This is a genomic window from Nitrospinaceae bacterium, assembly GCA_018669005.1.
Lineage (GTDB): Bacteria > UBA8248 > UBA8248 > UBA8248 > UBA8248 > UBA8248.
The window spans coordinates 1-41,871 of sequence record JABJAL010000124.1; the positions used below are offsets into that span (position 1 = coordinate 1).

The 41,871-nt window shown below is 54.0% G+C and carries 39 protein-coding genes, 1 tRNA gene and 1 pseudogene; 30 read left to right on the top strand and 11 right to left on the bottom strand.

Annotated features, from left to right (window positions below):
* Positions 1 to 1,369: B12-binding domain-containing radical SAM protein (locus HOJ95_18370; GenBank protein MBT6396660.1), on the top strand; the 1,369-nt coding region annotated here is incomplete at its 5' end.
* Positions 1,370 to 2,037: 668 nt separating this feature from the next.
* Here the strand turns inward: HOJ95_18370 and HOJ95_18375 are convergent.
* Together HOJ95_18375 and HOJ95_18380 are read right to left on the bottom strand one after the other, a co-directional pair.
* Positions 2,038 to 3,003 (bottom strand): NAD-dependent epimerase/dehydratase family protein, encoded by a 966-nt coding sequence (locus HOJ95_18375; GenBank protein ID MBT6396661.1) that lies wholly within the window; start codon positions 3,001 to 3,003, stop codon positions 2,038 to 2,040.
* Positions 3,004 to 3,159: 156 nt separating this feature from the next.
* The gene (locus HOJ95_18380; protein MBT6396662.1) at positions 3,160 to 4,119 is read right to left on the bottom strand and encodes a GDP-mannose 4,6-dehydratase; all 960 of its coding nucleotides are present in this window, start codon (positions 4,117 to 4,119) and stop codon (positions 3,160 to 3,162) included.
* A 187-nt stretch (positions 4,120 to 4,306) separates the two neighbouring features.
* Between HOJ95_18380 and lpdA the strand changes: the two genes are divergently transcribed.
* The gene (gene lpdA, locus HOJ95_18385; protein MBT6396663.1) at positions 4,307 to 5,707 is read left to right on the top strand and encodes a dihydrolipoyl dehydrogenase; all 1,401 of its coding nucleotides are present in this window, start codon (positions 4,307 to 4,309) and stop codon (positions 5,705 to 5,707) included.
* A gap of 60 nt (positions 5,708 to 5,767) precedes the next feature.
* Here the strand turns inward: lpdA and HOJ95_18390 are convergent.
* The 4 genes and pseudogenes from HOJ95_18390 to HOJ95_18405 all read right to left on the bottom strand — a co-directional run bounded on the left by HOJ95_18390 (position 5,768) and on the right by HOJ95_18405 (position 11,765).
* Positions 5,768 to 7,111, bottom strand: a pseudogene (locus tag HOJ95_18390) (lysine 2,3-aminomutase).
* Positions 7,112 to 7,623: 512 nt separating this feature from the next.
* Positions 7,624 to 8,604: a D-amino-acid transaminase gene (locus HOJ95_18395; protein ID MBT6396664.1), complete on the bottom strand. Its 981-nt coding sequence runs from the start codon at positions 8,602 to 8,604 to the stop codon at positions 7,624 to 7,626.
* Positions 8,605 to 8,698: 94 nt separating this feature from the next.
* Entirely contained in the window at positions 8,699 to 9,355 is a 657-nt protein-coding gene (locus tag HOJ95_18400) for a c-type cytochrome (protein ID MBT6396665.1), read from the bottom strand.
* Positions 9,356 to 9,482: 127 nt separating this feature from the next.
* Positions 9,483 to 11,765 carry a 4Fe-4S dicluster domain-containing protein gene (locus HOJ95_18405; protein ID MBT6396666.1) on the bottom strand — a complete coding sequence of 761 codons (2,283 nt, stop codon included), beginning with the start codon at positions 11,763 to 11,765 and terminating at the stop codon, positions 9,483 to 9,485.
* Positions 11,766 to 12,092: 327 nt separating this feature from the next.
* Here HOJ95_18405 and HOJ95_18410 point away from each other — a divergent pair, with 327 nt between their 5' ends.
* From HOJ95_18410 to HOJ95_18435, 6 genes are all read left to right on the top strand, one after another.
* On the top strand, positions 12,093 to 12,560 hold the full coding sequence (locus HOJ95_18410) for a Rieske (2Fe-2S) protein (GenBank protein ID MBT6396667.1): 468 nt from the start codon (positions 12,093 to 12,095) through the stop codon (positions 12,558 to 12,560).
* A gap of 4 nt (positions 12,561 to 12,564) precedes the next feature.
* Positions 12,565 to 13,707: a cytochrome bc complex cytochrome b subunit gene (locus HOJ95_18415; protein ID MBT6396668.1), complete on the top strand. Its 1,143-nt coding sequence runs from the start codon at positions 12,565 to 12,567 to the stop codon at positions 13,705 to 13,707.
* A gap of 16 nt (positions 13,708 to 13,723) precedes the next feature.
* Positions 13,724 to 14,932: a hypothetical protein gene (locus HOJ95_18420; protein MBT6396669.1), complete on the top strand. Its 1,209-nt coding sequence runs from the start codon at positions 13,724 to 13,726 to the stop codon at positions 14,930 to 14,932.
* 209 nt (positions 14,933 to 15,141) lie between these two features.
* Positions 15,142 to 15,567, top strand: a complete 426-nt coding sequence (locus HOJ95_18425) for a cobalamin B12-binding domain-containing protein (protein MBT6396670.1) — start codon at positions 15,142 to 15,144, stop codon at positions 15,565 to 15,567.
* A 1-nt stretch (position 15,568) separates the two neighbouring features.
* Entirely contained in the window at positions 15,569 to 16,396 is an 828-nt protein-coding gene (locus HOJ95_18430; GenBank protein ID MBT6396671.1) for a tetratricopeptide repeat protein, read from the top strand.
* Positions 16,397 to 16,516: 120 nt separating this feature from the next.
* Positions 16,517 to 16,945: a hypothetical protein gene (locus HOJ95_18435; protein ID MBT6396672.1), complete on the top strand. Its 429-nt coding sequence runs from the start codon at positions 16,517 to 16,519 to the stop codon at positions 16,943 to 16,945.
* Here the strand turns inward: HOJ95_18435 and HOJ95_18440 are convergent.
* The 3 genes from HOJ95_18440 to HOJ95_18450 are packed head-to-tail and all read right to left on the bottom strand — an operon-like array spanning position 16,933 to position 20,291.
* On the bottom strand, positions 16,933 to 17,742 hold the full coding sequence (locus HOJ95_18440) for an ABC transporter permease (protein ID MBT6396673.1): 810 nt from the start codon (positions 17,740 to 17,742) through the stop codon (positions 16,933 to 16,935). The two genes, HOJ95_18435 and HOJ95_18440, sit on opposite strands and share 13 nt — an antisense overlap.
* Before the next feature lies 1 nt (position 17,743).
* On the bottom strand, positions 17,744 to 18,664 hold the full coding sequence (locus tag HOJ95_18445; protein ID MBT6396674.1) for an ABC transporter permease: 921 nt from the start codon (positions 18,662 to 18,664) through the stop codon (positions 17,744 to 17,746).
* A 1-nt stretch (position 18,665) separates the two neighbouring features.
* The gene (locus tag HOJ95_18450) at positions 18,666 to 20,291 is read right to left on the bottom strand and encodes an ABC transporter substrate-binding protein (GenBank protein ID MBT6396675.1); all 1,626 of its coding nucleotides are present in this window, start codon (positions 20,289 to 20,291) and stop codon (positions 18,666 to 18,668) included.
* Positions 20,292 to 20,466: 175 nt separating this feature from the next.
* Between HOJ95_18450 and HOJ95_18455 the strand changes: the two genes are divergently transcribed.
* The 4 genes from HOJ95_18455 to recJ are packed head-to-tail and all read left to right on the top strand — an operon-like array spanning position 20,467 to position 24,578.
* Positions 20,467 to 20,691, top strand: a complete 225-nt coding sequence (locus HOJ95_18455) for a hypothetical protein (GenBank protein ID MBT6396676.1) — start codon at positions 20,467 to 20,469, stop codon at positions 20,689 to 20,691.
* Between the two features lie 18 nt (positions 20,692 to 20,709).
* Complete coding sequence (locus tag HOJ95_18460) at positions 20,710 to 21,018, top strand: peroxiredoxin family protein (GenBank protein ID MBT6396677.1); 309 nt, start codon at positions 20,710 to 20,712, stop codon at positions 21,016 to 21,018.
* Between the two features lie 52 nt (positions 21,019 to 21,070).
* Positions 21,071 to 22,708 (top strand): D-alanyl-D-alanine carboxypeptidase/D-alanyl-D-alanine-endopeptidase, encoded by a 1,638-nt coding sequence (gene dacB, locus HOJ95_18465; protein MBT6396678.1) that lies wholly within the window; start codon positions 21,071 to 21,073, stop codon positions 22,706 to 22,708.
* Between the two features lie 40 nt (positions 22,709 to 22,748).
* Entirely contained in the window at positions 22,749 to 24,578 is a 1,830-nt protein-coding gene (gene recJ / locus HOJ95_18470) for a single-stranded-DNA-specific exonuclease RecJ (protein ID MBT6396679.1), read from the top strand.
* Here the strand turns inward: recJ and HOJ95_18475 are convergent.
* The gene (locus tag HOJ95_18475; protein MBT6396680.1) at positions 24,575 to 25,765 is read right to left on the bottom strand and encodes a hypothetical protein; all 1,191 of its coding nucleotides are present in this window, start codon (positions 25,763 to 25,765) and stop codon (positions 24,575 to 24,577) included. The genes recJ and HOJ95_18475 overlap by 4 nt on opposite strands.
* 142 nt (positions 25,766 to 25,907) lie before the next feature.
* Here HOJ95_18475 and moaD point away from each other — a divergent pair, with 142 nt between their 5' ends.
* The 18 genes from moaD (at position 25,908) to HOJ95_18565 (ending at position 41,310) form a co-directional block, all read left to right on the top strand.
* A complete protein-coding gene (moaD, locus tag HOJ95_18480) occupies positions 25,908 to 26,159 on the top strand; it encodes a molybdopterin converting factor subunit 1 (GenBank protein MBT6396681.1) in 252 nt (83 codons plus the stop codon).
* Positions 26,156 to 26,587: a molybdenum cofactor biosynthesis protein MoaE gene (locus HOJ95_18485; GenBank protein ID MBT6396682.1), complete on the top strand. Its 432-nt coding sequence runs from the start codon at positions 26,156 to 26,158 to the stop codon at positions 26,585 to 26,587. The genes moaD and HOJ95_18485 overlap by 4 nt, the downstream gene beginning before the upstream one ends.
* A 264-nt stretch (positions 26,588 to 26,851) precedes the next feature.
* Positions 26,852 to 28,039, top strand: coding sequence for an amino acid ABC transporter substrate-binding protein (locus tag HOJ95_18490; GenBank protein MBT6396683.1), 1,188 nt, complete (start codon positions 26,852 to 26,854; stop codon positions 28,037 to 28,039).
* Positions 28,040 to 28,191: 152 nt separating this feature from the next.
* Positions 28,192 to 29,181, top strand: a complete 990-nt coding sequence (locus HOJ95_18495) for a branched-chain amino acid ABC transporter permease (protein ID MBT6396684.1) — start codon at positions 28,192 to 28,194, stop codon at positions 29,179 to 29,181.
* A gap of 12 nt (positions 29,182 to 29,193) precedes the next feature.
* Positions 29,194 to 30,132, top strand: a complete 939-nt coding sequence (locus HOJ95_18500; protein MBT6396685.1) for a branched-chain amino acid ABC transporter permease — start codon at positions 29,194 to 29,196, stop codon at positions 30,130 to 30,132.
* A 17-nt stretch (positions 30,133 to 30,149) separates the two neighbouring features.
* Positions 30,150 to 30,878 (top strand): ABC transporter ATP-binding protein, encoded by a 729-nt coding sequence (locus HOJ95_18505; protein ID MBT6396686.1) that lies wholly within the window; start codon positions 30,150 to 30,152, stop codon positions 30,876 to 30,878.
* Entirely contained in the window at positions 30,879 to 31,589 is a 711-nt protein-coding gene (locus HOJ95_18510; GenBank protein ID MBT6396687.1) for an ABC transporter ATP-binding protein, read from the top strand.
* Positions 31,590 to 31,725: 136 nt separating this feature from the next.
* Positions 31,726 to 32,355: a phosphoribosylanthranilate isomerase gene (locus tag HOJ95_18515; GenBank protein MBT6396688.1), complete on the top strand. Its 630-nt coding sequence runs from the start codon at positions 31,726 to 31,728 to the stop codon at positions 32,353 to 32,355.
* Positions 32,356 to 32,376: 21 nt separating this feature from the next.
* Positions 32,377 to 33,594 carry a tryptophan synthase subunit beta gene (trpB, locus tag HOJ95_18520; GenBank protein MBT6396689.1) on the top strand — a complete coding sequence of 406 codons (1,218 nt, stop codon included), beginning with the start codon at positions 32,377 to 32,379 and terminating at the stop codon, positions 33,592 to 33,594.
* Positions 33,594 to 34,418, top strand: coding sequence for a tryptophan synthase subunit alpha (locus tag HOJ95_18525; protein MBT6396690.1), 825 nt, complete (start codon positions 33,594 to 33,596; stop codon positions 34,416 to 34,418). Before trpB ends, HOJ95_18525 begins: the two co-directional genes overlap by 1 nt.
* A gap of 42 nt (positions 34,419 to 34,460) precedes the next feature.
* On the top strand, positions 34,461 to 35,870 hold the full coding sequence (gene leuC, locus HOJ95_18530; protein MBT6396691.1) for a 3-isopropylmalate dehydratase large subunit: 1,410 nt from the start codon (positions 34,461 to 34,463) through the stop codon (positions 35,868 to 35,870).
* Between the two features lies 1 nt (position 35,871).
* Positions 35,872 to 36,468, top strand: a complete 597-nt coding sequence (locus tag HOJ95_18535; GenBank protein ID MBT6396692.1) for an isopropylmalate isomerase — start codon at positions 35,872 to 35,874, stop codon at positions 36,466 to 36,468.
* A gap of 61 nt (positions 36,469 to 36,529) precedes the next feature.
* A complete protein-coding gene (leuB, locus tag HOJ95_18540) occupies positions 36,530 to 37,588 on the top strand; it encodes a 3-isopropylmalate dehydrogenase (protein MBT6396693.1) in 1,059 nt (352 codons plus the stop codon).
* A 2-nt stretch (positions 37,589 to 37,590) separates the two neighbouring features.
* Positions 37,591 to 38,607, top strand: a complete 1,017-nt coding sequence (locus tag HOJ95_18545; GenBank protein ID MBT6396694.1) for an aspartate-semialdehyde dehydrogenase — start codon at positions 37,591 to 37,593, stop codon at positions 38,605 to 38,607.
* A gap of 39 nt (positions 38,608 to 38,646) precedes the next feature.
* On the top strand, positions 38,647 to 39,504 hold the full coding sequence (gene mtnP, locus HOJ95_18550; protein MBT6396695.1) for an S-methyl-5'-thioadenosine phosphorylase: 858 nt from the start codon (positions 38,647 to 38,649) through the stop codon (positions 39,502 to 39,504).
* Positions 39,501 to 40,787 (top strand): glutamate-1-semialdehyde 2,1-aminomutase, encoded by a 1,287-nt coding sequence (gene hemL, locus HOJ95_18555; GenBank protein MBT6396696.1) that lies wholly within the window; start codon positions 39,501 to 39,503, stop codon positions 40,785 to 40,787. The genes mtnP and hemL overlap by 4 nt, the downstream gene beginning before the upstream one ends.
* 53 nt (positions 40,788 to 40,840) lie before the next feature.
* Positions 40,841 to 41,179, top strand: coding sequence for a hypothetical protein (locus HOJ95_18560; GenBank protein MBT6396697.1), 339 nt, complete (start codon positions 40,841 to 40,843; stop codon positions 41,177 to 41,179).
* 55 nt (positions 41,180 to 41,234) lie between these two features.
* Positions 41,235 to 41,310, top strand: a tRNA-Met gene (locus HOJ95_18565).
* Positions 41,311 to 41,392: 82 nt separating this feature from the next.
* Here HOJ95_18565 and HOJ95_18570 read toward each other — a convergent pair.
* Positions 41,393 to 41,871: tyrosine-type recombinase/integrase (locus tag HOJ95_18570; protein ID MBT6396698.1), on the bottom strand; the 479-nt coding region annotated here is incomplete at its 5' end.

The following is a 41,871-nucleotide window of genomic DNA, read 5'->3' on the forward strand; positions in this document are numbered from 1 at the left end:
CATGAACCTGGGAATTCTCAAGGTCGCCGCATCGCTGGAGCAATCCGGCCATGCGGTAGAATTTCTCGATCTATCGGGTATCTCGAATTACGGGGACGCCCTGGATACGTATCTCGCCCAAACCGAATGCACGACATTCGGTCTGACCGCCACGACCCCCCAGCTACCCTCGGCTTTCAAAATCCTATCGCATATTCGCGAGAACACCCCCGGCGCGAAGGTCATACTCGGAGGCCCCCACGCCACCCTTGTTAACGCCGCCTACAAGCGCGAGCAAAAACTGGGGATAGACGGCCGGGCCGCGAAATCCTTTCACCAGCTCATCGAAGCGTTCGACGTTATTGTCACCGGGGACGGCGAGGACGCCATTTTCAAGGCGCTAGAGCCCTTCTCCCCCAAGGTCGTGGATGCCGACGATCCCGCCTCTCCCCTGTGGCTCACAAACGGAAAATTCACGGAATCCCCGTTTCCGGCGCGCCATCTGGTCGAGGTGGACAGCTACAAGTATCACATCGACGGAGAAAGAGCGCTCAGCCTGATCGCTCAGTTAGGGTGCCCCTTCAACTGCGGATTTTGCGGTGGCCGGGAGTCTTCGGCCTTCAGGAAAATCCGGCAGCGATCCTCGCAAAACATCGTCGATGAAATCGTCCACCTGCACAAAGAATACGGCATCAAGGGATTCATGATGTACGACGACGAACTGAATGTGAATCCCAACATGATCGAGTTGATGAACCTGATTTCCGACGCGCAGGAACGTCTAGGTACGGAATTCCGTCTCAGAGGCTTCCTCAAATCCCAGCTTCTCACCGACGAGCAGGCCGAGGCCATGCACCGGGCCGGTTTTCGCTGGATCCTCGTCGGGTTCGAGTCCGGCTCTCCGAGAATTCTCAAGAACATCAACAAGCGCGCGACCCGGGAGGAAAATACCCGGTGCATGGAAATCGCCCGGCGTCACGATCTAAAGGTCAAGGCCCTGATGTCGATCGGACACCCTGGCGAATCGGAGGAAACCATCAAGGACACCCATGACTGGCTCCTCGAGGCCGAGCCGGACGATTTCGACGTCACCATCATCACCTCCTATCCCGGTACCCCTTATTTCGATCACGCCGTTCCCCACGAGACCGAAAAAAACGTATGGACCTACACCTACAATGGGGATGCCCTGCACGAAGTCGAACTCGACTTTTCTTCGGTCGCGGATTATTACAAAGGCGACCCGGAGGGGGGGGGGGTACAAGTCCTACGTATACACCGATTACCTGAGTCAGGGAGGATTGGTCGAACTGCGGGATTGGGTCGAAAGAGACGTGCGCCGGAGGCTGGACATCCCATTCAATCCCTCGGCCCCGACCGTCCGCTATGAACATTCCATGGGACAAGTAGGGCCCCTTCCGGAAAACATCCTCCGGGCATCGGGCGCAATCCCGAAATCCTGAACCTTGAGCGCGGTTGACGTTCTGGGTTCATTCTGCTGTAAAACAACAAACCAAAAGGTCGAAACTTTGATCGATATCACAGATGGACTCCCTTCTTGGTTCGATTGACTTTCGAACATCTGCGACACGAAAACTGCCTACCAGATAGTTGTAGCACTGCCTACGAGGGTGTGGATGGCGAAAACTAATTCACCGTTACATGACACCCGAATTTTCAGGTCTGAAATCCCCGCCAAATCCATAAATTTACCTGTTAATTCCCTGTACTTTCCCTGTTAAACAGGGAATTTGAGGGTGGAGAGGTCCGAAGGATTCCATTCACTGTTCATCCGAAATGTAGAATATGCCCTCATTCATCTCAAGGAATGCATTAGAGGCCAGATAGGAAAAGGAAAGCGAGGGGGCCACGGCACGTAAGGGTCAAGGCCGAGAAAAATACGGGGAAAAGTATGAAGCAGGGGGCTGCTTGAGAGCGAATTAAATTATTTCTAGAAAAAAAACTAAGATCAGGACGAAGCTAAAAAATCTATGAGACTGGGGAACTGAATCTTTTCTTGAGAACAAAGATCCAGGGGAAAACGCATCGAAGAATTTTTCAGATTCTGCCTTCCTCAGCGAGTTTTTCGCATATCCAGCCGTAGGTTTTATCGAGGCCATCTTCGAGGGATATTCCAGGCTCCCAGCCCAGGACTTTTCGCAGCTTGTCGTTGTCGCTGTTTCTCCCCCGTACGCCTTGTGGCTTCGTTAAATCGTAATCTTTGCCGATTTTTTTTCCGGCAATATTAGCGACAATATCGACAAGTTCGTTGATGGTGAGCATGCGATCCTGGCCCAGGTTCAAGGGTTCGTGAAAGTCGGATTGCATCAGGCGATGAATCCCTTCGATGCAGTCGTCAACAAAGCAATAGGACCTTGTCTGCTCGCCGTCGCCCCAAACCTCGATGGTGTCCTCATCTTTTGCGAGTGCGACCTTTCGGCAAATCGCGGCGGGGGATTTTTCCCGGCCACCGTCGTAGGATCCTAGTGGGCCGAAGATGTTGTGGAACCGCACGACGTAGGTGTTCAGTCCGTGATCCTCGTAGTAATGTCGGCAGGATCTTTCGGCGTAGAGTTTCTCCCAGCCATAGCCGTCCTCTGCGTCGGCAGGATAGGCGTCCTCTTCTTTGAGGGGGGTGACGTTGGCATCGTTTTGCATGTAGCCCGGATAAACACAGGCCGAGGAGGTGTAGAGGTATTTTTGGACGCCGCGTTCCCTGGCAGCGTCCAGCATATGAATGTTGATTAAGGTGTTGTCGTGGACGATTTCGGCCTTGTGGGTTTCGATGAATCCGATGCCGCCCATGTTCGCTGCCAGGTTGTATACGTGGTCCGCGCCCTTTGCAGCCTCAAGGCAGTTTTCCCATCTCCTGAGATCCAAGAGCTTGAACTCGTCAGCCTGGGTGTCTTCGTATTCGGGCTCTTTGATGTCAACGCCGCGAATCCAATAGCCTTTCGCTTTTAGATACTTAACAAAATGATGCCCGATAAAACCGCCCGCACCCGTTACAACGATCTTTTCCATGAAATGAAGCTCCATTTCAAATTTTGCGTTAAAATGAGAAAAACACCCTCTTCATATATATGAAATATCTAGTCGGGCTCAACCCCATTCAATAAAGGTTTTGCTCTCCTTTTACGCTATCCTACCAGATCGTGGCGCTACCCATAGTCAGGGCTTTCATAAACGCTCTCGCCAGTAATCTAGAATATCTTGCAGGGTTTGCTCGAAGGGTATTTCGGGTTTCCAGCCCGTGGTATTTTGGAATTTCGACACATCGCCGAGAAGTATTTGCACATCCGAGGGGCGCATCCGGGCCGGATCCTCTTTGACGGCGATCTCGATGTTCGCCCTGGCAATCAGCATGTCGAGCACCTGTTGAATAGTCCATGTCGTGCCCGAGGCGATGTTGTAGACCTCGCCCGGCTCGCCGTGCACAAGAGAGAGCCAGTAGGCTTTTACGATGTCGCGCACATCCGTGAAATCGCGCTTCGCCTCCAGGTTGCCGACATGAATAACGGGCTCTCGTTGTTTTTTCTCGGCGGCAACAATCTGTTTGGCGAAATTGCTACAAACGAAAACGTCGCCGCGCCGGGGGCCGGTGTGGTTGAAGGCGCGGGTGCGCACGAGTTTCATTCCATAGCTTTGGTGGTATTGGTAGGCGAGCAGGTCTGTGCCCACCTTGCTGACCGCGTAGGGCGATAGCGGCCTGAGCGGATTCGTCTCCCGGATGGGGACCTCATCGGGAAGGACCAGGCCGTACTCCTCGCTGCTGCCCGCGATCTGGATCAAAGGGTCGATCTCGGCCTGGCGGATGCCCTCGAGCAAGTGAAGCGTTCCGATGATGTTGGTGTGCAGGCTCTCCTCGGGCGCACTCCAGGAGGTGGGGACAAAGCTCTGGGCCGCCAGATGAAAAATCTTTTGGGGCCGGATTTCTAACAATACTTTGCTGACGGAGCTCTGGTCCCGCAGGTCGCATTCAATGATATTGACGCGGTCGCTCAGGTGGTCAATGTGCTCGGTTCGGCTGCGCCACCGGCGCATGCCGTACACTTCGACGTCGTCCAGGGTCAGGAGGTAGTCAACCAGATGGCTGCCAACGAACCCTGTGATTCCGGTGATTAATACGCGCTCTGACATCAAGTTTCCTCTCAAAAGGATTTAAAATAGCGGGGGAATCCTATCGGGTGCGGTATTGATCGGTCAATGAAGTTAAAGGGAATAGGAAGAAATCTAGGGTGGTTGGTGTTACTGAACTATTCGTGTAAAGGAATGGGGTGTGTTTTCCCTGCCATTTTTATGAACTTTTCAGGCTCCTGGGGGTGTCATGTCGGATACGAATTATGATTTTGCGGTGATTGGTGGAGGTCCTGCGGGATATGTTGCAGGGGTCAGGGCGGCCCAGCGGGGCGCCAAGTGTGTCGTTATCGAGCGGGGTGCGCTGGGTGGCACATGTTTAAACTGGGGGTGTATTCCCAGCAAGAGCCTGATTCGCGCCGCCGATGTCTATCGAAGTATCAAGCACGCCTCCAATTATGGAATAGAGATCACGGGTGAGGTTCAAGCTGATCTGGCCCGCATGATTGAGCAAAAAGATAAGATCGTGACAGGTCTGGTGAAGGGGATTGGCGGACTTTTCAAAGTGCACAAGGTTGAGCATGTCGAGGGAGAGGCTTCCATCGAGGGCGCGGGACGGATTCGCGTAAAGAGCGGCGGCGGCGAATCGGAGATTAGCGCCGAAAAAATACTTATCTCAACTGGGGCACGCCCCGCCCAGATACCCGTATTTCCCATCGACGGGAAAAGAATCATTTCTAGCGACCAGGCGGTGCATCTCAAAGAGTTGCCAGAGCGCCTGCTTATTATCGGGGCAGGTGTAATCGGCTGTGAATTTGCATGCTTCTACCGCGAGATGGGGGTGGATGTCACCGTGGTGGAATTGCTGGATCGTGCCCTGCCGCTGGGAGATGAAGATGTCTCGAAATTGATCGAGCGTGAACTGAAGAAACAAAAAATAAAGCTTTTAACAGGAAAGAAAATTCTCAAGGTCGAGCAAATTGGAAACGATATGGTCGCCCATATTGAAGATGGCGAAGATATCAGCGCGGATCTGGTGTTGGTCTCGATCGGGAGGACATTCAATACCGATAATCTTGGCCTGGAAAAAATCGGTGTCGAACTTGGCCAGCGGGGCGATATCCCGGTGAATGAGAAGATGGAGACAAATGTTCCGGGTGTTTATGCCGCTGGAGATGTGGTAGGCGGCATGATGCTTGCCCATGTGGCATCGGCAGAAGGCATCGTCGCGGTTGAAAATGCGACCGGGGGAGATGTTGCTATGAACTACAAAGGGATTCCGGCGGGAATTTTCACATACCCCGAAGTTGGTGTCGTAGGCCTCACCGAGCAGCAGGCAAGAGACGCTGGCCACGAGGTGAGTATTGGGCGATTCCAGATGAGGGGATTGGGAAAGGCCCATGCCGAACGGGAGATTTCAGGTGAAGTGAAAGTGATTGCCGATGCGGGTGATGACGCTATTTTAGGTGTTCATATCGTGGGCGCGCACGCAGCAGATTTGATTCATGAAGCCGCCGTGGCCATGCGCAATAATTTAACGTCCTCGCAACTTGGAGATACTATTCACTCGCATCCCACGCTCTCGGAAGCGATTATGGAGGCCGCCCATGATGTACATGGCAACGCTATTCATAATCCACCGAAAAAGTAAGGTTTAAGGGGTAGCAGCATTCAAACGATGTAGCATTAGGAGATGTGGTGTGCCGTAGGTCTATGAGATCGATTGGCTGAAGGTGGCTTCGGTTTTTTCCTGCTTCATGGCTTGAAATTCATCTTCGAAGAAAAACTTTTCTTCACCGAATGCAGGGACGAGATGGTTCAGCCATGTGGCTTTTTCATCAAATTTCGCAAAGAATGGACGTTGAACCCAATCTGCGTTTCGGCCCTGTATAAATCTTAGAACAAAAACTTTTTCCCCGTTGATTTCGGTTACGCCTTGAATTTCGACCTTCCCGGGCTCTGCGCTCATGCTCGGGCCGCGTGCTGTCCGCGCCAGACCGGAAACCTGTTTCATCGCATCTCTATAAATTTCCCATGCCTTCACCAGCGGGATCTCAAAGTAGCGACGCGCTCCGGTATCTCTTTCCACAAACATATAGTAGGGAATTATTCCCAACTTGACCTGGGTTCTCCAGGTCTTTGCCCAAGTGTCCGCATCATCGTTGATGTTGGCGAGTACGGGACCTTGGCTGCGAATAACGACCCCCGTCTCCCGCACCCGGCGAATGGCCTCGCGGGCGATATCGGTGTCCATCTCACGCCAATGGTTGTAGTGGGCCATTAGAGACACATGTTTGCCAGCCTTTACCATACGCTCCAGCAACCGAAGCATATCGTCCGCATCGTCGTCAGTGACGAAACGATGGGGCCAAAAGGTCATGGATTTAGTGCCGATTCTTATTGTCTGTACGTGAGCAAGGCGGCTGTCTCTGGCGAGCGGATCCAGGTAATCGGCCAGGTTCCGTGTTTTCATAACCATCGGATCGCCGCCGGTGAGGAGCAGGTCGGTTACGTCTGGATGTTCCGCTAGATAGTCGTGCAGATTTTTTGCCTCGCTTGAGGCAAATCGAAGCTCCTTATCTCCTACGAACTGAGCCCATCTAAAACAGAAGGTGCAATAGGAGTGGCATGTCTGCCCCTGGCTTGGGAAGAAGAGTACGATTTCCCGGTATTTATGCTGCATCCCTTCTAGTTCTTCATTGCCCAGGGTAGGTACGTTGAGTTGTTGTTGTCCGGCTGGGTGGGGGTTGAGCTCAACCCGTACTTCGGATACGGCCGAATCTATTTCGCTTCTCGATGCCTCTTTCTTGAAAAGATCGCCTATTCGCTCGAAGTGCTCTGGGGCGAGCATTCCGGGTTGCGGAAATGTCAGCTGGAATATGGGGTCCTCAGGGACATTGTTCCAATCGATGAGACTGTCGATGACATACTGATTTACCCGGAACGGGAGAACACTGGAGACCACTTTCATGGCAAAGCGTTGCTCTGCGGTGAGGAGTTTAAGTTGAGGGATGTTATCTAACTGGCGGGCGGTGAACACACGAAATGGCCTGGCCGGAAATACATGATGCGGCCCAGAATTAAGATGGCTGAGGTGCCTTCTGGCTTGCCCTGATTTGTGATCGGGTATAGGAATAACAGGAGAATAATCAAAGCTCTCTGATGTAGTCGATGGTCTGCTCATAATGCTTTACCTCAAGCCACCCGGTTTTGACGACAACTAACCCGAGCTGGAATGAATGTTCATTTCCCGCGTTTTTAATGCCTGTAAACTCGTTGCGATTTTTTTGCACGCGGTGAAACTAACCCGCGGGAAACGAGGACAGGCAACCCTATAGGGAAGACCTTAAAACGTAGCCTCATCTGTATAATGCTTATTATACATAAGATCAGTCTGCTCGGCTAGCGTCATGATTTAAGGTGGTTTTTTACTTAATAGTTATAAGGAAAACCTAATGGGCAACTTCAACTAGATTATTTTCAAGGGGATCAAACCGAGGACAAATATTCAATAGGTTACCAGTTAATTCGCTTCGCGAAAATTTTAAAATTGGCCTTAGAAGAAAACTAATAAGGCACGTCGATTAATTTTCCCTCCCCAGCTCTCATATCCTGTTCAAGAAGTAGACGCATGGCTTTTGCGACGGGTCCGGGTTTACCGTTGCCGATCGTTTTTCCGTCCCATTCCACAACCGGCGCAACGTATATTGAGCTCCCTATCAGCATCATTTCGGCGGCATTTTTTGCCTCCTCGACCGGGATATCACCTATCTTGATTCCCTTGATGACGCCCTGATCGACCAAAACGGGAGCAAGCTCGAGCAGGCGAAGAACGGTGCAGCCAGACAGAATGTTGTCGAAACGGGGGTGTCTCAAAATCCCGTCCTTGGTGACGAATGCCATGTTCATATTCGACCCCTCACCGACGTTGCCATCGGTATCGGTGAAAACGCCGTTGTCGAACCCTTTTTCCTTGGCTTCTAATTGCATCAGAACGTTGGGTAAATAGTTTGTGCTTTTTGTTTTCGCGTAAAGGGGCGGTTTTATCGGGAAAGTCGTGGTCATCACCCGCATGCCGTCGGTGTAGTAGGAATCATCGTAGGCGAGGCCCGGAAAAATCATAACGAAAAACCCGGACTCAGCATCGGCGGCGGGAACAAGACCCAAGTTGCCGGTCCCTGATGACATCCAGTAGCGAATCGAGCCATTTTTCTGGCCAGAGGCGGCTGTTGTCTGGATAATGATTTCGCGCATCTCCTTGCGCTCGCAGGGAAGTGTTAATTTCGAGGCCGCAGCCGAGCGGTGAAACCGGTCAAGATGCGCCTCAAGGTCGTAAATTTTTCCGTCCACAATTGCCGCCGTGTCGAAAATTCCGTGTCCGCGATGAACCATGTGATCGTCAAAAGGAATTACCATCAATGCAGGGTCGGTGACGACGCCGCCGATATGGCTTGAATAGAAGGCCGAGAATTTAACGGGCTGTTTCTCGCGCAGTCCCTTTAGGCGAGAAAGAACTTCCTCGGGGCCGAGAATTTGAAGCGAGGACATGAAGGCTACCTCCGTGGCATTTGATGATGTTCGGAAGAACCTGTTCATCATGCCCCTAGGGGAGGTCTCCAGCAAGGGGATGAGGAGAAATGCGCTAAAACCGCCTCACAAATGGGAGGGACTTAAGATAGGCGAAGATACTCGATATCTGGTGGCCGTTGAGGCGGGGCCACGCTAATCCCTCGGCCTTGGCCCGCTTAATCATCAGCGGCGCATGGCGAAGCATTCGGGTGGAGAATTCATTCACATTATTAATTTGCCGTGCTGCCCTTCCAAGATCCGGCCCATAATGACCCCCATCGAAAGGCTTCCCGTGGCATCTTTGGCAACCAATTTCCTCGAAAAAAGATTTGCCATGCGCCGTGTTCGCCCGAAAGGCGATTGCGCCGCCATCCCTTTGGCTCAAGGAGTTGAGGTAGGTGAAGATATCGGTGACCTCCTCGCCTTGAAATCCTGGCCATCTGACCCCGTTACTTTTGAGGGTTTCTGCCATTAAAGGCACGTGGTTCCACATGACGGCCGCCCCCAGGACGGGGGAGGTCCAGACGGTGATTCGCGACAGATTCGGCCCGACAGTTGGCCCCCCTTTTTTCTGGAGGGAATGGCAATTCGAGCAACCCTTCATATGAAAAAGGGTGTGCCCGGAATCAACCCTTTCTTTGAGGGGACGCGCTAAATCTTGTGTAAGGACATTCGCAGGCGAGAGCAGCAAAAGAGCGGTGGCGATGGAGAGCGTTATGAGGTGGCGCATCCTCGTATCCTCCAAAAATGGAGAGAAAGTGCAGGGAGGGCATAAAGGTAAATATGGGTTGACCCGTTAACTAACGCAAGGAGAGGGGGGGATTCCCTTTATAAACAAGGAAGTATTTGAGTGCAGGTTAATCCTCAAGCGCCTCGGCGACGAGTTCTGCGATATCGGCGGCCCGTATAGTTTTTTCCGGGTCCAGCGCCTTAAGCGCGTCGTCGAACATCTGCATACAGAACGGGCATGAGACGGCAGCCGTTTTGGCGCCGCAAGCTTTTACGTCCTCAAGCCGCGTGTGGTTGATTCGTTTCGTCGGGTCGTCGTCCATCCAGGCGTAGCCGCCGCCCGAGCCGCAGCACAGCGCCCTGTCCTTGCTCCGCTCAAGGTCTTTGAATTCTCCTTTGCCCGCGATCTGAAGAAGAATTTCTCGGGGCTCATCCACAACGCCGTTATGGCGAGCCAGGTAGCAAGGATCATGGTAGGTGAGTGACTCAAGCGATTTTTTAAGCTTCAGCTTGCCATCTTTTATCAGCTCGCTAATCAGTTGGGTGTGGTGGATGACCTCGTAGTTGCCGCCAAAGTCGGGGTATTCATTTTTGTAGGTGTTAAAGCAGTGCGGGCAGGTCGTGATGATTTTCTTCACCCCGTAGCCGTCGAGGGTCGCAATGTTTTGCTTGGCGCACATTTGAAAGGTGAACTCTCCGCCCGCCCGCCGCGCCGGGTCGCCCGTGCAAACCTCCTCGGGGCCGAGGATACCAAAATCCACCCCGCCAGCCTGGAGGACTTTTACCATGGCGCGGCTGACCAAAATATTTCGGTCGATCATCGAGCCCGTGCACCCAACCCAAAAAAGATATTCGGCCTTCTCGCCATTGCCGAGGACTTTGACGTCTAGATCCTCGTACCACTCCTCGCGGTTGTGCTGGGCGCCTGCCCAGGGATGCATCTTCTCATCCATGTTCTTGAGGAATTGTTGCGCGTTATCGCTCATCTTCGATTCCATCATCACCAGATAGCGGCGCATATCCACCATCTTGGGGATATGTTCGATGAAAACCGGGCATTCGCGCTGGCAGGCGCCGCAGGTGCGGCAGCCCCAGAGGACTTCCTCTAAGATAGCTGGCTGAAGGCCCTCCTCTTGCGCCTCCCCGAAGAGCGGCGCTGTATCAGGTGGCGTGGCCTCGCCGCCATTTTCTCCAGCCTCAGCTTGGGCGGCACGATGTTTTAAGATAATCGGGCCTGTTTGAGTCAGGTGGTCCTTCAGGTCGCGGATGAGCTTGCGCGGGCTTAAGGGGACGCCCGAGCCATAGGCCGGACAAACGCTTTCGCAACGACCGCAGTTTGTGCAGGCATCTAAATCAAGCAGGTTTTTCCAAGAATATTGTTCAATTCTTTCGGTTCCGAGCGTCTCTAAGGCCTCAGGATCGGTTTCCATCATGCCTTCAATATCGAAGTAGGAAAGCTTGCCGCTAGAGTCTAGGTTGCGGAAAAAGATATTAGCGATGCCGTACCAGACGTGATTGACTTTCCCGAAGCCCAGATAGCCCAGGAAAGTGAATGCCGTTGCCGCATGAAACCACCACTGAACACGATGGAAGACTCCCAGGAAATCAGGCCCCCAGTTTTTCATGAACAGCGCCACCACATAGCCAACCGGCGACCATACAGCGACCGAAGGGTTTTGGCTCAACTCCGTGGCGGCAATTCGCGCGCCCTCGACAACGAAGCCTTGAATAAAGATAAGAGCCAGCAGCGATATCGCGATCCAATCGTCCAAAACCGAATTGATGCGATCTGGGCGAATGACAGCGCGCCGCCATATAGCCATTCCAATTCCGATAAGGCCAATTAAGCCGAATGTGTCGGTTAATAGAGAGAACCAAAGATAAGTATTGCCCACAAGGAAATGAATGCCGGACCATTCCTGAAAAGCGAGAAGACCGGTGGCGAGCAACTCGACGAGAAACCCGTAGAAAATAAATAGGTGCATGAAGCCCGGATAGGCATCCCGCAGCAGGCGCCGGTAGCCGAATATCTCTACAAATATGCCGCATATGCGCTCGGGTATGCGGTCCAGGCGGTTTTCCGCACCGCCCAGACGCCATAGCCGGTATCTCGACCAGATTCCGTGAAACATGAAAATCAGGGGAACCACGGCCAGGAGATACATCGGGAATATGTGAGTGGCGAAGTTTTCGACCTGCTCGGTGTGACAACTTTGGCACTTGGCGGTAGCCGCGAATTTCGGGAATTCGTGCGGATTATGGCAGGTAGTGCACTCGAATATTTTTTCCGGGCTGGTTTTGACGACGGTTTGTGCTTCGCTGCCTGTTGAAAACGCCATAGCGAAAAAAACCAGGAAGGTAACAACTAATGCGCCAGAGAAGCCTCGGCATATGTTTTTACGCGGAAACATTCATTTTCCTTCCTCGTGAATCGCAAACCAATACGAAATTATTCATATATAGACTTTTCTTAAGAGCAGTAGCATACAAGTTATCAGCTACACGAGTGATTTCGCAACGGCTTGAGGATAAATTACAGGAATTGAAAATACCGTTTTCGAGAAATTGTCGAAGCAAGTGGGCTTATTTTCTGCCCAAGTCCATGATTTGACTTTGGCATGTTAATCGTTCGAGGTTTAGGGCGTCGATTAGTTGATTTGCAAGAGTGATTGATACTATTCTAGAGAAATTGATTTCAGCAACTACGCTCCACTCAGATTATTTAAGGGATTGCCAGAGTGTCTTCTTCTGAATCCTCGCCTCCGCAGGAACAAAATATCGAGCGCCGCGGCGCAATGATTGCTTTAAGCATGATTGCAGGTCTAGTGGTTAGCTACGGTACGGCGGCGATTTATGGATTGCGGTATCTGTTTGGAAGGCAGAGCCCGCCCCGACAAGTTCAGGTCCTTGTGGCGTCCGTTGCTGATGTTCCCGAAGGGGGGAGTATTGTGCGCGCCGACCTGGCCGGGCAGAAATTTCTGCTCGTTAAGGCCGGCGGTGATATTCGGGCATTTTCCACATCGTGCACCCACCTAGGCTGCCAGGTTCACTGGAAGCCGGGCGATAAGACTTTCTTTTGTCCCTGTCACGATGGCGTGTTCGATGCTGACGGTAACCCTGTGTCCGGGCCGCCGCCTACGCCATTGGCCCAAAATCCTGTGGAAATTCGTGGCTCCAGCATTTTCGTCACAATGAGAGAGGCCTGAGCCCTTGTCTGAGAAAATCACCACCTGGATAAACGAGCGCATTCCGTTTGATTGGGGCTCTCTTAAGCACGCCCTTGATGAGCCCATTCCGCGTCACATGCACAAATGGTGGTTTTGCCTTGGCGGAACGCCGCTTTATCTTTTCATGATTCAGATGCTCTCGGGCATCGCGCTCACTTTTTATTTTGTTCCCGACCCGGATAAGGCGTATGAGTCGGTTCGCTATATCACCCAGGAGGCGCCGTTTGGCTGGTGGGTTCGCGGCGTTCATCGCTGGTCGGGTGAACTGATGGTGGTCGCGGTAATTTTACACATGATCCGTGTGTTTTTTACGAACGCCTACAGAAAGCCGCGCGAGCTTAACTGGCTCATTGGCATGTTGCTTCTGGTTACGATATTCACCTTCGGCTTCTCGGGTTATTCACTTATCTACAACCAACTCTCCTACTGGGCGATGGTGGTGGGAACGAATATCACCGCGTCCATACCGGTGGTCGGCGAATTTGCCGCCGGTTTCTTGCGGGGCGGGCCGGTCATCTCGGCGAATACTTTGACCCGCATGTATGTTCTTCATGTTGGCTTGCTGCCGATGGCGGCGGTGGCGTTAATCGCCTTGCATCTTTTCCTTCTTCGGCTTCACGGAGTTAGCGATGCCGAGGACACTGGCGAGGGGGATTCTGATGAAGGTTCGGGGCGTTTTTTCCCGTTTTTCCCGGACCATTTGATGACAGAGCTGGCCATCGGGGTTTTCTTAATTTACCTTATCAGCCAGCTGGCCATCATTTTTCCCGTACATCTTGGCGAGCCGGCGAATCCCGCTGTTACGCCAGAGCACATCAAGCCCGAATGGTATTTCTACCCGGTTTTCAGGTTTTTGAAATTGTTTTCTTTTAAAACAGGTATTATCAGTCTTCTGGTTATTGTTACGACTATGTTCGCGTGGCCCTGGGTTGATGCTGCCATCGAGAGACGATTTCCGGGCAAGGATATCAGCATCTATGTCGGCATTGCCGCATCGTTGATGATAATCATGCTCATTCTTATCGAAGGCTTATCGGGACAGGTGGCCTTTGTTAGCTCTATCATCGGTGTTGCCGTTCTCATTGTATCGGCGATGTTCATCCTGAAAGGGTTATTGCGAAAATGAACGGAGGGTGTTTCCTGTGAACTTTCAGGCCAAGCAGTTGGTGGTGGCGATTATCAGTCTTTTCTTTTTAGCCTCATTGTTGACCGTGGGGTATATCGAGAGCGAACGCCTGCTTCCCGAGAAGAAAGCGAAGGCGGTGGTGACTCAAAAGAATCTGAGTTGCATGAAGTGCCACGAGGAAAAATCGCCCGCCGTTGTTGCTCAGTGGAAGGATAGCCGCCATGCCACGCTCGGCGTTGGGTGCATGGACTGCCATGAGGCCAAAAAAGGTGACCCCGATGCCTGGGAGCACGAGGAATCGATGGTCGCGGTTATCCCAACGCCCAAGGATTGCGCCAGGTGTCATGAGGCGCAAGTCAAGGAGTTTGACGCCAGCGCCCATGCCCGGGCAGCCGAGTCCATCGGCAACCTTGACAGTTTTCGTGGCGTGGCCGCCGGGATGTCTGCGGCTATCGGTGGTTGTCAGAAGTGCCACGGCAACAAGGTGAGGAAGCTCAAGGATGGCCGAATTCATCCTGCCACCTGGCCCAACACCGGCGTGGGGCGAATCAACCTCGATGGCAGCAAAGGCAATTGCGCCTCCTGTCATTCGAGGCATCAGTTCTCCGTCGCCCAGGCACGCCAGCCCGAGAGTTGCGCCAAGTGCCATACGGGCATCGTGCATCCGCAGGTGGAGGGGTATGACGACTCCAAACATGGCCTGACTTACCGGATGCGTTCTGGCGAGATGAACCTGAAAAGCGCCAAATGGGTTGCCGGAAAAGACTATAGCGCCGCTCCGACCTGCGCGACCTGTCACATGAGCGCAACTAAAAGCCTGCCCGTTACGCATGACGTCGGGTTGCGCGTCGCCAGGGCCCATCGCCCGGTTATTTCAAAAAAGCTCAAAAATGCCGACAGAAAGCGCAAAAATATGTTCAGCGCCTGCGGCGCCTGCCATGGGCCCGACTATGTAAAAGCCTTTTTCGCGCAGTCCGACCACATCCTCAACGCCTATAACAACAAGTATGCCGTTCCGGCGGAGAAGATCATGGTAGCGCTCAGAAAAGAGGGGAAAATCACCCCCGAGCCCTTTGATGAAAAAATAGAGTGGACTTTTTTCGGTCTCTGGCATGGCGAGGGTCGCGATCCTCAAAAGGTGGCCCAAAACTTCAAGTTCGATTTTCTCGGCGAGGCAGAAAGGCTATCGCCGGGCATCGCGAAACGCATCGTGAAGGGCCCGTAACTCGTTAGTGGAGCGGGTGATGAATTTCACTCGTTATATAAATAGAGTCGAGTAAGTGTATTTTGGAATAGGGGAGGGCATGGTGCCCTCCCTTTTCCTTTTGTTACAGAAGAATATTGGTAAAAAAGCCTGGGTTGTGAACGCGGGGCGGCGGGTTGGAGATGCCCCCTGAAATGTTAGAATCACGGCGATGTCTTTTTTACGGGGGATTGCTTGTGGTGGAGAAAAGAGCCCGAATCCTGGTGGCCAAGCCCGGTCTTGACGGCCATGATCGCGGAGCCAAGGTTGTTGCTCGCGCTCTGCGGGACGCCGGGATGGAAGTAATATACACGGGGATTCGTCAGACCCCCGAGCAGATAGCCGCCACCGTTCTCCAAGAGGATGTGGACGGGGTGGGGCTCTCCATCCTCTCGGGGGCCCACAATTTTCTTTTCTCGAAGATCAGAGAATTGCTCGACGCCCAGAAAATGGACGATGTCATTCTGTTTGGTGGCGGAATAATTCCTGAAGAGGATATTGTCTCGCTCAAAGGTAGCGGCGTATCAGAGATTTTTACGCCAGGAACCCCGCTCGATACGATTGTTGCTTATGTACAAAAAGCTGTTAGCGAAAAATGGGCTCGCGAGAAAATTTAAAGTGAAGCGCTTCGCTTTACTTGTTAGCTTCATCCTCCTTTTTTTTCTCGCCGGATGTGCAACGAAGGGTGAGTCGCCGTCCTCTGCTCTCAAGGAGGCGAAGTCGTCTGCGGCCAAGAAAAATGTTTCGCGCCAAAGCAAAGCGGCCATCGGATTCTACAATTTGGGGCGCGAGAAGATGAAGCGTGGGGATTTTTCCGCCGCTGCCCTCCTCTTGGAAAAATCGGTGGTCAAAGACCCTAAGCTTTTTCCGGCTCATGCCGCCCTGGGGCGGTCTTATGAGAAACTTGGAAAAATAAAAAAGGCCCGAGCCTCATTCCGCCTTGCCCTGACAATTCGGCCAGGTCATGCGGAAAGCCGAATCGCGCTCGGGAGAATGGCTTTTACCAAGGGCGAGGTTGAGCGCGCGCTCTTTCATCTCGAAAAGGCGGTTGAGAGCAAACCGGATTCATTTATTGCCCAATATCGCCTGGGCTTGATTCGCCGCCGCCGAGGGCAGGTTTCGCTGGCGATTCATCACTTTAAGCGAGCCATGCGAATTTCGCCTGGCCATCAGGCAGCCCGCTATTGGCTTTGGCTAAGCCTCACCGAGCGCGGCGGCGCGCAGGCGCGTGAAGTCGAATTGGGCCGGGCGATAGTCGAGTCGGGGAGCGATACCCCGATTCGCTACTATCAGGGCCGGGCGGCGAAGTATTTTAGGCGCGGGCATATTGGCAAGGCTCTTGTAGCCATACAGAATGCTGTGGATGTGAATCCCAACTGGCGGGACAAAAAGTGGCGGAGTGTCCTGAACGATATGGCCCGCTACCGTAGGGCCAAGAAAAAATAGCTTTTATTTATGGCAATACGCTCCTCGGGCAAATTGACCAATTTCCCCGGGGGTCCTTATACTTCCTCGCTGCTCGGATTTTCCTGGTGTTGGAAGTTTTTTGAAAAATGGAGTGTTTTAATGAGGCGCCAAATTTTTTTGATGGCATTAATGGCAAGTATGGTTTTCGTGACCGCCTGCTCCCGCCCGCCCATTGAGCGGGCCTTGAAGCGAGAATTGCTTCCGAGCGAGGCGAATATCGTGGTGACCAACCATTGTCAGGGTTGTCATATCCATGCGGATTTTTTGGCTGATGCGCACATGGTTCGGGTAATAACGAAATATCCGGAAGGAAGCGCTTTTAGAGAGGCGAAGGAGTGTCTCGAATGTCATAACCTGCGCCTTAAAAGTTTGTTCCGCGATGAGAGGCGAAGCACGCAAAGACCGCATGGTCAGATTGTCAAGATGAGTAAAATTCCGTTGCCACAAAAAAAGCCCGTTCAGAAAAGTATGAAGAAAAAGGCCGAGAAGAAAAAAGAAAAAAAGTGGTACTTCTTCTATCTCTTTTGAGCCGGATCCAGCCAGTCGCGCAAGCCGTCTCCCAGGATATTTAGCGACATCACTGTCAGTGCGAGTGCAATTCCCGGAAAGAGCGTCAGGTGGGGGGCGATGAGTAAAAAGTCTCTTCCCTCGGCCAGCATGGCGCCCCAACTCGGATCCGGTGGCTGAACCCCGAGCCCCAGGAACGAGAGCCCTGCCTCCGCCACTATGGCGCCAGCCATGCCGAAGCTTGCCTCGACGATGACGGGAGAGATCACATTAGCGAGAATATGCCTGACGACCACCCGGATGGGGCTGGCCCCAGTGGCGCGCGCCGCGACGACATATTCGCGCTCCCGGAGCGAGAGCACCTGCGCACGTACAAGGCGCGCATAGCCTACCCAGCCGAACGCGGCCAGCGATAACACCACATTCGCCACTCGGGGCTCCAGAACAGACATGAGCGCGATGGCGAGAAGTATCCCCGGAAACGCCATGAACACGTCCGTCACACGCATCAACACTTCATCCCAGAGCCCGCCCGAATATCCTGCCAACGCCCCGATTATGGTGCCGACCAGCACCGATATGAACACGGCGGCAAAACCGACTGTGAGGGAAATTCTTCCGCCGTAAATCACCCGGCTGGCAATGTCGCGCCCCAGTTTGTCTTGGCCGAAAGGATGTTCCCATGTATTTTTTGAAAGGCCATCGGCGAGCTGTTGGGCGAAAGGGTCGTGCGGTGAGATGAGCGGTGCAGCAAGCGCGGCGATAATAATAAAGCCCAGAACCGTGGCACCGGCCCAGATGGAGAGGTTGCGCCGCATCTCAGTCGAGCCTCACACGCGGGTCGAGCCATGCATAGGCAATATCGGCTAGCAGATTCCCAGCTACATACACGAAAGCTATGAAAAGAACACAGCCCTGAACCAGGGGGTAGTCGCGAGCGGCGATTGCCTGAATTGTCAGCCGACCAACGCCCGGCCACGCGAATACGGTTTCCGTGATGATGGCGCCCGAGAGCAAGGCGCCGAGTTGTAGGCTTAGAATCGTGATGAGCGGAAGGCATGCGTTCCGCAGGGCATGGAGCCAGAGTACCCGCCCCTCGCTCAATCCTTTGGCTCGCGCTGTGGCGAGAAAATCCTGGGGTAGAACTTCCAGGAGGCTTGAGCGCGTCATGCGCATTAAAATAGCGGACAAAGCCATTCCAAGGGTGAAGGCCGGGAGGATAAGGCTAAGCGGGCTGGACCTGCCAGAAACCGGGAGCCAACCCAGGTTGATGGAAAAAAAGATGATGAGTAGTGGACCGAGCCAGAAAACCGGCATGCTGGCGCCGAGAACGGCGAGCCCCCCTGCGGCGAGGTCGGTCCCTGAGCCTGCCTTCCTGGCAGCGAGTATCCCGAGGGGAAGGGCGATTAAAAGGGCGATGGCCAGGGCGGCGAGGGTTAGCTCGGCCGAGGCCCCAATCCGTTCGGCCAGGAGTTCTACGACGGGCCTCTTTTTGTGAAGCGAGGTGCCCATGTCTCCTTGTAGAAGGCCAGTCAAATAATCTCTGTATTGGACGGCGAGGGGCCGGTTGAGTCCCAGGGCTTCTCTAAGCACCTCGCGTTGGGCCGGGCGGGCCGTTTCACCCAGCATCAGGTCCACAGGGTCGCCCGGAATAATGTTCGTCACGGCGAAGACAAGGGTGGCGACCCCCCAGAGTACGGGGACGAGAAGCACGAGCCTCTTTAACAGATAACGACGCATGTCATCGTCCTTTTTCGCTTGGTTCGGCCAGGCGCGCATTTGCCAAGGATATGAGGTCCTCGTTCGGATAAACCCGGTATCCCGAAACCCGGCGGTCAATGGCGGCAACATTTACGCTGTGCCAGAGGTTCACGTATGGAAGCTCTCCAGCGATGAGTCGCTGGGCTTTGGCATAAAGTGTGGCTCTTTCACCGGGCTCCACAAGGGAGCGCGCTTCATCAACTAACGCGTCGACCCGCGAATTTTTATAATGACCACGGTTCAAACCGTTTGGCGGGGTGAATCGACTGTGAAATATATAGCGGTAAATATCAGGGTCCGAGATGCCGACCCAGGTCAGGCTGTACAACTGAAAGTTGCCGCTTCGGATGTCGCCGAAAAATGTTCCCCACTCGTAGGCTCGCACACGCATATGAATTCCCACGCGCCGAAGCTGGTTGCCGATGACGGTGGCGATTCGCCGCCGGAGTTCATTTTGCGAAGTTTTGTAGACAAGGGTGAAGCGCGGGAGGGGGCCTTTCCCGTCGGGATCGGGAAATCCCGCCTCATCAAGAAGCTTTTTGGCGAGCGCAGGGTTGTGGTCGTAGCTGGGCAGCCCTTTGGGGTGGGCCCAATGCTCTTGCGGAAGCAGGCTGTCCGAGAGGGTGGCAAGCCCCTTTAGGATGTGTTTGACGATGGGTTTCCTGTCGATTGCGTGCGCAATGGCTTTGCGCACCTTGAGCCGGGACAGGATGGGGTCGTTCATATTAAAACCCAGGTAGGTGAAATTGGTTCCCTCGCGCTTGAGTATTTTCAGCCTCGGATTGGCCGCGAGCCGGGGGAGGATGTCGGGCGAGAAGGCGTTCTGAATCATGGTGAGGCCGCCGCTTTCAAGCTCAAGGATACGAACGGTTTCCTCGGGCAGTATCCTGAAAATCAGACGATCATATTTTGGTGGACCGGCGAAATATTTATTGTTAGCCGTGAGCTCGATGCGCTCGTCTTGATCAAAGCGCGTGAATCGAAAGGGTCCCGTGCCTACCGGGTTTTCTCCGAATTTTCTCCCGGCGTTTCCGGCGCCTCGGGGCACGATGCCCAGCATGAGAGAATCGGTGAGACCCGCCGAGGGCTCCTTGAGATAGAAAACAACAATGTCCGGCGAAGGGGTTTCTATCCTGTCCAACTCGCGGAGGCCTGCCGCGTGGGGTGAGGCCAGGGCGGGATCTCGAATCGAATCGAAAGTGTATTTGATGTCGGCCGAGGTAAGGAGAGCGCCATCGTGAAAACGAACGTTCGGGCGTATTCGGAAACGATGGATAAGCTGGGTGGGGCGCTCCCAGCTCTCGGCCAATTCGAGCCGGGGTTTGTTGTTCTCGTCTCGGGATATGAGGCGGTTAAAGATGAAGCGTTGAACTTGTCCTGATACGGCATCTTGCGAGAGACGCGGGTCGAGTTGGGTGGGGTTGCTTTCGAGGCCGACGATAATATTGCGGCCCGGTGGCGTGGGGTCGCTTCCGCATCCTGTGAGGAAAACCCCGCTAATCATCAATGCGAGAAGCATTGCAGGGCAGATGAGATGGGCAACTTGGGCGTACAGCTTCTCTGAGCTGGGCACCCGATATGAAGCATTGAGACCGCTCGCAGGCATGATGTTTATTTTCAAAGCATAACCGGCGTCGGGCGAAGTTGATTCGGGGAACTTGTCACAGACGGCCAAATACGTCAATAAAGTGAAATCAGGACCAGTTTACAGCCGCGAGGGCAAGGATTAACATCTCAAAAATTAAGCCGCCGAAATAACTGGAATCGGAGACTTTTCCCCGATGATTGGATATCGCTTTGCATCTGCAGTTTACGGTCAAGGGCTACGTGTTGCTGTCTTTCTTTTCTTTTCCCTTGTCTCAACTCTTCTCGTGCCGCATTTTTCCTCGGCCTCATCCCTGAAGGTTGGCGATAAATCGCCTCAATTCGAGATACAAGGATTTAACTCTGAAAAACTCATTGGCGAGAAGAATTTATTGCTCGTCTTCTATCGGGGCCATTTTTGAAGCTTTTGCCAAAGGCAGCTGGTTCAGCTCCAGGAGTATTTAGAGAAATTCACCCAACTCAACACCGAAGTCATTGCTGTGAGCACGGATGATGAGTTGAAGATCCTCAAATCCTCAAGAGAGCTTGGGGTTCGATTCAGATTGATTTCTGACGTCGAGCGCCGGGTGATCGGGTTGTTCGATGTACTCCATCCCAAACAGAGGATTGCCCGCCCGGCGACTTTTATTATTGATAAGCGGGGGCGCATCCGCTATCGCTATATCGGCAAAGATTATTCCGACCGGCCACCGATAAAAGGTATTATGCAGGTCTTGTCGTGGATGTAGTGGCGGTGCTGTTTTGATCTATTTTTATCGCTCGCAAGGACTTAATTTTCTTATGAATTTTTTTAATCATTCATGCCTCCCCAGGGTGCTTAGTGGTGTTCTGATGCTCGCTCTGGGCGTTTCTTTCATGCCGCCAGATGCTCTTGCGGCCCGCAAGAAGCGAGCTAATAAAGTCCGGATCTCATCGGTTAAAATTTTCAGAGACACCGTTAATCGCGCCATAAAAAGAGAATGCCGAATTACGGGTGAACTTGGTGTGCACATTCGTTCGATTTCTGCGGGCGAAACGCTTTTTTCGCATCGGGCCGAGGAGAAAAGGGTGCCCGCCTCGAATATGAAGTTGATGACGACGGCGGCGGCGCTTGCTTATCTGGGGCCCGACTACACTTTTTCGACCGATGTTTATACGACCGGCACTATTAGAAAGGGTGTTCTCAAGGGCGATTTGTTTCTCAAGGGCTACGGCGATCCCACATTTGTTCAAGAGCGGGTTCGGGAGTTGGCGTATTCGTTGTATCTCAAAGGCGTTCGCCAGGTTTTAGGTGATCTGATTGCGGATGATAGTTTTTTCGATGGGCAGCGGTATGGAAAAGACTGGAAGGTAAACGGATCGGGCAAGGCTTATCTGGCGCCCTACTCGGCACTTTCCGTGAATTTCAGCCTCGTGAACGTGCAGGTTGATCCGGGCTCCGGGCCAGGGGCTCTTGCGCGGGTTCAGCTTATTCCGCCCTCGGATACCATCGGCCTTAAAAATAGCTTGAAAACGGTTTCCCGCCGCAAACGCCCAAGGGTGCGGGTGAGCCGTCGTACGGCAGGCGGTAAAGATTGGATTCATGTCAGCGGGCGAACGCCAGCCAGAAAGCGCACCCGGCGTTATACCATTTCGGTATCCGATCCCACCCGATTTGCCGCCGGGACATTTTCGGCACTTTTGAAAAAAGAGGGTATCCGCTTCAGGGGCAGAATACTCAAGGGCAAAACGCCTCCCGATGCCAAACTCATCGCGAGGCAAAACTCGCGCGTCCTGGGCGAGATAATTCGCGGGCTGAATAAGCACAGCAACAATCTGACGGCCGAGTTGATACTTAAAACTCTCGGAGCGGAAATTTACGGTCTTCCGGGCACCACCGAGAAGGGACTTGTTGCGGTGAAAAAATATCTCCTCCATTTGGGAATTCCCCAGGACGCATTCGATTTTTCAGATGGCTCGGGGCTTAGCCGAAAAAACCGGATAACACCCAGGGCCATAGTCACGCTTCTTTCGAGCGTTTATCACGATTTTCGGATTTTGCCCGAATACCTTGCCTCCTTGGCTGTGGTGGGTGTGGATGGGACGATTCGAAAGCGCCTCCGTCGAAGCCGCGCCTCAAGACGAATTCGCGCAAAGACGGGTCTGCTGGCTGGGATTCATGCGTTGAGCGGGTTTGCGGCCGCCGATAATGGCGAGACACTGGCCTTTTCCATTTTATCGAACCAAAACGGCTGCCGCCCTAAAAGATTGATGAACCGTATTTCTCTTGCCATGACACAGTTGAACCGTCCTGTTCCTAAAAGTTTTCACCATAAGCATAATCCGCCGCGCCAGATGCTCCTTCGTCCCATGCCCAATCCTCTTAAGCGGGATCGCTGGAGGCGAAGTGGTCGGGCGCGCAGTGAAACCCAAGGCGCTATGGGCGGGGCAAAACGTTGAGTACAGCGTTTTTTGATTGATACTTTGGGGTATTCGATTAATGGCCTCTAACGAGCAGCGAGCAGCTAGTTACCGTAACGGCCGGAACGCCTCTGCGGGGCTGCCCGTATTTCCGAATCGATGGACAGTCAAACAAATTGATGAAGGTCTTGCCGCCCGCTTGTCGGAGGCGCTAAGGGTGCCTGCGCTCCTGGGGCGCCTCCTGGCGCTTCGGGGAATTTCCGGGGCCGAGGAAGCCGAAGTTTTTCTAGACGCGCCGCTTACCGCGCTGCACGATCCCTTTTTAATGAAGGGAATGGAGGAGGCCGCAGCTCATCTGGCTCAAGAGGTGATGAAAGGCCACCCGATAGGTATTTATGGCGACTATGACACGGATGGAATTTCCTCGACCACGCTTTTGGTCCTTTTTTTTAGATCGCTCGGAGTAACTACCCCTTACTTTATTCCCCGCCGGATGGAGGAGGGCTACGGCCTTCACCTATCTGGGTTGATGGCGCTCCGGGAGGCCGGGTGCGAGACGATAGTGACTGTGGACACTGGCATCACGGCGGTGGATGTGGCGCGCGAGGCACGTGAAAACGGTATCCATCTCATCATTACAGATCATCATGCCCCGCCCGAGGTTCTTCCCGAGGCCCTTGCCGTTGTTAATCCGCGCCAAGAGGATTGCGCCTATCCTTTTAAAAGTTTGAGTGGTGTGGGTGTCGCCTTTAAAGTTGCCACGGCCGTAAGGCGTCGTCTTCGCGACGAAGGTTTTGAGGGTGAGCTTCCCAATCTCAAACAACACCTCGATCTCGTGGCGCTGGGTACGGTGGCGGACATCGTTCCTCTTGTAGATGAAAATCATATCTTGGTTCGGGGGGGCCTTGAGGTAATTTCCTCGGTTATGAATTCCGGTAGCGCGGCGGTGGAGGCCTACAAAGGTAAGCCGGGTATAAGGGCTCTTGTGGCCGCTGCGGATTTAAAAGCGGAGTCGATTACGGCGGGACACATTGGTTTCGTCCTTGCGCCCCGACTGAATGCGGCCGGAAGAGTGGGGGACCCGCGCCTAGGGGTGGACCTTCTTATGGAAGTCGATTCGGCGCTGGCCAGGCCACGCTCGGAAAAACTAGAGGTGTGGAATCGGCAGCGGCAGGACCTTGAGCGTGAGGCGCACAAAGAGGCCTTGGAGCAAATTGAGGCGATGGGACTTGCCGATGAGCACCAATCTCTTGTCCTGGCGAGCGAGAAATGGCACCCGGGCGTAATCGGAATTGTCGCCTCAAGAATGGTTGAGAAATTTAACAGGCCATCGGTGCTTATCCACCTCGATGGTGAGGTGGGGAAGGGGTCCTGCCGAGGTGTTCCCGGGGTCAATCTGGTTGAGATTTTGGAAAGGTGCTCGGGCTCGCTGATCCAGTTCGGGGGGCACAAGGGTGCGGCGGGTTTGTCGATCAAGCGGGAAAATGTGACTCAATTTCGGGAAGAATTTGAGAATGCCGCCCGTGATGCTCTTGGTGGGGAGCCAGCCAGACCAGAATTGTTGTTGGATGGTGTGGTGGATTTCTCGGAACTTGAGATGCCCCTGGTCGAAATGTTGGAAAGAATGGCGCCCTTTGGGATGGGGAATCCCCAGCCTGTTTTTGCCACCTCGGGTGTGGAGGTGGTGGGTCGCCCTGAAACTGTGGGGAAGGGGAAGCATTTGAAAATGAGAATTCGCCAACGAGGGCAGGTGGTCGATTCCATTGGTTTTGGCCTGGGTGGTTTTCTTGAGGACGAGGCGTTTTTGAAGGGCAAGCTGGATGTTGCTTATAACGCCGGTGTGAATCGGTGGCGCGGAAGCGCGAGGGTGCAGATTCAGATTAAAGCGCTGCGGCCCGCAGGCGGTTAGCCGCGCAACGTGGCGAAAGATTCCCTGTCGTCTGGTTTCATGGAGAACCCCGGAAATTCGGTTTTATCGAGGCGGCGGGTGAGGAGCATGACCTTGATGGCTCCCCCTAGCCCCCCCGGATCGAGAAGGCCCATCGCACGCCGCCGCTCGCTGGCAGCATTACTTCCGCTGCCAGTTGCGTTTTCAAGCACCTCAGTTATTCCTGAGCCTAAGAGAAAATGAGTTTGATCGGTAAATCCGGCCAGCGAGAGCCCCGAGATTTCGGCCGCTCTTAGTATCGATGTGAAATCAACATGGGCCGTTAGATCTGATTCGCCGGGAAGATCAAGCGGATTTTCTATAATGGCATGGTTCCGATAACCCCGGATTGTTCCCTCTCTTCGGGATGGATGATACAGGGCTTTGCTTGAGAATCCATAATCGAAAAGTAAAATTCCACCTTGCCCGATTCGTTTGGCCACGGATTCAATCCAATCGATTGCGGCTGGGCACACTTCTACTGTTTGACCAATTTCGAGTTTGACTCCGAGTTCATGGAACCAATTATTCAGGTACGCCTCGGAAAGCTCGCCGTTGCAAAATGAGAGCCTGCCGCCTTGTTGTTCGACGTAGCGCTCTACAAGGCCTTTTTCTGTTTGTTTTAAAATATGAACAGGAAGGGCATCGAGAAATTCATGGGCGATGATAAGACCCTCGAAATTCTCGGGGAGTGAATTTTTTTCATGAGCGTCAGCTTCCAGCCTAGCGCGGGGGCGGGGGCGTTTACTCTCCAGCCATCTGGCCAGCCGCTCGCCTGCCCGAGATGAGGAGGAGGGGTTTTGCTCAATCAGGGTGTACTCAAGGGCCTGTGCAAAGGCCGGGGCGCCCACGTCTTCTGTCGTTTTGAGTATGTCATGCGCCAGCCACCCCTCGCCGGCCCCATATTCATAGATGTTAAACTGGCCGGGTTTGCCCATGGCGCGCCATATTTCCTCGCTCTGGCGAGATAGAATATGTCCGAAGACAGGGCTTTGGTGAGGGCTGGTCTTGAAATCACCACCCCCCCCCAGGCGCTGGGTGGGCTGGCGGTAGTAGCCGCCTTTGGGGTGATAAAGACACATCTCCATGAACTTTTTGAAGGTGATCGGGCCAGAACCCAGTTCTGATTCAAGCGCCCGTGCAAGAGCGGGGTGAGATGAGATATTCATGGCGGCTATTATAGGCTGGCTTCGGGCGGGGCGCACTATTGAGCCTGGATGTCTTGATTCTGACTCGCTTGCCTTCTATCCTGTGTGTTGCTGTCTAGGGCGGTTGATTTTTGACATTGTCTGTTTTTGAGAGGGATGCCAGATGCTGGTTACCGTTAAATGTTTTGCCTGGGCTCGGGACGTTACGGGCGAGGATGAAATCGAACTTGAGGTGCCTGAAAGCGGCACAGTAAAAGATCTGCGCGCTGCACTTGCCCAAAAATTTCCGCCCTTTTCCGAGAAGATGGAATCTATCGCCGTTTCAGTTAACCAGGAGTTTGCTGGAGATTCCCACGCTGTTGCGGCGGGCGATGAATTGGCTCTTATTCCTCCCATCAGCGGAGGTGTCGCATGATCTGCAAAATTGTCGAGCGTCCTGTTGATATGGATGCGCTCATCAAGGATGTTTCTGCCGATGATATCGGCGGTGTGTGTACGTTTATCGGGCTCGTGCGAAATCACAGCCGCGGCGAGCAGGTTACGCATCTTGAGTATCAGGCCTACCCCGAGATGTCGGAGAAAAAAATGCGCCAGGTGGTTGAGGAAATCACCGAGCGCTATGGGGTGGAACGTGTCGCTATGGAGCACCGCATCGGCACCCTTCAAATCGGTGAGATCGCTGTGGGCATTGCGGCGGCCTCGGCCCATCGGGATGCCTCGTTCAAGGCTTGCCGATATGCGATTGACCGCATAAAGCAGATCGTACCGATCTGGAAAAAAGAATTTGGCGAGGGTGGGGCCGTTTGGGTTGAAGAATGTTCCGTGGATGCCGAAATTTCTTGAATATTCCTAAAATCCCATGCAACACTTTGAAATCACTTCGATAAAAATTATTTGACATATTAGTAAATCTGCGTAACATAGTGTCAAATCCAAGACAGACAGATATTAGCTCAACCGTTTATGACCTTGTGTTCATGGTCTATGCAAAATTTCCTGCCTCGGATGGGAAGTTTTTTGCGATTTATGGGTTTAATGATGTGATCACTTAATTTTGCTTCGCAGGAGTTACCCTTAGGTTCCTACTACACGGATGGGAGGGTTGGATTGATGAAGAGTATTTTAAAGGTAGTAATGGTTGCGGTGTTGACCGTGGTTGTTGCCTGGGCTGGCAATGTTTGGGCAGCTGGTCAGATCACGGTAGGCGTTGCCGTATCGCAAACGGGCCGCTATGCCGAGCCCGCGGGCAGGTTTGTGAATTCTTGGAAAATGTATGTTGATCAACAGAATGCCAAGGGCGGTTGGATTGGTAAGAAGATCAATTTGACCATTCTTGATGATAAGTCGGACAAGCAGCAGAGCATCAAGCTTTTCGAGAAATTGATTACCCATGATAAAGTTAACTTCACCATGGGCCCCTATTCTTCGGGCATCACCGACGCCGTGGCCAATATTATCGAGCGCTACAAGTATCCGACGATGGCGCCGGGCGCCTCCTCGGGTGTTATCTGGCAGAAGGGGCGCAAGTACCTGTTCAACATCATCGCCGTTGCCCAGGACTACCAGAAGGGCGCGCTCCACATTGCCAAAGATATTGGCGTCAAGCGCATCGCTGTTGTTGGTGAGGACAGCCTCTTCCCCCGCCAGACGGCAGAGGGTGTACGCGCCTGGGCGAAGAAGCTTGGCCTGAAAATCGTTCTTGAGGAGAGCTATCCGAGAAAGCAGCAGGACTTCACCGCTCTTCTTACGAAGATCAAGTCCCGCCGCGCCGAGGCCCTGATCTCGAACAGCTACTTCGCCGATGCGACTGCCCAGATTCGCGGTCTCCGCGAGTTGAACATCAATCTCAAGATGTTTGCCGGAACCGTTGGCCCTGCGCTTCCCAAGTTCGCCAAGTCACTCGGAAATACGGCTGAGTATGTCCTCGGGTTCAGCCAGTGGGAGCCCAAGCCTGATATTCTCAAACGGGCCGGCATGAAGGCCTATATCGCCGAGTATGTAAAACGCTATGGCGTGAAGCCCAACTATCATGCTGGCCAGTCCTATGCCTCCTTCCAGGTGCTCGGCGCAGCTATCGCGGCTGCGGGAAGCATCGATCGCGCAAAGGTGTGGAAAACGATGCGCTCGTTCAGCACCAACACGGTCATCGGCCCCTGGAAGGTTGACGGCAATAACCTGAATAGCCATGAAGGCCTGACCTTCCAGATTCTCAAAGGCCAGAGGAAGATCGTTTGGCCCGCGAAGCTGGCGGAGGCGAAATACACGCTTCCCATGCCGAACTGGAAGAGCCGTTAAGCCCTCCAGTTGTATCGGAAGGCTCTGTTGTTTAAGAGGTAGCTGATCCATTAAACGCACAGTGCCGGGGTCGCAGCTGTGGCCCCGGTATTTTGCGAAAAAAACATTGGCTCTAGTGATCTGATTCCTTGCAGAGAGGATTTTTGGGAAGCATGGAAAAGGCTGAACGAAGAAGCGCATACATGTTGGCCGGGTTTTTGGTTATCGCCTACTCCCTGCCTTTTGCCATTGGTATTTATACCGAAAACGTTTTTTTCGACCGCCAGTGGCTGGCCGACCTGGCTACCGTTCTGTTGAACGGGGTGATGCAGGGCGGCGTGTACGCGATGTTTGCCGTCGGATTGACGATGATTTTCGGCGTCATGCGGATTATCAACGTGGCCCATGGCGAGATGGTCATGCTCGGCGCTTATTTAAGCTACGCTGCTTTTTTCTGGTTCGGCTTTGATCCGCTTCTCTCTATGGTTTTTACGCTTCCGATTGCTTTCGGCCTTGGCTGGATGATACAGAAATTTCTCCTCAACGCCGTGGTCGGCGGCCCCGAGCTTACCCCGCTTTTGATGACCTTTGGCCTCGGTCTCGTGATGATCTATGGCGTGGAATGGCAGTTCACCACCGACTACAAGACCATCCCCTATGCCCCCGACGCATTTCAGATCACCGAAAGTATCGTGGTGGGAAAAAGCCGGTTGATTAGTTTCGGGATGGCGCTTGTCATCTCGGTGGGCGTGTTTATGTTTTTAAAAGTGCACCGAATCGGGAAGGCCATTCGGGCCACTTCACAAAACGCCGATGTCGCCATGGTTTGCGGGATCAACATTTCCCAAATCTACATGATTACATCGGGGATTAGCGCGGCGCTCGCGGTTGCCGGGGGCGCGCTGGTCTCGATTCAATTCGGTTTTAATCCCGAAACGGGAATAATCTATACCCTACAGGCATTCGCCATCATCGTTCTCGGCGGGCGCGGGCACTATATCGGCGCCATGATTGGCGGCGTCATGTTGGCCGTCATGGAGAGCATAATTTCCTTCATGCTTCCGAATGGAACGGCGCTGGTTGAAATCGCGGCATACGGCCTGATGATTTTCGTGCTTTTAATTCGTCCCCGGGGCTTGATGGGGCCGAAAACCGATTATTAAGCGGAGATAGATGTGAGCAATAAAGATCATTGGAGAAATCTTGGCATTCTGGGCGGGAGCGTGGTGCTCCTTTTGTTTGTCCCGCCGATATTTTCCATTTATATCCGATCTTTTTTCATGTTCATGATGATGTACGTCGTTCTCTCGTTGAGCTGGAATATCATTAGCGGCTACACGGGCTACATCTCATTTGGTCATGTCGTTTTCTATGGTGTCGGAACCTACACAACGGCCATCCTCGTGGTGGACTACGGCTGGCATTGGATAGGTGGCCTCATAGCCGCCGGGGTGGTCGGGGTTGTCTATGCTATTCTAATCGGGTTTCCCGTCTTAAGGCTCAAGGGCCCTTACTTTGCCATCGCCATGCTCGGTGCCGCCGAGGGTACGCGGGTTATCGCCATCAACTGGGTGAGCCTGACGCATGGCGCAGATGGCATCGCCTATAAAAATATTGAAAATTCGTGGGAAACCTACCACGCCATGCTCGTCTTGATGATCGTCACCATTATTGTTTCCTACTGGGTGGGGCATTCAAGATTCGGCATACGATTAAATGCCATTCGGGAAGATGAAATCGCCGCCGAGTCCCTGGGGGTGAACACCACTTTTTATAAATTGGCTGCGCTGGCCCTCTCCGCATTTTTCGCGGCCATAGCGGGCGGCATCCAGGGTTATAAAACGCTCTATATCGAGCCGGAATCGGAATTTTTTATCCTGGTGACGATTTACATGAAGCTGTTCGCCATGTTCGGAGGCAGGGGGACCGTTGTTGGTCCGATATTGGGTGTTGCGGTGCTTTACTCCGTTCAGGAGTACACCTGGATTCGCTTCCCCACGGCGCACCTCATTACATTCGGTATCTTCATCATTCTCGTAGCGCGTTTCATGCCCCGTGGTCTGATGGGTTTTGCTATTGATCACGGTTGGGCGCGCAAGGGAATGGTTCACTAAGGAAATGGCTGAATAAAATGGCTGAAGCGCAAGAAATCGCTCTTGAGGTAAAGGATCTGAAAAAGCACTTCGGCGGCATCAAGGCCGTCGATGGCTGCAGTTTCGATTTGCCCAAGGGGAAAATATCGGGATTGATTGGACCCAATGGCTCCGGTAAGACGACGACGTTTAACCTGCTGACCGGTGTTCTCGGGGCGGACAGTGGTGAAGTAATTTTTCATGGCGAGAACATCGTTAACCTCAAGCCCTATCAGGTTTTTGGGAGAGGCATCAGCCGGACTTTTCAGATTACGCGTGTATACCGCGAGATGACTGTGCTCGAAAATATGCTTTCGGCCTCAAGTATGAAGGTCTCGGAAAAAGAGGCGCGCGAAAAAGCCGAAATGCTCATGGAGTTTGTCACGCTGACGAAACTTCGAGGCGAGTATGGCGGCAACCTCTCCTACGGGCAGCAGAAGCTTCTTGAATTCGCCAGGGCGCTGATGACTGATCCGGAGGTTATTCTTCTCGATGAGCCTGCCGCAGGTGTGAACCGGACGCTTCTCCAAAATCTTCTGGAGCATATCCATGATCTCCAGGAAAACCAGGGTAAGACAATTTTAATTGTCGAGCACGATATGAACGTGATTATGAACCACTGTGAGAAAATCTTTGTGATGGACTATGGGGTAAAAATTGCCGAGGGCCCGCCCGAGGAAATCCAGAACAACGAATACGTCATCGAAGCATATTTTGGACATAAATAAATGGCTTTACTTGAACTGAAGAACATCGAGGCGGGTTATGGCCGGAGTCAGATTCTCCACGGCGTAACGCTTGAGGTGCGCGAAAAAGAGGTGGTGTGCGTAATCGGCCCGAACGGCGCCGGTAAATCCACCACGTATAAAGTCATCATGGGCTTTATCAACTATCTGGGCGGCGAGATTAATTTTAACGGAAATAGCATCGTCGGATTTCGGCCCGATCAGATACTCGGCCAAGGGCTCGGGTATGTGCCCCAGGGGCGGATTGTCTTTAACCAGATGACGGTTAAGGAAAATCTTGAGATGGGCGCTTATGTCGAGCGCGACAACAAGAAGATCGCCGATGCGATGGAGTATGTCTTTACGCTTTTCCCCCGCCTTGCCGAGCGCCAACGCCAACTGGGTGGAACGATGAGCGGCGGGGAGCAGCAGATGCTCGCCATGGGCCGCGCACTGATGACGAGGCCGCAGATGATCATGATTGACGAGCCCTCGCTCGGCCTGAGCCCCCGGTTTGTCAGCGAGGTTTTCGAGTTGATTGGTCGCCTTTCGGACGAGGGGCTGACCATTATGATTGTTGAGCAAAATGCTACTAGGGCCCTCGAAATTTCGGACCGCGGCTATGTTCTTGAGCTTGGCCGGAACCGATATGAGGGAACTGGGCAGGAGTTGCTCGACAACCCGGATGTTCGCAGAATGTATCTGGGCGGCTGAACGACGAGGTTTCTTTGTTTTGGCCCTCGGGCTTCTATTTATCTGATTCAAATTCCCTTGATTTCGCTTTAGTTTAATCGTCTTTTCCTCATCTGCGGGATTGGTGTATTGTTTGCCGCCGGGAGGAGGGAGCGGTATGATTCGCGTCAAGATTTGTGGTGTCACCACGCTGGAAGATTCCCGCCATGCCCTTGAACGCGGGGCGGACGCGCTGGGCCTGAATTTTGTGCCTGGAACGCCGAGATGCCTTGATGTGGAGGCGGCGGCGGCGCTGGCCTCGAATCTTCCTCCGTTTGGCGTGCGTGTGGGCGTATTTGTGAACGAGAGCGCCGAGCGGGTGGAGTCGATAGCGCGGCAGGTGGGTTTGGATGCCGTACAACTCCATGGCGAGGAGACGCCGGAGACCTGCCGTGTTTTGCTAGACAAGGGCTTGCGGGTAATTCGCGGCCTTCGCGTCAGGGGGGCGGAGACGATTGCAGAGGCGGCCCGCTTTCCAGATTGCACGATTCTGCTCGACGCATACGCCAAGGGCGAATTGGGCGGGACGGGGAAAACCTTTGACTGGTCGCTGGCCCGAGAGTTGGCTTCCCAGCGCGATGTGATTCTCTCGGGTGGGCTGAATCCAGATAACGTTGCCGAGGCCATCCGCCAGGTTGGCCCCTTTGGTGTGGATGTGAGCAGCGGGGTCGAGGGCGATGTACCGGCCCGCAAGGAAGCGAGTTTGGTGGAAGCGTTTATTCTTAATGCACGCAATGCGGCGGCATGAAGTATCGATACCGGAGTTGAGATGCCACAGACAACAGAGACAGGACGATTTGGAATCTTCGGGGGGCGGTATGTTCCCGAGACGCTCATGCCGGCCCTTGAGGAGTTAGAGGCCGCCTACGATGAGGTGCGTGAGGACCCGGCGTTTCGTGCCGAGCTTGCAGAAATTTTAGATAAATATGTAGGTCGCCCGACACCGCTCTACCATGCGGCCAGGCTTTCCGAGGCGCTGGGCTCTCTTAAGGTTTATTTAAAAAGAGAGGACCTTTGCCACACGGGAGCCCACAAGATTAATAACACGCTGGCCCAGGTGCTTGTGGCCAGGCGACTCGGCAAGACGCGCATTATCGCTGAGACCGGCGCTGGCCAGCATGGTGTTGCCACAGCCACGGCAGCCGCCCTTTTTGGCCTTGAGTGCGATGTCTACATGGGCGAGGAAGATGTGGGAAGGCAGGCGCTCAACGTCTTCAGAATGCGTCTTTTGGGAGCGCGCGTGATTCCTGTGACATCGGGTAGCCGCACCCTTAAGGATGCGACCAACGAGACGCTTCGCGACTGGACGGCCTCGGTGCGCACCACGCACTACATCATCGGCTCTGTTGTGGGGCCCAATCCGTTTCCGCGCATGATCCGCGATTTTCAGTCGGTCATTGGCAGGGAGGCCAGGGCCCAGATTATCGAGGCCGAGGGCAAGCTACCTGATATTTGTGTTGCGTGCGTCGGCGGGGGAAGTAATGCCATCGGGCTTTTCCATCCCTTCATCGGAGATAAGGATGTCGAATTGATTGGTGTTGAGGCGGCTGGCCGCGGGATTGATACCGGCGAGCATGGGGCCTCGCTCAACGCCGGGCGCGTGGGTGTGTTGCACGGCTGCCAGATGCATTTGCTCTACGATGATGACGGGCAGATTATCCCGGCCCATTCGGTATCGGCGGGGCTCGACTATCCCGGTGTGGGGCCCGAGCACTCCTATCTCAAGGACTCAGGGCGCGCCCGCTATCATGCAATTGGGGACACCGATGCGCTTCACGGGTTCAAAAAATTATCCATTCTTGAGGGCATAATTCCGGCGCTTGAGAGCTCGCATGCCATCGCCTTTCTCAACATTCTGGCCGAGGAGACAGCAAGGGCGGGCGAGAGCAAAACAGTTGTCGTCTGCCTCTCGGGGCGAGGCGATAAGGATGTTCAGCAGGCAGAGGGGCTCCTTCGGGATCTTGATGGCAATGGGGCGGGCGCATAATGCAGAATTCTGGCCGCTTCGAGGCGCTATTTGGCCAGCTTAAAGCCCAGGGCCGCTCGGGGCTCTATCCGTTCGTTACGGCGGGCGATCCCGATCTTGCCTTCACGCGACGTTTGCTTCCCGCGCTGGCTGAGGCGGGGGCCGATGGATTCGAGATAGGAGTGCCGTTCAGCGATCCGCTGGCGGATGGTCCGACGATACAACGCGCAAGCATGCGCTCGCTCAAAGGGGGCACCACCCTCAAGAGTGTTATCGAGTTGGTTGCGGACGTGCGGGCCGAAATGCCCGATGCCCCGATCGTGCTCATGACCTATTACAACCCGATTATCGCCTATGGCCTGAAGGCTTTTTGCTCGGAGGCGGCTCGGGCAGGGGCCGATGCGGTTATCGTTCCTGACCTTCCCCCCGAGGAGGCGGGCGAGCTTCTTGATGAGATGTCGGAGGTGCCCCTTGAGCCGATCTTCATGCTTGCGCCCACGAGCACGGACGCGCGGATTGATCTTGTGAATCGCTCGGGCGGCGGATTTATTTATTATGTCGCACAAATGGGCGTCACTGGCGCCAGGGATTCTCTGGCCACCGATATGGGCGATACGCTTGAGCGGATTAATCGTGTGAAAAACCGGCCCGTGGCCGTAGGATTTGGCATCAAGACCCCGGAGCAGGCAGCCGAGGCGGGTGCGATAGGTGATGGCGTGATTGTGGGTAGCGCCCTGATAGATGTCATGGAACGTGAAGAAGGAGATGAGGAGAAGCTCCAGGCGGCTTGCCGCTATATCGAGTCTCTCCGCCGGGCGCTGGAAGGCTCAAAAGCCGCATCTTAATTTCGACTAATAATCTCCTGAACCAAGTAAAAGGAAAAGATCATGTCTGAAAGAACGCTTTACGACAAAATATGGGACAGCCATGTCGTCACCCGGCTCGAATCGGGCCAGTATCAGCTCTTCATCGGGCTGCATCTGATCCATGAGGTGACGACGCCGCAGGCATTCTCCTCTTTGAAGGAAAATGGCTCGAAAGTCGCTTTTCCCGAAAGAACCATTGCCACGGCGGACCACATTACGCCGACGCTCTCCCAGCTCAGGCCGTTCAAAGACGATCAGGCCGAGGCCATGATGTCTGCCCTTGAGCAGAATGTTGATGAGTTCGGAATTCGCTTCCTCAACTGGAGCACCGGCAAGCAGGGCATCGTCCACGTCATTGGCCCCGAGCATGGTCTCTCGCAACCGGGGCTGACCATTGCCTGCGGCGACAGCCACACCAGCACCCACGGGGCCATGGGCTCTCTGGGTTTTGGCATTGGCACCACCGAGGTGGGGTTTGTACTCGAAACGCAAACCCTCGTGCTCAATCGCCTGAAGGTTCACAGAATTAATGTTAACGGCAGCTTGAACAAGGGCGTTTTTGCCAAGGATGTTGTTTTAAGAATCATTCACGATCTTGGCATCAAGGGTGGCCTCGGGCAGGCCTATGAATATGCTGGCAGCGTTATAGAGGACATGGAGATGGAAGGGCGGATGACGGTGTGCAACATGAGCATCGAGGGCGGCGCCCGCATCGGCTACATCAATCCGGATGAGACGACCTACGATTATCTTGAGGGCAGGGAATTTACTCCCAAGGGAGATGATTTCGACCGCGCTTTGGAATACTGGAAATCCATCGCCTCGGATCCCGATGCTGTCTACGATCATGTGACGGATATCGAGGGTGAGTCGATTGAGCCGATGGTGACCTGGGGAATCAATCCCGGCCATTCGGTTGGCATATCGGAAAAACTTCCCGCCCCCGATTCATTTACGGGAGAGGACATCAAAACAGCCGAGCAGGGTTATGCCCATATGGCCCTCAAGCCGGGTGATGCCATTGCGGGAACGAAGATCGACGTTGCCTTCCTGGGCTCGTGCACGAACTCGAGGCTATCCGACATGCGCGAGGGGGCGAGGGTTCTCAAGGGAAATAAGGTGAACCCCAAGGTCAAGATGTTGGTCGTGCCGGGCTCTCAGCAGATTAAAGCCCAGGCCGAGAGTGAGGGGCTTCACGAAATATTCCAGGAGGCCGGGGCCGAATGGCGCGAGGCGGGCTGCTCGATGTGCCTGGGTATGAACGAGGATAAATTGGTGGGGACCGAGAGAAGCATTTCGACTTCAAACCGAAATTTTATCGGGCGGCAGGGAAGCCCTCGCGGGCGGACACATTTGGGCAGCCCGGCCATGGTTGCGGCCTCCGCGATAGAGGGATGCCTTTCTAATCCGGCAGAAATGGTGGGTAACTAAAATGACCGACGAAATCAGAGAAATTAAGGGCCGAGGATTGCCTTTGCCCGGCGACGATATCGATACTGACCGTGTTACGCCGGCGCGTTTTTTGACGGCACTGACGTTCGTGGGGATGGAGAAGGCGCTATTTTGCGATGAGCGCGAGAATACGGCCGATCATCCAATTGATAACCCGGATTACACGGGCGCGAAGATTTTGTTTGTGGGCAAGAATTTCGGTTCCGGCTCATCGCGGGAGCACGCCCCTCAGGCGATCAAGCGCTTTGGCATTGATGCCATTGTCGGGGTTTCTTTTGCCGAAATATTTGCGGGAAACTCTTTGGCCATTGGCATGCCGTTGATGACAGCCTCGACCGAGGATGTGCAGAAACTTGTCGCGCATACCCAAAAGAATCCAAAAACCGAGTATACGGCCAGTATCGAAAATCTGACGCTCACATACGGAGAAAAGAGCATCAAAGTTGAAATGCTTGAGGAGAGGCGTCAGTCATACCTCAAGGGAAACTGGAACGTCGTGGCGATTCTACGGTCCAATCTCCCCCAGGTGAGAGAGGTGGCCGAAAAGCTACCTTACATACAAGAATTTAAGGCTTGATTCATGGGCCGGTATTTTTTCATGAGGATAAAAGAAATTGGCTAGCCATAAGATCGGAGTTATTCCCGGAGACGGGATAGGGCAGGAGGTAACCGCCCACGCACAAAAAATCCTTGAGACGGCAGGTGAGCGTTTTGGCGTTTCATTTGAGTTTCAGGAGGGTTTGGCCGGTGGGTCGGCCTATGACGCGGTGGGCGACCCGTTCCCAGTAGAGACCCAGGAATTATTGGCTGCAAGCGATGCTTGTCTCTTCGGCGCAGTAGGCGGCCCCAAGTGGGATGATTTGCCGCGCGAAAAGCGCCCTGAGGCGGCGATTCTTGGGCTGCGCCAGAAGTTCAATCTGTTCGCGAACTTGAGGCCTGCCTCGATGTTTGCCCCCCTCCTGGATGCCTCGACGCTTAAGCCCGAGTGCGTTCGTGGGCTGGATCTTCTGGTTGTTCGCGAGGGCGTGGGCGGCATCTATTTCGGCGAGCCTAGAATGACCGAGCAGGTAAATTCAGATGAGGAGCGGGCTACCGATACGATGGTGTATTCCACATCGGAAATCAGGCGAATCGTTCGTGTGGGTTTCGAGATGGCCTCGGTGCGCCGGAAAAAATTGCTGTCCGTGGACAAGGAGAATGTTCTTGAGACGAGTCGCCTATGGCGAAGGGTGGCGGCAGAGGTGGCCAAGGATTTTCCCGATGTCGAGGTCTCGCATATGTATGTGGATAACGCCGCGATGCAGCTTATCCGGGATCCACTTCAGTTCGACGTTATTGTTACGGGAAACATGTTCGGAGATATTTTGAGCGATGCGGCATCGATGCTCACTGGCTCGATTGGCATGCTCTCGTCCGCGAATTTGAATGATACTGGATTTGGTGTATATGAGCCGGTCCACGGAACCGCACCCGACATCGCCGGGCAGGACAAGGCGAATCCGATAGCGGCGATTATGTCGGCGGCGATGCTTTGCCGCTATTCGCTCAAGCGAACGGATATGGCCGACACTATTGAGGCGGCGGTTGCGCAGGCGCTTGATGAGGGGCTTCGGACCCCTGACATCCACACCCCGGGAACGACGCTGGTTGGGTGTGCCGCGATGGGCGAGCGGATTACTGAAATCCTGGGAGGTTAATTGTGAGCGGTTTGCGCGTTGCCGTTGCTGGAGCGACGGGAGCCGTTGGGCGGGAGATACTTTCAATACTGGCGCAAAGAAAATTCCCGGCCTCCGAGGTTATCCCGCTGGCCAGCGAGAGAAGCGAGGGCAGTAAGATTCCGTTTGCCGGCGGGGAACTGACGGTCAGGCGTCTTGGGCACGATTCTTTCGAGGGTGTTCAATTGGCGCTTTTCTCGGCTGGCGCCTCGCGCTCGCTTGAGTTCGCGCCCTCTGCTGTGAAAGCTGGTGCGGTTGTCGTGGACAATTCGAGTGCTTACCGCATGGACCCCGAGGTGCCCCTGGTTGTTCCTGAAGTGAACGCGGCCGCTCTTGCCGGGAATAAAGGGATAATTGCGAATCCGAATTGCTCGACGATTCAAATGGTTGTTGTGCTCAAGCCTATCCATGACAAGGCGGGCCTTCGGCGAATTGTGGTCAGCACCTATCAGGCGGTCAGCGGCGCCGGGAAAAGCGCGATGGACGAGCTTGGGGCGCAGATAGAGGCTGCGGGGCGCTCAGAGACGCCTGCGGAGGCGTCCCGTCAGATAGCTTTTAATTGTCTTCCTCAGATTGATGTCTTTCTCGATGGGGGAGATACCAAGGAAGAGCAAAAGATGGTGAATGAAACACGGAAAATATTGGGTTCGCCCAAATTGCCTGTAAGCGCCACCTGTGTTCGTGTGCCAGTTTATAATTCGCACTCTGAGTCGGTGAATGTCGAGACCGAGGGGCCGCTTTCGCCCGAGGAGGCGCGCGAGTTGTTGTCTAATTCTCAGGGTATTGAAGTGGTTGACGATCCGGATTTGCGCGTTTATCCCACGGCGCTGTTGGCCTCGGGGCAAGACCCGGTATACGTCGGGCGCATCCGGCGCGATTCATCGGTTGAGAATGCACTTAATATGTGGATTGTCTCGGATAATTTGAGAAAGGGAGCTGCGCTGAACGCTGTTCAGATTGCCGAGGCACTCATTGAAATGAACCTTTTGAAAGCGGCCTAAAGGTTATGCGCAAAATCGTGCCCGGAGGATTTAGAGAAATTGCCTGAAGCCAGCATTGGTATCATCGGAGGAAGCGGCCTTTATGAGATGGAGGGGCTGACGGATGTGGAGACGGTGGCGCTTTCCACGCCGTTTGGTGCGCCATCGGCCCCCTATGTTTTGGGAAATCTTTCAGGCAAGCGCCTTGCGTTCCTGCCTCGCCACGGAATTGGGCATGTGCTCATGCCCGGTGAAATACCTTTTCGGGCAAATATTCATGGTTTCAAGCAACTGGGATGCGAGTGGTTAATTTCGGTGAGCGCTGTGGGTAGTCTCAAGGAGGATATTCATCCGGGTGAGATCGTGATTCCCGATCAGTTTATTGACATGACGAAAAACCGCGCCAGCACTTTTTTTGGCGATGGGATTGTCGCGCATGTTCCCCTGGCTGATCCTGTGTGTGCCGAGCTTAGCGCGTGTCTGTTGGCGGCGGCGGATCGGGCGGGCGCGAAGGTTCACTCCGGCGGCACTTATGTCTGCATGGAGGGCCCCCAGTTCAGCACGCGCGCCGAGAGCTTTCGATACCGCGATTGGGGCGCCTCGGTTATCGGGATGACGAACATGCCCGAGGCCAAACTCGCCCGAGAGGCCGAAATCAGCTATGCCACCCTGGCGCTGGCCACCGACTATGATTGCTGGCACGAGGAGGAAGAATCGGTTAGTGTCGTGAATGTCATTGAAATCATTAAGCGAAACGTCGCCCTCGCCCGGAAAATAATCGTTGAGGCCGTCCCCGACATCGAGGGTAAAAGTCCGTTTGATGGCCTTCTTGAGACGGCCATCATCACAGACCCGGCTCATATTTCGAACGAGGCCAAGGAGCGGCTTGTGGCGCTCATAGGGAGGTATGTCTCTTGAGGACACATCAGCGCTCCGAGGCGTTATTTGCAGAAGCCCGCGAGCACATACCCGGCGGGGTGGACAGCCCCGTGCGTGCGTTTCTAGGCGTGGGCGGGACACCGCTGTTCATCGATAGAGGGCAGGGGAGCCACATCTGGGACGCCGATGGAAATGAATATGTTGATTACGTCCTCTCTTGGGGCCCGCTGATTCTAGGTCATGCGCATCCGCGAGTTGTCGAGGCGGTTCGCGAGGCGGCCTCTCGTGGTATGAGCTTTGGCGCCCCGACGGAGTCTGAGACCGTTCTGGCTGAACTGGTCCAGGAGGCCTATCCGTCGATGGAGCTTTTGCGCTTCGTCAACTCTGGCACCGAGGCCACGATGTCGGCTATCCGCGTCGCCCGCGGCTTCACCGGGCGCGATCTCATCGTCAAATTTGAGGGCTGCTACCATGGCCACGCGGACGGGCTTCTCGTCAAGGCGGGAAGCGGGGGCGCGACTCTCGGCATACCTGATAGCGCCGGTGTTCCGGCAGATTATGCGCGAAATACGATTACGCTTCCCTACAATGATGCGCAGGCTTTAGAGAACTTGTTTCTCAAAGAGGGCAAGGATATCGCCGCTCTCATCCTAGAGCCTATAGGTGGGAATATGGGGCTCGTTGTTCCTGATGACGGTTTTATCGAGGCGGTTAGGCGTGCGACCAAGGGCTCAAACTCTTTGCTCATTTTTGATGAGGTAATGACGGGCTTTCGTGTTGCGAGGGGAGGGGCGCAGGATATTTATGGCATTTGTCCTGATCTGACGACATTGGGAAAAGTTATTGGCGGCGGCATGCCGGTGGGCGCCTATGGCGGCAGGCGCGCAGTCATGGAATCAGTCGCGCCTTTGGGGCCAGTTTATCAGGCGGGGACGCTCTCCGGGAATCCCTTGGCAATGGCTGCGGGTATCGAGACGCTTCGTTTAATCAAGGAAGAGGGGTTGCCCGAGGCGCTTGAGGAGCGAGGCCGCCAGCTTGAGGAAGGGATGGCCGACGCCGCTCGTGCGGCGGGAGTCGCAACATGGGGCATACGCCGGGGCTCTATGTTCTGCACGTTCTTTCAGGAGGGCCCGGTGCGCAATTTTGAGGATGCTCAACGATCTGACACCGAAATGTATGCCCGCTTCTTCCACGCCATGCAAGAGCGGGGTGTTTCCTTGGCCCCGAGCCAATTCGAGGTCAGCTTCCTTTCCTCCGCCCATACTGAGGCCGATATCGAGGCGACTGTTCTTGCCGCTCGAGAGGCGTTTGCTGTGATTTAGCCTACTCGCTTAAAATACGTTGAGTCCTCCGCCCAGCCCGGAGTTTTCGAGCCTTGACAAAATCCGACCACAAGGACAAACAGGACCGCTATGTTTATTGGCTGGTTGTCGGCATTTGTACGATATTGCTGGGCGCTGCGCTTCTTGGGCGGGATGGATTTCTTGCCGTAATCGTCAATCAACGGCATCTGAGCGAATTGCGTGGCGAAGTGGCGCGGCTTCGTGATGATAATAGTTTGCTACAGGGCCAAGTAAGAGCACTCCGAAACGATCTTGCCTCGATCGAGCGAATTGCCCGAGAGGATTTGGGTCTCGTAAAGCCTGGTGAGACGGTCTATGAGTTTATTTCGGACAAGAATAAGAGACGCGAATCGGGTAGCAAGGGCCCATAACTGTCCTGCCCTTGACAGCGAGGGCAACACCATTTAGATCACTACTACCATTCGGTGCGGGGTGGAGCAGCTGGTAGCTCGTTGGGCTCATAACCCAAAGGTCGCAAGTTCGAATCTTGCCCCCGCTACCAAACAAAATCAGAGGGTTAGCCAGAGATGGTTAACCCTCTGTTTGTTTTTGAGGAAACATTTAGGAAACATCGGTCAAAGTTTTTATTCATTCACTGCTAGTTTTTCGCTGATGCGGCTACCAAAAGGCTTCGGCAGTACTATCCAGTCCTCCCGGACGCAGTGAGCGTACACGTCCATCGTGACACTGAAATTCGAGTGTCCCATCCAGGCCTGAAGGGTCTTGGGTGCTGGGCCGTCCTTGGTACGCCCGAAGCGGTTGGCGTGAATCGTTGCGAAAGTGTGCCGCATTCCCTTGGGGGTGATATCCGGGAAGGGCCGCTTATGGCCTCTTCTCTCATTCTCGGCTTGCGCAAGTTTCACCATCTGGCCCCACAGTCGTCTGAAACCGTCTAACTGTAACGGGAATATCCGAGCTTTTGGGCTTTTGTCCTCGCAAGCCAGATACCACTCTTTCAAGGCAAGGGCAAAATCCGGGAATAAGGGGATCTCCCTTCGGGCGTTTCGAGACTTCGGAGTAATAAATCCGTCCTCCCGATCCCAACTGCGCTTTATGGGGAAAA

Coding starts and splice junctions, on each gene's coding strand:
- HOJ95_18375 (MBT6396661.1), bottom strand. CDS start 3,003: ATGGAAAAGATCGTTGTAACGGGTGCGGGCGGTTTTATCGGGCATCAT.
- HOJ95_18380 (MBT6396662.1), bottom strand. CDS start 4,119: ATGTCAGAGCGCGTATTAATCACCGGAATCACAGGGTTCGTTGGCAGC.
- lpdA (MBT6396663.1), top strand. CDS start 4,307: ATGTCGGATACGAATTATGATTTTGCGGTGATTGGTGGAGGTCCTGCG.
- HOJ95_18395 (MBT6396664.1), bottom strand. CDS start 8,604: ATGTCCTCGCTTCAAATTCTCGGCCCCGAGGAAGTTCTTTCTCGCCTA.
- HOJ95_18400 (MBT6396665.1), bottom strand. CDS start 9,355: ATGCGCCACCTCATAACGCTCTCCATCGCCACCGCTCTTTTGCTGCTC.
- HOJ95_18405 (MBT6396666.1), bottom strand. CDS start 11,765: ATGTTTCCGCGTAAAAACATATGCCGAGGCTTCTCTGGCGCATTAGTT.
- HOJ95_18435 (MBT6396672.1), top strand. CDS start 16,517: ATGAGGCGCCAAATTTTTTTGATGGCATTAATGGCAAGTATGGTTTTC.
- HOJ95_18440 (MBT6396673.1), bottom strand. CDS start 17,742: ATGCGGCGCAACCTCTCCATCTGGGCCGGTGCCACGGTTCTGGGCTTT.
- HOJ95_18445 (MBT6396674.1), bottom strand. CDS start 18,664: ATGCGTCGTTATCTGTTAAAGAGGCTCGTGCTTCTCGTCCCCGTACTC.
- HOJ95_18450 (MBT6396675.1), bottom strand. CDS start 20,291: ATGCCTGCGAGCGGTCTCAATGCTTCATATCGGGTGCCCAGCTCAGAG.
- HOJ95_18455 (MBT6396676.1), top strand. CDS start 20,467: ATGATTGGATATCGCTTTGCATCTGCAGTTTACGGTCAAGGGCTACGT.
- dacB (MBT6396678.1), top strand. CDS start 21,071: ATGAATTTTTTTAATCATTCATGCCTCCCCAGGGTGCTTAGTGGTGTT.
- recJ (MBT6396679.1), top strand. CDS start 22,749: ATGGCCTCTAACGAGCAGCGAGCAGCTAGTTACCGTAACGGCCGGAAC.
- HOJ95_18475 (MBT6396680.1), bottom strand. CDS start 25,765: ATGAATATCTCATCTCACCCCGCTCTTGCACGGGCGCTTGAATCAGAA.
- moaD (MBT6396681.1), top strand. CDS start 25,908: ATGCTGGTTACCGTTAAATGTTTTGCCTGGGCTCGGGACGTTACGGGC.
- HOJ95_18485 (MBT6396682.1), top strand. CDS start 26,156: ATGATCTGCAAAATTGTCGAGCGTCCTGTTGATATGGATGCGCTCATC.
- HOJ95_18495 (MBT6396684.1), top strand. CDS start 28,192: ATGGAAAAGGCTGAACGAAGAAGCGCATACATGTTGGCCGGGTTTTTG.
- HOJ95_18505 (MBT6396686.1), top strand. CDS start 30,150: ATGGCTGAAGCGCAAGAAATCGCTCTTGAGGTAAAGGATCTGAAAAAG.
- HOJ95_18510 (MBT6396687.1), top strand. CDS start 30,879: ATGGCTTTACTTGAACTGAAGAACATCGAGGCGGGTTATGGCCGGAGT.
- HOJ95_18515 (MBT6396688.1), top strand. CDS start 31,726: ATGATTCGCGTCAAGATTTGTGGTGTCACCACGCTGGAAGATTCCCGC.
- trpB (MBT6396689.1), top strand. CDS start 32,377: ATGCCACAGACAACAGAGACAGGACGATTTGGAATCTTCGGGGGGCGG.
- HOJ95_18525 (MBT6396690.1), top strand. CDS start 33,594: ATGCAGAATTCTGGCCGCTTCGAGGCGCTATTTGGCCAGCTTAAAGCC.
- leuC (MBT6396691.1), top strand. CDS start 34,461: ATGTCTGAAAGAACGCTTTACGACAAAATATGGGACAGCCATGTCGTC.
- HOJ95_18535 (MBT6396692.1), top strand. CDS start 35,872: ATGACCGACGAAATCAGAGAAATTAAGGGCCGAGGATTGCCTTTGCCC.